Below are 49,512 nucleotides of genomic sequence, written 5' to 3'. Positions count from 1 at the left end.
GCTAATAGCGACCAGTGAGCAGCGGTTGAGCTGAGCTTAAATGATTCGCACAAGTGTGCTATTTGTTCATGCAGTAACACGCTCACCTCCTGAAAATGCATCGTATATATGAATTGAGTGCTGCAGATCCGCGGACTTAAACTGAGATATTGTTTCTACCTTAAGCGCTTTGGCCTGTGGTACAGATGGACCAACAATGCAAGGTAAAGGCTGTAAGTGTTTTACTTCTTCAATCAACCGCTCCGCTGGCTTTTCCTGGGTTGTGCCATGTATTCGTTGGTGCGCTATCCGCTGTAGCCAGGGACCCACTTTGGCATTTGCAATATCGACGTCCAGTTCAAGGTTTTGTGCTTTTAGCTCGGCCTTGAGTGGAATGATAAAGCTGTTCTTTAAATAGTGATTGAATCGCTCTACTTTTCCTTTTGTTTTGGCTCGATAGGGTTTGCAGGCACTAAGCTCAAATCCATAATCTTTTGATATCTGCAGCATTTGAGCATTTATTTTATGCTTTCCTTCAGCATAGGCATTCCTTTCTATGATGAGTGCTTTAGCATTGTCACATAACACTTGTTGTGGCACGCCACCAAAGTAATCAAACGCGGCCTTCAATCCCTGTTGCCATGACTCCGCACGTTCATTATCAAAAAATTGTATGTAACTTGCTCGGGAGTAACCAAGCGTTGCAACAAAAGCCTTTAGAGGAAATTTTGTTCGTCGGATCGTTGTAAAGTCAATCTGCATCTGTTGTCCGGGTAATGTTTCGAAACGAACGACAGGCTCAGGGGTAGAAGTTGATTTAAACTGACGAACGAAGCGACGCAACTGGGCAATACCACCTTGATAACCCCTTTGTACGGCCTCGTGGAATAGAACAGTAGCTGGGATCCATTCAGGTTTAGCCTGTTCGATACGCTGAATTAGGTATTCTTCGAAAGGTGCGAGCTTAGTCGGTGGTTGAATTTGTTTGTTGTAAATAGGCATTTCTTTTCTCTGCAAATGACGTTTAACTGTGTTGCGAGAAATACCTAGTTCACGGGCAATTTTACGAATGCTCTGCCCTTGTGCAAAGCGAACATGAATATCCACAAATGTCTCCTTGGTTAACATAAAGTTCCCGCACAAATGTACGGATAATACCAAGTGGATCAGTTTTCGATGATCGTTAGTGGATCAGTTTTGCATGATCGGTGACAGCGAAGCGGTGCTTCGGTCGCAATTCACCCATGTGAAAGTAGGACATCGCCAGGGCCTAATAAGAGAAACCCGTTGCAGCAATGCAGCGGATTTTTTGCTATGTGCGATTTAAAAAAGTTGTAGACAGAGCGGTGTTGTCTATTCATCCATGAGGCTGGGTTGGATATAGTAAAGCTCGTACTGAACAACCTTTGGGGACACTTCCCTGTGGAGGGCTCCTTTTTGCGCTGTGAATAGGTCAGCGTTCTCTACAATAGCTCATTTCACCTTGCGCAAAGTAAATGTACTCGCGTTGCTCGCTGTCATTGTACTTTGCACTTAATTCATCAATGAATATCATCGACATTCGTACCTCCTTGTACATCAAAGCCCGATTCGAAAGAGTCGGGCTTTTTTGCGTTTTGAGTAGTTTAAAAAAGCTGTAGACAGAGCAGTGTTGTCTATTCATCCATTAAGCTGGGTTGGATGGTGCATGCAGTACTTAGCAACCTTTGGGGACACTTCCTTGTGGAGGGCTTCTTGTTGCGCTGTGAATAGGTCTGCGTTCTCTACAATAGCTCATTTCACCTTGCGCAAAGACCGCGCTAAAGCACGACTTTGCACGATAGCTGCGAAGCGGTACTTCGGTCACAATTCACCCATGTGAAAGTAGGACATTGCCAAGCTCCTAATTAGAGGTCGACGAAAGACATTCGTACCTCCTTGTACATCAGAGCCCGATTCGAAAGGGTCGGGCTTTTTTGCTATGTGCGATTTAAAAAGTTATATAACTTCCCAGTCACAAACCCCATACCACCGTTATCCCGCACTTGATGCGGAAACTGCTCACAGGCCACGCGGAGAGTATAAATGGCAAATCACTGCCAAGCGACTAATTAAGTTATTTTCGCCCTGTGCGTCTATGTAACCACATATCCAGATGTCTCTTATGACGAAGCGCGCTGAAGCTTTCTTCAGGTTCAAGTAATACAGAGAAAATGGTTTAACTGCTAACAGGTCAAACAGTAAATTTGAAAAGCACTACGGCCTGGCGATCATAGCAAGACACTTCGTTAAATTATTTTAAACAAGACAATCAAGCATGCATTATCGGGGAAGCGCACAAGTGTAGTATTATCGATATCCACCCGGATGAGTTTTCACACTTGTGCATGTTTCGCCTGAGGATGTTTCTGGATGTCTAATGGCAGCGAGCGGTTAAATACAGTAGTAAGTCATGCATGGCAGCATAGAAGTGGGCGTGCAATTCTCACTGTCACAGAAATGACTGGGAGGTGGCAAAGCACCACAGATCTGAGGTGTTACAAGTTCTGGTACTGTTTTTAAGTCTGAAGATAAGCTTTTGACCTGCTTTTTATTGAGTTTCAGCTTCATCGTTTTTTCCTTGCAAAGATTAATCATCGAGGTGATTGAAAAATGTACAGTTGGTTTTCGCTTTTGGCAATGCTTTTTATCATTACGCCTGACATTCATTATAAGCAAGGCCGGTGATATCGATGATTCTCCACATACTCAATACAGCTCCCAGCGCCCCTTCAGAATTGCACTCTATTGGCCTTCGCTGGGTAATAACAGCGTAAGACCGTAATATCGATTATGAAACCGCTATCATAACGACTCTTTACTCTCCTGAGGTTAAATGGCTGGGCACATTGAGGGGCAATAATACGTCGCTTTTTAAGATGAGAGGATATGGCAATTAGTATTTCTGGCTGGTTTAAAGTGTAAATAAACCTGATAACCAGTTGCTCAATGATCAAATCCAGCTCACATCACCAGCTGCGCTGGTGATCTTTAATTGCAGTATAAAGGCTAAAAAGGGGCCTGATGCATTGGCTTATAGGTTTTTGGGTATAGCGCAATGCCTGGTTTTTGGCGTTCAGGGGCTGTACTCTCTTCAATCGTAAATCATACCACTTTCCCTCACGGTGTCATATATCACAACAAGTCGAAGCCACATTTATCCTCTAGGATTTGGTTCCAAGGAAGATTAAAAGCTATTTGATTAATATAAAGAAATTAGCCAGTGCTGTGGTTTAGTCTCTTACTAGATACCTTGTAATGGTGATATCGGCAATGCGGCAATTTTCCGCCACTTAAATATTGGCCTCATTCTTGCTTTTATCTCATCAAGTCAATTTTTTGGAGTCGGGTTATGGCAATTAGTTTTGATAAAGCGTTGGGGGTTCATCCTCACACTATGCTGATCCGCTCTCAGCGTGCTGAAATTTTAGCAAGTAACATAGCCAATGCAGATACCCCTGGATATAAAGCTAAGGATATCGACTTTGGCCAGGCTTTTAAAGCGGCAAAATCGGCACAGCTAAGCGGCAATAAGATGGTCAGAACCAATGAGAATCATCTTAGTGGTGGGACTCAGCTGAACAATGGTGTTGAACTATATCGCACGCCAAATCAAGCAGATACAGGCGATGGTAACTCAGTGGATATACAAGTGGAACGAAACTTGTATGTACAAAACGCATTAGAGTACCAAGCTAGTTTGAATTTTTTATCTGGTAAATTTAAAGGGCTGAAGAAAGCCCTGAGTGGTCAAGGTGGCTAATCATGAGTTTATATAATGTTTTTGATATAGCGGGTTCAGGCATGAGCGCCCAGAACGTCCGTTTGAACACGACCGCCAGTAATATTTCTAATGCAAACAGCATCAGTTCTAGTCAGGATAAGGTGTATAGAGCTAGGCACCCAGTTTTCGCCGCGGAGTTAAACAAGGCTGCGGCAGCTCACCCGAATACCATGGGGTCTTCGGTTGGAGTGAAAGTACTGGGGATCGTAGAAAGCGATAAACCACTGCAGGTTGAGTACAACCCCAACCATCCAAGTGCTGACAAAGACGGGTACATCTATAAGCCAAATGTGAATGTGGTTGAAGAGATGACAAACATGATCTCTGCATCGCGTTCGTACCAAACGAATGTTCAGGTAGCGGATGCCGCTAAGCAGATGCTTAGCAAAACCTTGCAACTTGGTCAGCGCTAAGTGGGAGTATAGCCAATGAGTAACGAAGTCAATTCAGCAACCTCGACCTATGTCGATTCATTGCGTTGGCCTGACAAGCAGGTTCCGACAGAAAAGAATGATGAGTTGAAGCAGGAGGATTTCTTTGCGTTATTGACTCAGCAGTTGTCTTATCAGGACCCGAGCAAACCGGCTGATAATGATCAGATGATTGCACAAATGACAAACTTCACCATGGCCGAGGGTATCTCTGACCTGAACACGAAGTTTGAATCATTGGCTGATTCTATGACCTCGAATTCTGCTTTGCAGGCGTCGACTTTGATCGGCAAGAAAGCGCTACTGGAATCAGACACAATTGAGCACGGCCCGGACATGCAGTCGCGGGGTTCTATTATTGTGACCGAGCCTGTAGAAAAACTGACGGTCAGTATTCTTAATGATAAAAACGAGCTGGTAAGAACCATAGATCTTAAAGATCAAAATGCTGGTGCAGTTCGCTTTGACTGGGATGGTAAAAACACTGATGGTGACATGTTACCGCCTGGAGATTACACAATAAAGGCTGAGGGCTCTGTAAACGGTAAGTTTACAGCCTTGCCTACAGCGACTTTCAGAAATATTGAAAGCGTCAATGTCAATGGTGCAAGCGGCATCGTTATCAACACTAAAGCGGGTGCCGTGCGGCTTACTGACGTCGCGGAATTAGCCTAATTAAAAAGATTTAACCTTAATCGCAAGAGGTGAGAGTATGAGTTTCAATATTGCATTAACTGGTTTAGCTGCGGCTCAGAAAGACCTGGATACCACAGCTAACAATATCGCTAACGTTAATACGACGGGCTTTAAAGAATCGCGTGCTGAATTTGCATCTGTGTATGCATCTTCCGTATTTAGCGCTGGTAAGACAAAAAATGGTGATGGTGTGCAAACCACTATGGTTGCGCAGCAGTTTCACCAAGGTTCTTTGAACTTTACGCAGAACTCGCTGGACCTGGCGATTACAGGTGAAGGTTACTTTGCGATGAGTGAAGAGCTGGGAGCTCAGGACTTCACTTACTCTCGTGCAGGGGCCTTTAAACTTAACAAAGACAACTTTATCGTTGATGCTCAGGGTAATTTTTTACAGGGTTTCCCTGTTGACCCAAGTACCGGTGACACGACCTCAATCAGTTTAAGTACATCATCAGCACTGCAAATCCCAGATGCTTCTGGTTCACCACGCGCAACCACCAGTGTGTATTCATCTTTCAACTTGGACTCACGTGCTTCAGCGCCAACGTTGGCATTTGACCCAACAGAAAGTGCAACTTACAACAGTTCTACTTCAACAACGATTTACGATAGCTTGGGTGAACCGCATATTCTTCAGCTTTATTTTGTAAAAGAAGATCCCGCAACCAACCCCAATGAATGGCAAGTGTATGCAACGCTTAATGGTACACAGTTTAATACATCGGGAGCCAGTGGCGCACCACTTGAGCCGATAACTGAGTTTCAGTTTGACCAAAATGGTTTGCCATCCACGACAGGTAACCCGCAAGTTGCGAACACAGGCACAACTTTTAACTCGTTTGCAATCCCAGCGGGTGCAGGTGCTGGTTTATCAACTTTGCTTACAAACGGCGCAACATTCCCAAGTAACGTGGAACTGAATTGGCGCGATGAAGCAAACACCTCAAACAAACTACCTACACAGTTCGCCAGCCGTTTTGAGGTTAAAGCGCTTGAACAAGACGGCGCTACAACGGGCCGATTAGCGGGGATTGATATCGGCGGTGACGGTAAAATTGTCGCATCTTACAGTAATGGTGACTCAACCTATTTGGGTCAGGTTGCCATGGTGCGTTTTTCTAACTCTCAGGGGTTGCAGCAAGTGGGCAATACCGGATGGAAAAAGAGTTTAACATCAGGTGAGCCTATTGCGGGAGAGCCTGGTTCAGGAACACTGGGTTCAATCAACTCCTCAGCATTGGAGCAGTCCAATGTTAACTTAACAAACGAGCTGGTAGACCTGATAAGTGCGCAGCGAAACTTCCAGGCAAACTCGCGGGCACTGGAAGTCAACTCAACACTTCAGCAGAATATCCTGCAGATCCGATAATCAAATCCAATCACCTCTTGAGGCCGCATTTAGCGGCCTTTTCATTTTCTTGACGATCATCTTGGCATCTATATTGCTTTATTCAGTATAGATTGAACAATTTTTAGGTCGTTCCCATGGATAAAATGCTGTATGTCGCTATGTCAGGCGCCAAACAAAACCTGGTTGGTGTCGGGCTGAAGGCAAATAACCTGGCTAACGCCAATACTACCGGGTTTAAGGCTGACTTTGCACAGGCCCGTTCAATGCAGGCATTTGGCGAAGGGCTACCGACACGCGTGTTTGCGATGCAGGAGCGCCCAGGCACTATGATGACAGGTGGTGCCATTACTGAAACCGGCCGGGATCTGGACATTGCGGTAGATGAGAAATCCTGGATAAGTGTTGTAGATGCCGCAGGCGATGAGGCTTATACGAAAGTTGGCACACTGAACATCACGGCAGATGGTGCACTGGTTACCAGTCATGGTCGTCAAATAATTGGCGAAGGTGGGCCCATTATATTGCCTTTGCCAGTAGAGAAGGTGGTGTTCAGTGATGATGGCTCAATTCAGGTGCGCCCTCAGGGGGCACCTGCCAACTTTTTAGAAGTGGTCGACCGGTTAAAGATTATTAGCGCAGACAATAGCAAACTTGAAAAAGGCAATGATGGTTTGTTCAGACCAAAAGAGGAGTTGCTCGAAGACGGCGTATGTGGGTTTTGTGAAATTTCACCTACCGCCAAAGTCATGAGTGGCTATTTAGAAATGTCCAACGTGAACCCGGTTCACGAGATGGTAGACATGGTAAACCTTCAGCGCCAGTTTGAAATGCAGATGAAACTGATGAAAACAGCTGAAGAAATTGATGAGCGACACACTTCGCTCCTGCGTATCGTTTAAGAGAGTGAGGTATAGATTATGAACCCAGCATTATGGATCAGTAAAACCGGCCTAGATGCCCAGCAAACTGATATTTCGGTGATTTCGAATAACCTGGCGAATGCCAGTACTGTGGGCTATAAGAAAAGCCGCGCAATATTTGAAGACTTACTCTATCAGAATATTAACCAACCAGGCGGTCGTTCTTCTCAGGATACCGAGCTTCCATCAGGCTTGATGCTTGGCGCGGGCGCCAAGGTGGTGGCCAACCAGAAGAACTTTTCGCAAGGTAACATGCTGAGCACTGAAAACTCATTGGACTGGATGGTTCAGGGACCGGGTTTTTTCGAAATTCAGATGCCTGACGGCACCATTGCATACACGCGAAATGGCCAGTTTACCACTGATGAAGAAGGTAGAATCGTGACCTCTGGGGCAGGCTTTCCGGTGCAACCTGAAATGAATGTTCCGGACAATGCAAATTCCATCACCATTTCTCAGGATGGTGAGGTTTCTGTCAGTATTCAGGGTGAAGCTGCCAATACGGTTATCGGCCAGCTGGTAATAAGCGATTTCATTAACCCATCTGGTCTTGAACCGATTGGTCAAAACCTCTATACCGAAACTGCTGTCAGCGGTGCGCCAGTTCAGGGGAACCCGGGTGTTGAAGGACTTGGTTCTATTGTGCAGGGGGCGCTGGAAACTTCGAACGTTAATGTTACCGAAGAGCTGGTCAATTTGATTGAAACACAACGGGTTTACGAGATGAACTCGAAAGTAATCAAGTCAGTTGATGAGATGCTTAGTTACATTAATCAGCAGCTTTAAAAGATTGGGGGTAGTATGGACAAGTTACGTACACTAGGCCTGTTTGCGGCAGGCTGTATAGCACTTAGTGGTTGTACAACAACGCAAAATAAAGATGTTAAGCGGGACGATCCTTACTACGCGCCCATGTATCCGGAAGCTGAAGCTGCGCCAGTCGTGCCAACAGGTTCGTTGTTCAACGCTTACGCCAACGATCTGTACTCAGATAAAAAGGCGCTTCGAACCGGGGATATCATTACGGTAGTGTTACGAGAGTCAACTCAGGCTTCAAAAGCGGCCAATTCTAAACTGGACAAAGATAGTGAAGTGAATGTTGATCCTATTCTGGGTTTAGGCGGCGCTGCGGTCAACTGGGGAAGCAAAAGTATTCAGTTGGATGCAGGCTCAAATTCTTCATTTCAGGGGGATGCGCAGGCCAACCAGTCGAATAGTCTTATTGGTAATATCTCGGTCAATGTGATGCGGGTGTTGCCAAATGGAAACCTGGTGATAAGAGGCGAGAAATGGCTGACACTGAATACCGGTGAAGAGTTTATCCGTCTCGAGGGGTTAGTCAGACCACAGGATGTCAACGCTGATAATACCGTGGAGTCAAACCGTATTGCCAATGCACGTATTCAGTACTCAGGTAAAGGTGATACGCAGGAAGTGCAGAGTGCAGGTTGGCTGACTAAGTTCTTTATGAGCGCCATTATGCCATTTTGAGGAAGCAAACTATGAAATTATTTAATGTGCTCGTGCTAACGATGGCACTTATTGGCAGCCAGTTTGCGCAAGCTGAGCGTATCAAAGACGTAACCATGGTTGAGGGAGTTCGTTCAAACCAACTGGTTGGTTATGGTTTGGTAGTGGGCCTGCCGGGTACCGGAGAGCAAACCCGCTTTACTGAACAAAGCTTCAAGGGCATGTTAAACAGCTTTGGTATTACTATGCCTGCCAACCTAAAGCCGAAGATCAAAAATGTGGCAGCCGTAGCCGTTCACGCAGAGTTACCAGCCTTTGTGAAGCCCGGTCAAACTATTGACGTCACGGTGTCATCTATTGGTAGTGCGGGCAGTTTGCGTGGCGGGACTTTACTGCAAACGTTTCTTAAAGGTGTAGATGGTAATGTCTATGCGATTGCTCAGGGCAGTATGATCGTGGGTGGTTTGGGTGCTGAAGGGCTAGATGGCAGCCGGGTTGTAATCAACACGCCAACAGTTGGTCGTATTCCAAATGGTGGTACAGTTGAACGTGCTGTCAGGAGCCCGTTTACCCAGGGAGATCATATTACCTTCAACCTGAATCGCCCCGACTTCACAACCGCAAAGCGTCTGGCTGATACAATCAATGATCTGGTGGGCCCACAAAGCGCACAAGCAATGGATGCTGCTTCCGTGCGAGTTATTGCACCCCGGGATCCTTCTCAACGCGTTGCTTACCTGTCGACTCTTGAAAACCTGGAGTTCACACCAGCGGATACCTCAGCCAAGATTATCGTGAATTCACGTACTGGTACCATAGTGATTGGCAAAGAAGTGAAACTGCAGCCTGCGGCAATAACACATGGCGGATTGACAGTGACCATTGCTGAACAAATGAATGTGTCTCAGCCGCAGCCTTTGACAGAGGGTGATACTGTGGTGACGCGTCAAAGCATTGTCGATGTTGACCAGGACGATTCGCGGGCGTTTGTATTTGACCCCGGTTCAAGCCTGGATGATTTGGTCCGTGCAATCAATGCAGTGGGTGCTGCTCCTGGCGATCTGATGGCGATACTGGAGGCATTGAAAGAAGCCGGTGCAATACATGGTCAATTAGTCGTCATTTAATGCTTCCTTTATAATCAATTAGTTAGCCCCATTTTATGGGGCTTTTTTTTGGCTCAATAATTGCATTGTAATTGGTTATGTATATTGATGTGATTTCGAGCAATGAATACTGATCCAACTCGCAACCAAAGTTTCTATGACTTAACTGATCTGAACTCGTTAAGACAGGATGCACTGAAAAGTACCGGAGACGCCAATGCCTCTGAAGAAGCGTTGCGTAAGGCGGCTCAACAGTTCGAGTCAATTTTCACTCAAATGATGTTGTCCAGCATGCGAAAGGCCAATGAGGTTCTGGAGGACAAAGATAGTCCGTTTAATTCCAGCAGCGTCAAATTTTATCGTGACATGCATGATCAGCAAATGTCTATGCAGCTCTCCAGCGAAGGGAGCTTGGGTCTCGCAGACCTGATTGTGCAGCAATTATCGCCTAACCGGGATGGGTATATGCCCAGCTCTGTACTGCGCACCGGTGCGGAGCTACAAAGCGACCGGATCGCCAATGGTGAAGCTGCGCAGTTGAAAGCTGAGCAACAGCCTGAGGTGATGGAAAGTGCATCTAAAGATGTGCAATTCGATGATCCAGAGTCCTTCGTTAGCCAGCTTTGGGAGCATGCTAAGTCAGCAGCTGCCAAGATTGGTTTGAATCCAGCTGTGATGGTTGCTCAGGCTGCACTGGAAACAGGTTGGGGCAAGCACATCATTGCCCGCCAGGACGGTGAAAGCAGTTTAAACCTGTTTAACATAAAAGCCGATAAGCGTTGGCAGGGTGACAGCGCCAGTAAAATGACGCTGGAATTTGAGCAAGGTTTACCAGTGAAAAAGCAAGCGAGCTTCAGAGCGTATGATTCGCTGAAAGATAGCATCAATGATTATGTCGATTTCCTGCAGTCCAATCCTCGTTACCAAGAGGCTTTAACTAAGACAGATAATCCGGACCAATACCTGGATGCGCTGCAACAGGCAGGGTATGCAACCGATCCAGATTATGCAGAAAAAATTAAACGTGTGTTGGACAGAGGAGAATTTCAGTCCATGTTGTCAGCGTCAGTGCATCAGGGAGTAAATTAAGATGTCATTTAATCTTATGAATATTGGTACTTCCGGGGTCAGGGCCAGCTCTGAATTACTCCAGACGACCAGTAAAAACATCGCAAACCTGAATACCAAAGGTTATGTTCGCGAGCGGACTGAACACACCACTATGGTCAACAACCAGGTGGGACGTGGTGAAACCGTGCGCCTACTCAATGAGTTTGCTCAGAAGCAGCTTAATCGTGATCTTTCGAGTGAGGCTTACTACGAACAGTTTGTGACGGAAGCCACTCGGGTTGATACCTTGTTTGGTGAAGAGTCTAATAATCTGAATCAGAGCATCAACTCGTTGTTCAATAATATGCAGGAAGCGATGAATTTACCTTCCTCAACGGTTGCGCGCTCCCTGTTTTTGACGGATGCACAGAACTTAATTGATCAGATGGACAGGTTATCCGGTATCGTGTTTGATCAGAGCAATATCGTAAATGAGCAATTGTCGATTTATTCTGATGAAGCCAATAACCTGATCCAGAAGATCAGTGACATGAACGCCCAAGTTGCGGCGCTCAATGGTAATAACAGCGATGGCAGCGGCAGCTCCTTGCTTAATCAACGAGATCAGGCCATCAGAGATCTGGCTGAATTGGTAGACATCGAAACCCTGGATGGCAAGAATGGTGAAAAACTCGTTTTTCTTGGCTCCGGGCAATCTTTGGTCATGGAAAATGGCAGTTTTAATCTCTTCTCAATGGATGGCGACCCCGATCCGAACCACAAAACGTTGACGCTGGATGTGACTGATGGTGCCGCTGTGGCGTTAGAGGTGGATCATGTCAGTCTTAGAGGAAAGATTGGCGGCCTGATGGCATTTCGTGATGATATTTTGGTGCCAGCACAGACGCAGCTCGGTCAAATCGGACTATCACTTGCCGATGCTTTTAACCAGCAAAACCAGCTGGGTATGGACCTGGATGGTAATCTTGGCGGTAACATATTCACGCTACCAACGGTCGGCGGATATCCGTATGAAAGCAATACCAGTACCGCACAGTTAACGGCTACGGTTGAGCCTGGTAAAGGTAAAGAAGTCCCGGCGACGGATTTCAGAGTCACTTATACCGCAGCAAACACCGTCGAAATTGCAGCGGTAGACAGTAAGGGCAATGTTCAGGGAACTCCCGTAACTGCAAACGTGATTGGCGGAGTGATAGATTCAAACTCCGTTGCGGCAGGTGTCGACATGTTTGGTTTGCAAATGAACCTGACAGGGACCGCTAATGTTGGTGACAGCTTCCTGGTTAAGCTTAACTCGGGAACTGCGGGGAATTTACAACTTGCAACTGATAGACCTGAAAGTTTGGCACTGGCTTCACCAATACGGACGGAGACTGCGGCCAGTAATGTGAGTACGGCAAACATTTCTGTAGGCTCTGTCACCAACACAGATCCTGCTACGAGTAACTTTACAGCTGCACCACCGAGCCTGACCAATGGCACAATCACACTGACCAAAACGGCAAACGCCAATGAATATCAGATCGTTGATGGCAATGGTACCAATACATTTACTATTACACCGCCCGCTGAAAACTTACTTGCCCAAGCGGGGGGCGCGTATGCCAGCTATGGCTTCGATTTTAATATTGAAGGGACGCCGGCGACGGGTGACACATTTACCATTGAGTTTAATACCGGTGGTTTTGATGATAACCGTAATGGTCTCGAGCTTAGTAAGTTACAAAGTGCAGAACTGGTGCGTCAGAATGTGGTGACCACCGCAACTGCAGATAATTTGAAGACGTTCAATGAAGCGTATGCCGGCCTAGTGACGGAAATAGGTGTTGTGGCCAATCAGGCCAAAACCAATGGTGCGGCCTATGAAGCGTTGGCAGCCCAATCTGAAGCCTGGTATGAGTCTATGGCGGGCGTGAATTTAGACGAAGAAGCAGCAAATTTGCTTCGTTTTCAACAATCTTACTCAGCAGCTGCACAAGTACTTACCGCAGCAAGAACTGTGTTTGATACCCTATTAAGTGCGGCGAGGTAATTATGCGTTTATCTCAAAATATGATGTATCAGAATAACCTGAACTCAATACTCGATAGCCAGCAAGATGTGAATAAAGCAATGCAGCAGGTTAATACGCAAAAACGTGTATTAACTGCATCAGATGATCCTTCTGCAATGGCACGGGCTTTGTTATACACCGATAGGATCCAAACCAATGAGCAATATACAAAAAATCTGACTATGCTCAAAGGCCGTTTGGATACGCAAGAAGGTGTACTGGATAATATCAAAGATTCTTTGACTCGTGCTCTGACGCTAACGGTCCAGGCAGGTAACGGTTCTTTGGTGGATGTAGACAGAGCATCGTTGTCTGAAGAGCTAAGTGCTATACAAACCGCGGTGCATGACCTGATGAATGCGAAAACGGAAGATGGCCGATACATTTTTTCCGGTTATCAGGATAATACTGAAGCCTATTCGTACAACAGTACACAACAGCGTTATCAATACAACGGTGATCAGGGGCAGCATAAAATTAAGGTTGCCGAAGGGGTTGAAATTAAATCCAGCGATAACGGGTTTGATGTTTTTGAGAGTGTACCAACACGGCTCAATGTGGCCTCCAATACAGCGACTGTGTCGGGGGGGGTCGTGAGCTCGGATGTGTATGTAACCAAACAGGGACCATTTGACCAATTTCATAAAGCCAATTATAACCCGGACCCAACAGCGCCAGCTGGCTCGAATACATTTAGTCTGGTACTTACAGCGGGAACACCTAATACCTATTCCTTACAGCAAGGTGCAACGGTATTGGCAACGGGTAGCTATGAAGAAAATCACATCGAGGTTGAAGGCATGGAGTTCAGCTTCACGGGGAATGCGCCCGCGCAGATTGACTTTGATCTTGAAGCGCCAGAGCGAGATAACGTACTCAATATGTTGGATGACCTGGTTACGGCATTGAATGACACGACACTCAGTGAAAAAGATTATCGTCAGGTACTGGCTGATTCGATGATTGGTATAGATAACGCAAAAAACCGCGTTTCACAGACTCAGTCTGGTCTGGGGGGCAGGCTCAACACCGCAACGCGTATCACCGATGCGAATGCTGACCTGGATATTAACAATAAGATTGCAAAAGCAGAACTGGTTGAGCTGGATATGGCCGAAGCCATTACCGATCTGACCAAACATGAAACCGCACTTCAGGCATCGCAGGCCACCTTTGGCCGGTTGTCTAATCTATCTCTACTCGACTACATCAGGTAATCCGTCCTGGAAGCGGCTTTTAGGGGTTATCCCTGCCGCTTCCATTTTTCCTCTCTTTTACTCAATTTAGATTCTAACCTACTCACTTTTATAAACTTTGTTGCAGTGCATCAGATTTATCTGTGAAGTTTAGGGTGGCAATTTATTTCCCACTTTATGCCACTTTATAAATTAAAAATCTTTAATAAACAAACGGATGAGATTTTTTTCGAAAAATTTCTAAAGTATTTTTGCCGCTGCCCGATAACTTAAGTAACCAAGCCGGAGAGTGAAAACAAACCTCGAAGGCTATGAGAGAAAGTTTTAGAAGTTTGAGAGTGGGCACTTACAGAGTAAGCACTCAAAGAGTAAGCACTCAGATTATAGTGGGAGAATCACCATGGCACTTTATGTAAATACTAACGTAAGTTCATTGAATGCTCAAAGACAATTAAACAATTCAGGCAACTCGCTGGATGTTTCCTTCAAGCGTTTATCATCGGGCTTTCGTATCAACAGCGCTGCTGACGATGCAGCAGGTCTACAAATATCTGACCGTTTGACCTCACAAATCAACGGTTTAAACCAAGGTAACCGAAACGCAAACGACGGTATCTCGCTAGCGCAAACCGCTGAAGGTGCGATGGACGAAGTTACCTCAATGTTCCAGCGTATTCGTACCCTGGCACAACAAGCATCAAACGGTTCAAACACAGACGAAGACCGTTTGGCAATCCAGGAAGAAATCCGTTCACTGTCTTCTGAGGTGAACCGGGTAGCAGCAGATACAACCTTCGGTGGCCAAAACCTACTAGATGGTTCTTACTCTGCAAACTTCCAGGTTGGTGCTGACGCAGTACAAACCATTGGCTTCAGTATGCAAAATGTTGCCGGTACAACTAACGATATGCAGGCAAACGGTGGCTTCACACTATCTGGTATCGCAGGTATTGCAAGTGGCGTAACCGGTGTTGCACTGAGTGCGACAACAGAAACCATCAGTACAAACATTGGTACTGAAGCAGACGCGAAGGTTTTCTCTAACGTATTCACTGAAACAGGTATTTCGGTATCTTCTCAGGCAAATGCGCAGGCAGTATTAGCTGGTATGGACAACCTGATTGCGGTTGTTGATAAGAAACGTGCAGAGCTAGGTGCGGTACAAAACCGCTTCCAGTCTACAATTCGTAACCAGTCTAACATTTCTGAAAACCTGTCAGCTGCGAAATCACGTATCAAAGATACTGACTTTGCTCAGGAAACTGCAAGCTTGACTAAAATGCAGATTCTGCAACAGGCGAGCCAGACAATCCTGAGTCAGGCTAACCAGCGTCCTCAGGCTGCACTAAGTCTACTGGGATAAGATAGGTAGGAAAACAGGTGCCCGGACTTGATGGGGTATTAGCCAGGGCACCCAATTGGATGATAAAGCGGAGGAGCTTAAATCCAATTACAGTTCATCAAAACAATGAACACGTTAATATTAGCACTTTCCGTGCCAATATTATGAAAAAATATTGACACCCACTCTCAAACTTCAAAAAAAGAGGCTGCCAGGCCTCTTTTTCTTTATACTTATTATTTAGATACATGGGTTGGCTTGGTGATAACCCCCCCTGAAAAGCTCTTCCTTATAGGCATCAAGCGGATGTCAGCTCTATAAATAGTATAGTTCAGTTCACCATATTGCGATTCCAAGACACGATATTCACCTTGTCAAAATTTATTGGCACACACCTTGCTTTATTCATTCCAGAAGAAATTAAGTTTGTACAAGCGGCATTGGATTGCCCCTTCACTGAGCTCCGGCCAGTGATAACAATTGCCTCCTTGTACGCCAATGAACAGCTCAATGCTGAGCATTTGTATAGAGAGAGTGAATCATGGCTTTATTTGTAAATACCAATGTCAGTTCCATTAATGCGCAACGACAACTACAAAATTCCGGTGTTGAGCTGGATACGTCCTTCAAACGCCTATCTTCAGGTCTGCGGATCAACAGTGCGGCAGACGATGCAGCAGGTCTGCAAATCTCAGACCGACTACAATCGCAGATCCTGGGTCTTAACCAGGGTAACCGAAATGCTAACGATGGTATTTCACTTGCCCAGACAGCGGAAGGGGCAATGGATGAAATTACTTCTATGTTCCAGCGGATCCGGACCTTGTCACAACAAGCAGCGAACGGCTCGAACACGGATGAAGATCGCCTGGCAATTCAGGAAGAAATTCGTCAGCTGGCGGCAGAAGTAAACCGGGTTGCCAGTGATACCACGTTTGGTGGTCAAAACTTACTAGACGGCTCTTACTCAGCTAATTTCCAGGTAGGTGCTGATGCGGTGCAAACCATTGGCTTTAGTATGCAGTATGTGGGAGCCACCACTAACTCTATGGCTGATAATGGTGGTTTTACCCTGTCGGGTGTGGCGGGTGTTGCCAGTGGAGTGTCGGGCGCTGCGCTGAGTGCGACGACAGCAACCATCAGTACAAATATCGGTACTGAAGCGGATGCCAAAGTGTTTTCAAACGTCTACACGGCAGCTGGTATATCAGTGTCATCGCAGGCCAATGCTCAGGCTGTTATGGCAGGTATGGATGCGCTGATTGCGGTTGTAGATAAAAAGCGGGCTGAGCTGGGTGCGGTACAAAACCGATTCCAGTCGACGATCCGAAACCAGGCCAATATTTCAGAGAACCTGGCAGCTGCAAAATCCCGGATCAAAGATGCGGACTTTGCGATGGAAACAGCTAAACTAACTAAAAACCAGATCCTACAGCAGGCCAGCCAGACTATACTAGGCCAGGCGAACCAGCGTCCACAGGCGGCTCTGAGCCTGTTACAGGGTTAATAACACAAAAAAAATAAAATAATTTGCAAATAAGGCTAAAGCTTTCGCTTTATCAGTCGATAGCGGATTTAGAGAACTATAAATCTAGGACTCTAAATCATCGCTGCTGGCAGGGTAGGGGTATCCCGTCTCAGCGAGTTATATTGATAAAGCGGAGGCTATTATGGCTTTATATGTAAATACCAATGTGAGTTCATTGAACGCACAGCGGCAATTAAATAAATCCTCAGGAGCGTTAGATACGTCTTTCCAACGCCTATCATCGGGTTTGCGCATTAACAGTGCAAAAGACGATGCTGCAGGTATGCAAATCACCAACCGTCTGAACGGTCAAATCAATGGTCTGAATCAAGGTATCCGAAACGCGAACGATGGTATCTCACTGGCGCAAACCGCAGAAGGTGCGCTGGACGAAACCACTCAGATGTTCCAACGGATCAGAACACTTGCGCAACAGGCATCTAACGGTTCAAACACCGATGAAGACAGACTGGCACTACAAGAAGAAATTCGCTCTCTTTCAGAGGAAGTAAACCGCGTTGCAGCTGACACCACCTTTGGTGGTCAGAACCTGCTTGACGGTACATACGACGCGAACTTCCAGGTAGGTGCTGATGCGGTACAAACCATCGGCTTCAGTATGCAAAACGTTGCCGCCACAACCAACGACCTACAAGCCAACGGTGGGTTTACCCTGTCTGGTATTGCGGGTATTGCCAGCGGTGTAACCGGCGTTGCATTGAGTACCACTACAGAAACCATCAGTACGACGGTAGGCGCAGCAGCAGACGCTAAAGTGTTCTCCGATGTGTTCACTGAGGCGGGTATTTCAGTGTCTTCACAGGCTAATGCACAGGCAGTATTGGCTGGCATGGACAATCTGATTGCGGTTGTGGATAAAAAACGTGCGGAACTGGGGGCGGTTCAAAACCGATTCCAGTCAACCATTCGTAACCAGTCGAATGTTGCCGAAAACCTGACCGCTGCACGTTCTCGTATTCAGGACACCGACTTTGCTGCAGAAACGGCGAGTTTGACCAAGATGCAGATCCTGCAACAGGCAAGTAGTTCAATCCTGAGTCAGGCTAACCAGCGTCCTCAGGTCGCCCTGTCGCTCTTAGGCTAATAATAGTGTAACGTCAAGTTTGCATGAGAAATCGCGAAACTTGGCGTATACTTACAGTTAGACTAGAGATTGGAGGTGTATTGTGAAAGAGATTCAGGCAACATTAGGGCTTGGTTCGAATAATGCGGTGCTCACTCCTGGTCAAATTAAGCCTGAGGAAAGTGCAGAGACGCTCCGGGCTGTGGAGAAGTTAACCAAGTTGGTTGATAACCCCTCAGTGCGGGCTCAGGACAAGCAAAAGGAAGAAGCTGACCCTGATGCACAGGACAAATTATTCGCCCAGGTGAAATCTGATCTGGCAAAGCTGAATGACTTTATACCGGTCACGGCAACTAATTTGTCGTTTGAGTTTGATGATAAAGGCAATCCGCCTTTCATCAGAGTCATCGACAAAGGCAATGATGAAGTGATCCGGGAAATTCCCTCAGAGGAATTTCGCGAAGTTGCTAAGGCTTTGGAGGAATTTGCCGATAAAGTATCAGGAAAAGGTTTGCTGTTTGACAGGACAGCATAAATGAAAGTGAATTGGAGGTAGCAAATGCCACTTATAACGTCTGCAGGCGTCGGCTCAGGTCTGGACTTGGAGAGTATTATTAAAGCATCGGTTGATGCCGAGAATATTCCCAAGATGCAGGCCTTCGTCAAGAAAGAAGAGTCTTTGAAAGTAGAGCTCTCTGCCTTGGGCGAGGTTAAGTCTGCTATCTCCAAACTCAATGACACAGTTAAAAAGCTAGCTGACCCTGAAAACTTCGGTAAAAGGGTCGCTAATATCACGCAGCCAACATCTGGTGACATCATCAGTGTGACGCCGACGTCAGAAATTTCAGTTGGTAACTTTGATATTGCCGTCAAACAATTGGCACAGGGGAGCCGTGCCGTTTCGGCTGATGGTGCTTACACGTCAATTGACGATGTCGTGAGTGCCACCGGAGGCACGTTAACGTTTGGCGCCGGAGCCGATAATAGCTTCACGCTGGATGTGACAGCGGGTATGACGCTGGGTGAATTACGAGATGCGATAAACGCGTCTGACACAAACTTTGGCGTGACAGCCAATATAGTAAATACCGGTACTGCAGCAGGGTCAAAGTTGATATTGACATCTAATGTTAGCGGTACAGGCAATGACCTTACCGTGACGAATGACAATGCAGAGCTGGATAAAGTATCGATTGGTACCACTGGCGGGATGACCATTGGCACAGACGATGCTGCGCGTAACTCAATCATCACGGTTGATGGTTTGGAAATTCAAAGTGATACCAACACCTTTAAAGACGCGGTTCAGGACATGACTATCAAGGCGTTGGCAAAGAGTGAAGGGAACGATACCGATGGCTATGATACGGCGAGTCTCAATGTCGACTATGACAGAGACTCAGTGAATACGCTGATTGATGAGTTTATCTCGAACTATAACAACCTGATTGGGAATATCGGTTTTCAGACTCGGATTGGTAAACCGCTAAACGGCGATTCATCGATGCGGACGCTTAGTGACCAGTTGATTACCACCTTATCCACTAACCTAACCGATGCGGGTCCATTTGAAACCATATTCGATATCGGTTTAGGGGTAGACAATGATGGTTACCTTGAAAAATCGTCGTTAGTACGTAGTCTTAATGATGCAATGGATAGTAACTTCGACGATATTGGCACAGCGTTTGCAGGAGATAATGGTGTCGCCAAGCAGCTAGAGTCGTTGCTTGACAATTATGCAAGTTCGAGCGGTTTGATTAAAGATCGAGAAGATGGTCTGAACGGCCAGCTCAGCGATTTAGAAGACGATGTGGAGAATCACGAATTTCGCATGGCGTCTTTAGAAGAGAGATTACGAAAGCAGTATGCTGGGCTGGATGTGTTGATTGCCCAGATGCAGCAAACGCAATCTTATTTGGGCGCTCAGCTCGCGAATTTGCCAGGGTTCACCAAGTCTAAGTAAGGAGCCATTATGTACAACGCAAGAGTTAAAAATTATCAGAAAGAAGCACTGAAAACACGTGTGGCCGGTGCTGATCGTTACGAAATTATTCAAATGCTAATGGCTGGCGCAGTGGAGAAAATGGTACTTGCTAAAGTATCAATTGAAAAGCGTCACCTGGAAGCAAAAGCAGAGCATATTTCAAAAGCCTCTGCGATTTTAGAAGCACTTCGCGGTTGTCTGGATTTTGAAGTGGGCGGGGAAGTGACCGAGAATTTATACGCATTATATTCTTATATGATCGATAGGCTGTTGGATGCCAGCCTTCAGAATGATCCTGCGATTATTGACGAAGTGTCAAATCTATTAAAGGAAATTAAATCAGCCTGGGATGCTATCCCTGTCGACGTTCGTCAGCAGACATTGAATGACAATGGCGCTGATGCCAATGTCGGTTAACTTTGCGGATATAGAAGCATCTTTAGAAGCAGTAGATGCGGCTTGCCAGGCTGGCGAGCTTGAAGAGGCGCAGCGTCTTTTTAAACAATTTGACGATCAACTCCGCTCAACATTAACGAACGAAATGCTGGCTGAATCAGAAACAATTCAACAGGCTGCATTCACGCTTTTTAATCATATCCAGACACTCACTGCCACACTACAACAAAATAAAATGACAGTCGCGAAAGAACTGTCGCAATTTGTTGGTAATCAAAAAAAGATCAAAGCGTATAAAAGTACTTAATACGACATTGGCTGATGTATGAACAAAGATCCCATATCACAACAATTAGAGTCCCTCAGTGAAAAACTCTCAGAAACAACAGCGCACCAGGCTCGCGAGGCGAAATTCGCAGAAGAAGCCAATGTGCGTTTTAGCAAAAACCTGCAGAGTTTTGAGAAATATTATCCAGACATTGCAAAGGCAATTAATAACCACAGTGTTCGCGATGAGTTTTGCCTCCATGTGACCACATCCGGACATGGCAACTTTGTCCCGAAGACCAGTAGTGCCCCTATCTATTCTCAGTCGCCGATAGAACAAACCACAGAGCAAGTGGAGAGGCAGCTTCGTAAGCCCGTTTTGAGTCTGACGGATTACACGGGATATGGTCAAAATCAGGAAGATGAGCGCTTACACGTTCGCTACATGACGGAACTGACTAAACTGATGATTGACATTCGTGAGCGAGCAGAACCCCCGCTCAGTAAAATGCCTGATCATTTTCCAAGTGCTATTATCTTCGGCATTGGCCTAGGCTATCATGTCCCGCTCTTGCTAGAGCGAACTCAGTTCGATTACATTTTTCTGATCGAACCTGATTTTGAACAGTTTTTTGCTAGCCTGTTTTGCACTGACTGGTTTCAAGTTATCGCTGATATAGATGAGCAGGGCGGGTGTTTATTCTTCCATTTAGGGGTGGATCATAGTCTATTTATTCAGGACATAGAAAAGATAGCTGAAGATGTGGGAGCGTTTGCCCTGGTACGAAGTTTTTGTTATCAACACACGCCTGGGAATGAACTTAATACGCTGATTAAGCAATGGGTTAAAGATTATTTTCGATTCCAGTTCGGGCATGGTTTTTATAATGACGCCGTGACAGGACTGGCGCATGGTATCCATCATATTCGTAATAAGGCGGCCTGGTTAACTAATACAGCGCAAGGTCTGGATAAAGACACTCCAATATTCATTATCGGGAATGGACCATCACTAGACGAAGCCGAAGCCTTTATTAAGCGTAATCACAAAAAAGCCATTATCATTGCTGCTGGGACCTCTATCGCGACTTTGCATAAAAAAGGGATCCCGGCTGATTTCCATGTACTGGTTGAACGGCCTTACTCCAACTATAAGATTTTTGGAGAAATAGTCCCTCCGGAAGTATACGAAAATACCAATCTTATTGGTCTTAGTACGCTGTACCCTGACACAAATCATAGATATAAATGGTCGGGCATTGCTGCAAAAGGGGCTGAAGCAGGGACTTCTCTATTGGATATCCTGGCATTACAGCACCTATCACAGACCTTGCCGAAAATTCCATATTGTAACCCAGTCGTTGCCAACGCGGCGTTATCGTTTGTGTTATATCTTGGGTTTCGTAATGTGTATCTATTTGGTGTCGATAATGGCAAGGCCCCAGGTGGTGCACATCACAGTAAAGACAGTATATATCGGGCGCGAAATGAAGATACTGAGGATGAGGGACATTGTCACCTCGAGATTGAGGGACACACTTTACCTGCCAACTTCGGTGGCCATGTACTGTCAAATGATCTGTTCATGATTGCCCATGCTCAGTTAGAAAAATTGCTTAGATATTATGACGTGACGACATGCCTTAATGTCGGCAGTGGCGCGAAAATTGACAAAGCAATGGCAGTGCATGCAGAAGATCTACTCGATATTGAAGGTGACTATGATACTGAGAGGCTGGTGGAGCAAATAAAAGCTGAGTGTTTTAGCACTTTCCCACTCGATGATGTCAGTGAAGAGGCGATTGCTCTGGAGGGGCTTAAAGAGCTAACTGAGCATATTTGCAGTATTGCCAGTGAGCCTGTGACCAGTCGTCGCGAAGCAGCCGATCAGCTTAGACGTCAAGCTCGCTATTTAAACGCTTACAAACAGTCGAAATGGGGCCACTTGTTTCATGTGATCAAAGGGTCGTTATTATACTACCATTGCCCACTGATAACTTTGTTGTATACCTATGAAGATGAAGCTTTCAGCCTTGAACAGTATCAACGGTTAAATCAGTTATGGATGAGTTATATCAAAGAAATCTATACACATTTTTGTGAACATTACACTGAGAAGTGTGATCTGGGACTGGAGTAGCCGTAGTGTCGTATCAAGAAACAGAAGCGTTTTATAATGACCTTTATGATGAACTGTTTCCTATCCTCAGGTCGATCACGGGTCCCGGGCTGAGGCAAAGTTACGATATTTTTGGCAGATACCTGCCGTTGGAACGCTTGTCTATTCCTTCAGGCACGGCCTTATTTGACTGGCAGGTTCCTCAGGAGTGGCATTGTGATGAAGCGTATCTGTTAGGACCGGATGGTGAGCGTGTAGCGGATATGCACAGGCTCAACCTGGAGGTGGTTAATTACTCAGAGCCTGTGGATGTCACACTGTCTCTGGAGGAACTGCAATCTCACTTATATAGTTTGCCCGAGCTGCCAGAAGCGGTGCCGTATGTGACCAGTTATTATAAAAAGCGCTGGGGCTTTTGCCTCAGTCAGTCACGTCGCGAGCAGTTGAAGCCTGGTCAGTACCGAGCGGTGATCAAGAGCCGTTTTGTTGATGGGCACTTAGATCTCGCGCAAACGGTACTTGGAGGGCAATCAGAGCAAGAAGTGTTGCTGAGCTCCTACCTGTGTCACCCCTCAATGGCGAATAATGAACTGAGTGGGCCACTGGTGCTATTAGGCTTGTATCATAGAATAAAACAGTGGCCTAATCGCCGCTATACTTATCGCTTTATGTTGCACCCGGAAACTATTGGGAGCCTGGGTGTGCTGCATCTAATGCAGGAGCATTTTCGTCAGCATTTGGTGTCTGGGCTCGTACTGAACTGCTTAGGGGGCGACCCAAAGGAGCTGGTGTTTAAACATAGTCGTAATGACAATGGGCTGCTGGATAAACTGCTGTATCACTTGAGTGAGCAAGGCCATGGCCACAGCAACATCCCTTTTAGTCCGCTCAGTGGTTCTGATGAGCGTCAGTATAATGCGCCCGGATTTCAGTTTCCGGTGTGTTGTGTTAGCCGAAGCTTTCATACAGGTTATAAGGAATATCACACATCGCTAGATAACAAAGATTATATGGGGATAAAACCACTACTGGATAGCATTGACAAACTTGAAAAGATTTTCCTGGCGTTTGAGCAAAGTGCACGCTTTGAAAATACCCACCCCTATGGCGAGCCTAACCTAGGCAGTCGGGGTTTGTATCCGACGTTGAGCTTTTTTAGTGAAGAGCGAACTCGTCAGCTGGATGAACTGAATCACATTAAGATGCTGCTGTGTTACAGCGATGGACAACATGACACCATAGACATCGCAGGTAAGTACAATCAATCTGTCACGGAATTTGCAGGTGCAATCAGTAAGCTGGAGGCGCATGGGTTGTTAAAAATGTTGCCACCCCAGAGTCAGTTGGAGGCGTAGTTATGGCGAGTAATCAGGCCGTTGTAGTTGGCGGCGGTATTTGTGGCATGGTTGCGGCTGTGCTTTTAAAACAACGTTTTGATCAGGTGGTACTGATTGAACAGGCCGACACTGTGGGTGGTTTATTTTGCTCTGTTAAAGATAGCTCTGGCGCTGCTTATGATATGGGCTCACACATTCCCAACGCAACAGGTGTTGCGGAGCTGGATGACATTTTGTTTGCTGATGCAAACACTGACAGCTGGCATAAAATTGCCAGGTTGTGCTCAGGGAACTACTTTGCTGGTAGCTGGGACTTGAACAGTCCATTTCCGGATGCATCTAAACTCCCGCAAGATATCTACCAGAAAGGTTGTGGAGAGCTTATCAATCATACCGACTTGCCAGAGTCAGGCTTGATTTATGAGTATTGTGCCAATTCACTGGGTATTGTTTTTACAGAAAGCATTGTTGTGCCGATATTACGCAAACTGTATGGGCAGGATGCACCTCTGAAGAGCCTTACCATGGCTGCGGGGTTATTTGGTTTTACCCGTATTTTGGCGCTGCCAGCTGATGTGGCCGCAACCCTTAAGCAGTTGCCGGCTTTTGATGCTAAGCTGGGATATCAACGGGAATCTGATTTTCAGCAGCGCAAAGAACAGGATAACCTGAGTGAGGTAACTTACTATTACCCTACGACAGGGGAGGGGATTGGTTACTGGGTCACGCAGTTGCAAAAGCGTGTAGAGCAGGCCGGTGTTGAAATCATCACATCAGAACGTGTTGCAAAGATAGTTCACCAGAGCAATAAGGTGACGAGTCTGACTTTGGCGAATAGTGAGCGTACTTTAGCATGCGATTTTCTATTCTGGAGTGCGCCTCCTTTTATCGCGCTGGGCGCGATGGGTCTGACACCTGCCAGAGGCCAGGTGACTTTGCGCACCGCGCTTATTTTCCATCTCAACTTTGACCTGCCTTTGTTGGACAACAAGTCGCATTATTTGTGGGTTTGGGATGCGAATAGCGCTATTTTTCGGCTGACTTTGTATCCTAATCTAACCGGGAGAAATCAACATCATCATTTATCCGCAGAAATACTATGCAGTCCTGACGAGGTGGAGTCCTTTTCGGAATCTGAGATCATCGAACAGCTTAAATCGATGGGCATTGTCGATCCGCAAGCGCAATGTGTCAGCGGGCAGACTCAGGTGATTAATAACACTTTTCCCGTACCAACCACAGAGTTCCAGGCTGTCAATCAACAGAACTACGAGACCCTGACAGGGTGCGTTGATAATGTTGTTGTATCGGGTCGTTTTAGTGGTAAATGCTGGCGTCAGGCTGAGGTGCTGGTTGAGGCGTACGAGTCAATTATCCGGGCAACCGACGCAAATTAAACGTCGGTTTTGTCCAGTCGGATGTGAAAATACGGTTCGACATTGCCGCCAAAGCTCAACTTAAACCAGCCCCGCTGGGGACTGTTAATACCTTCTAAGTCTAGCTTTGACACGCCTTTTTGGGCGAGCAGTGGAAAAGCTTGCCACAACACGGCTGTGCCCGTGTGACTGTCCCTCAGTTCCGGGTGATTTGCTCCATAAAAATAATAGGCTGTATCCCCGTGGAGTAAGTAGGTCGCAAAGCTACCTATTTCCTGGTTACTGGTGCGCGCCTCATACATACAGAGCAGGCCCTGTTGTGCTAGACTTTTGATTCTCACCGCGAGCTCATCCAATCGAACTGGGCTAATTTCAATGCCCTGACGAGCCATGGTGAGTCCGTAATAATGAGCAAATAAAGTAAAGTCCTGAGACTCACTGAGCGTAACCTGCTTCTTGAAACCGTAACGGATCTCCTGTCGTCTTGATACCGAGCTATTGCTATAGTTGTCGGAGTGCTCAAGTGCTGATAAAGGCGCGGTAAACTCGTCTAACTCAAGCACGGACGTATAGCGGGGCGTTACGGCATATTTAGGGCCATCGTTGTGGTAGTTAACCCATAAAAAAGCGCGAATGTCCTGGATGGCTGGGTGTAGCTTCAGGGTCACCTGAGCATAGCGGTCGGCAAGGTACTCAGCAATATACTCTTGTGCGGCAAATAATTCCGAATGACGCTGAGCGCGATTCAGGTGAGCGATATTGCGATGCATAATCCCGTCATGGATCACATCATGATGACCGATGGCACGTTGTTCATGCTCATCTACGATAAGCAGCACCGCGGCAATTTTCTCTTTGCCCTTACAACAGTAATAAGCGTGATACTTAACGTCCAGCAAAGCGAGAAACTGGCTGTGAACAAACGGGGTGCCATGGGGGGAAGTTGCAATGAAGCTGTCCCAATTTTGGTCCAGCTCACATGGTTCGAGACTAAACTTATTCTTCATGAGCGGGCTTTTTTAGTACCATACTCCATGCCGCATGGACGCCATCGCTGCCATACTCACTAGATTGAGAGTGGCTGAGGGAGACTATCTCAAATTTTGATACGAGCTGGTGGATAAGCTCAGCATCGAAAAAGTTGACATTGCCGACCCCTGAAAACGGCCCCCAGGTGTAACCTGTTTTGGTGTACTGGTCGATTGATTCCGGTGCTTTTGCATAGTCTGAGTGCTCAGTACTAAACCAGTCTGTGATTAACAACACGCCACCAGGTTTGAGAGTGTCGTATGCCTGGTCCAGATAGCGCTGAATGCTACTGACAGGGTTGTGCACGGATGCCCCTCGATCGACAATTAAATCGAATTGTGCCTCAAAGGGCCAAGGTTGCGTAAAGTCTCCGGCATATAAGTTGTTGGCGATGTCTGTGAAGCGGTTTTTCAGTTCATTGATGATGAAGTCACTGCCATCAATGCCATATACGGTTGGACAATAAGACAGAAAAAACGGAAAGTTTGCACCTGCGCCACATCCAACTTCCAGGATCGTGAATGTTTCATCGCCATCTCTCAGGCGTGTGTTACGCAAAGCACCACTGACAATCTCACTCCATGGCCATACGGACATATGTTGATTGTTGCGATACAGTTGGTCCCAGTTTTGACAAAATGACATATATAAATCCTTCGAAATAACTATGCTGTTTTTAAGCAAGGTTTGAGCCAGTGTAGTTATTTAATTAGCGTAATCGGCTTACTAAGCTCTGTGCCTGAATGTAACTTTCAGGGGTGCCAATATCAATGTAATGGTCGTCAACAAGCCAGCCTTGCAGCTTGCCGATCATATTCGGCACAATATCCACACTCAACTCATAATGATGATTGGGTGTTAAGTGAGTAAAGTACTTGTCGTATACTTTTGGACTAAAAATAAAAAGGGCACCACTGGCGAGGTTTCCTGGTGGATTTGCGACTTTCTCATGAAACTCCCGAACAACCTGATGTTGATCCAGTTTCACAATCCCACAGCTTTGTGGCGTTTGAGTTTCAAAGAGCAACAGCGTTGCATCTGTGTGTGCCTGACGTTGTTGGTGTGCCTGGAGCATAGCCTGAAGCGAGCTGAGGCAGTAATTATCCGCATGAATAACTAAACACGTTTCATCACGCCAGAACGCGCTATTACGCCTCAAGGTACCGGCTGTACCAAGCAAATCAGGTTCATAACTCAGTGTAATACGCGCTTTATGAGGGTGGGTTGCGACAAAAGCTTCAACCTGCTCACTAAAATAATGAGTATTGATGAGGATGTCGCTTACCCCCAGATGAACCAGTTTATCTATCCAAAGGCCCAGCAAAGGCTGTTCATTAATGGGAACCAGACACTTTGGTGTTGAGTCGGTGAGCGGTTTTAGGCGCGTACCTAATCCTGCTGCGAGTAAGATGGCTTTCATTTTAACTGAACGAGTCCTTGACGGCTTTTTCTAGTATGCTAGATGACAGAGGCGTATTACCAAGTGATGCAACCTGACAGGCTGCTGCCAGGCTACCAAGGTAACAGGCTTGCCATATGTTGGCACCCGCAACCAGCGCCAGCGAGCTTGCCGCAAGCAAGCAATCACCAGCACCTGCTGGGTCAACGGCGTTGGGGTTGAGTGCGGGTAAGCGATCATTTTCCCATTTTTGCACAGGCAGGTCGGGTTTATGCACCAGTATGCCTTCCTCGGCCAGGGTTATCACCAAATTTTGGCTCTGTGTCTTTTCGATGAGCTTTTGCGCCAGAATCACCAGGCCATCATCGGTATTATTCAGTGCTACGCGCACTTCTCGTTCGGTCGGGGTTAACAAGTCCATCCCACAGTAGCGTGAAATGTCACCCACCTGAGAAGAGGTCTGGCTATCCGCAACCATGCGAATGTTACGAAGCTGACATGCGGCACTTAAACGCTCTACCAGAGGCTGAGGTAATACGCCATAATTGAAGTCAGAAAAGACCAGCAGATCTGTGGTATCGAGCTTTTTCTCGATGGCGCTGTAGATTTGTTCCTGTAATTCTCGTGCAATCTTATGCTGTCTGACCTGATTAACGCGTAACAGCGTTTTGTTGCCAGCCCGGTACCTGGTTTTAAGCGGAGTCGGACGGCTTGGATCGGTAAAGAACAGCGGCTCAACCTGGTACTCTGAGATATTCTCAGTGGCGTAGGAGGCCGTATTATCTTCGCCCAGTACAGAGGCCAGTGTCACACTTTTGGCTCCCAGTGCTTTGATGTGTCCTGCTGTGATAGCAGCGCCACCAAGAAACCTGTCTTTACGATTTGGGGTCATTACAATCGTTGGGTCTTCCTGCGATAACCCAACCGCTGTTCCTTGTACATACTCATCTACGATGACTTCGCCAATTACCAGTACACGTAAGGCACGCATGTTGTTAAACAGACTGACTAAATCCGCTTGTGTTATTTCATGACGTTGTGCAAATTGCTTGGCTTCCTGGTAGTCAAAGTTTCGCCCCACTGAGGTGGTGCGGCGAATGTAATGGTCGGCATTAGTCTCGAACTCACCAGAGCCGAAAACCAGCTTTCCCCCATATTCTTGCAATGCACTTAACTCGGCATTGTGACGGGTTTCAAACTCTTTTCCCTTGACGACAATGGCAGGTCGATGTTGCTGTACAACCTGTTCGGGTGTCTGATCAGTCAAAAAGGCTTCGTTAACACATTCAAGTGATTGCACAATTTCTAAACGGTGCTTTTCCTTAACGCGGCTTTTTACGGTCATCGCTGAATCGGTATTGATTGCGACAATGAGCTCATCACCACAGTCTCGGGCAAAGTTGAGTAGTCTGATATGGCCCGGGTGCAGCACATCAAAATTGCCCTGTACTAATACACGTTTTGGCTTTGGTATCATTTTTTCCATTGCGCTATACCGGATGCTATACAGGTGTGTACAGACGTAAAATCGAACTCGGAGAAGAGAGTGGAGTTTACCATTGTTGTATTCAGCGGGCGCTTTGCGTTGGGGTCCAGTTCGGCAAAACGGATTGGGCACAGCACAGTGTCACTTTGTAATGCATTTGCCATCATCTCAGCCAAATCATAGCGGCTATATGATTGTGGATTACAAAAGTTATAAAACCCTTTGGCGTTTTGCTCTACTAGCAAGTTAAAGGCGCTGACAATATCCATGATATCGGTAGGGTTGAAAATCAAGTCCGTGGCAGCTCTTACAGGGTCGCCGGAGCTTATTTGGCCTGCGATATCATTGAGAATAGTACCATCTGCGCCCGGGTTGCCTATGATTTTTGCCAGCCTTATGACACAGGCCTGACCGTCAGTGAGTGACATGAGGGCATTTTCTACGTGGCGTTTTTGCTTGCCATATTCCGATACTGCTGGCGCTAAGCTGTCATCAGAGTAATACCCCGTATCACCAGTGAAAACGTTATCTGTCGAAACAAAGATAATCGGGATCTGCTGTTGATGGAGTTCCTTGATTAAGGCAAGTGTCGCTTCCACATTCACCTGAGCTGCTTTTTCCGGCGCTGCGTTAATTGCACCAATGTTGGTGAGTGAAGCACAAATAATGGCAATGTACTGGCATGAAGTATCCAGCGTTAGATCGGCCAGTGTATTATCCTGGAGCCGAAACTGTTGCATACCTGGTTGTGGGTTGTGTGCGTAAGTGCCAATCGAATTCGGTCGTGTTGCAACGAAGTGGCGATATAAGTGGCTACCCAGCAGCCCACTGGCACCAAATATAATCGGTGTTAATTGCTGATCTTCTGCCATATTTCCTCTGCAAGTTGAATGTCGGAAAGTGCTTCACTTGCAGCGATAGGGCTGCTAAGGTTCTGCTGTCTCAGTGCCTCAAGGAACGCCTGAGCTTGCGTTTTAAATGCCCAGGACCAGGGAGCCTGATACTGTGTTTTTTCCGCGATCTCACCGTTGCGTTGCAGTTCCACCTGTGCCGGCACATTTCGCAGTAGCGCCGGCGGCAAAGAAACCTGCAACTGACCATGTTCAAACACAAATGTGCACTGTTCCTGCCAGTCTTTCTGATCTACTTCACCCGTATGCAAAGTGACAAGCTGGCGATCAGTACGCATTACACACACATGGGCTTTTGCCGACAAAAAGTTAAAGTACTCTACATCCATGTCACAGTTTAGAAAATACCTGAGTAAATTCAACAGGTGAGAGTGAACGTTGACATAACGCGCGAACAGGGGACGATGCTCACTATTGAGCCACTCAGGTGCAAAGTCAGCCTCATCGGGCATTTGCGGGCGTGCCTGCTGTGAGTGAATATAACCACCGGCTTTGCAATAACTGTCGCCCATATAGCAGTGCGCGTTGACCTGCAGTAATTCACCTAGTTCTTTACTGTCGATCAGCTGAGAAAAGAGGGCTTTCGCTTTGATAACGCCTGCATCAAATCTTTTCATGTAACCCACGCAGTAAACGAGCTGACGGGCCTTAGCCAGCTCGACCAATGCACTTGCATCTTTGCTGTTACCTGCCATGGGTTTCTCACTGAATACATGTTTTCCGGCAAGCAAGCAATCTTTGACGACTTGTACGGTGTGAGCACGTGCTGTTACCACAATAACGGCATCGATGTCATCGTCCTCAAGCAGTGCATGATGATCGGCATAGGTCTTATTAAAACCAAATTTGCTGGCAACTTGTGTCAACAGCTCTGGACGTAGATCCGCGATACCATACAGCTCACAGTCGTCGAGCTGCGCATAGTTTTCAATGTGCGCGACCTGTCCTATGAAGCCGGCACCAATGAAGCCCAGTTTTATTTTAGCTGATGAAGTCTGCATAGTTCTCTTTCGTGATCAGTACAACTTGCGGTGTTAAGGTTAAAAACGCACCACCTTGTTCAAGATAATCCAGGTGCTTTTTGACAATGGCTTTGGCATGGATCCAGGCTAATATGACTGTCAATGTCGGCATTGTGTCCATTAACTTTGCCGTTGGCTCAACCAGAATACTGTCTCCCGGTGTATAGCGTCCCACCTTTTGTGAATGATCGTCGTAGATTTCTGTGATATCCGCACCAATGTCATATTGCGTTAGCAGCATGGGGCCGCTACGCGCTGCACCATAAGCCGCAATGACACCTGGCTGGCGTTCGGCGATTAGGGCTTTGGCTTGCTCCTTCATGGCGTCAAAACGTGCAACGAATGCATTCATTGTGGTCATACTGTGCAAGTCGCTGGCGTCTTCTTCCTCAATCATCTGTGCAACTGATGGCTGAATCGGGCGAGGACCTGATTTATGCTGCGCAAATCCTATGATGGAGCCTCCCTGAATCGAGACATGTTCGACGTGGATCACTTCCAGCCCTTCCGTCGCGAGGAAATTAATCATAGGTTTGAGAGAGTGATTACACAAATGTTCATGAAAGATGGTACCAATGAGCATCTTGTCTATGATGTCTTTGAGGTAGGATACTTCAAATACAAATAAACCATCATCCGCCAGGGTTGTTGCAATACCTTTGAGTAGATCTCGCATTTCATCGGCATGTGCAAATACGTTAAATGCCGTCACCAAAGAGGCCTGACCGTGTTGGGCAACGATTTTTTGTCCGTTTTCGGCTGTCATTAAATCCGCGATAGTTTCGATACCGTTGCGGGTCGCCTGAGCGGCAATATCGCTGGCAGGATCAATCCCCAACACTTTGAAGCCTTTTTCTTTAAAGCACTTTAGGAAGGTGCCGTCATTACTGCCTACATCCAGCACAAAGGGCTGCGGAAGTGGCCCATACTTATTGAGGATCAGCTCTGACACGTCTTTAAAGTGATCAATGATCCCCTGAGTCTGGCCTGAATGGTAGGTATAATCAGCCCACAGGTATTCCGGGTCGACTACATCAAGGATTTGCACGTGACCACATTCATTACAAATGTACAAATCAACGGGTAATGCAGGTGCAGAGGCGTCAGTTTTGTTTTGTGCATACTTTTCTGCAAGCGGCGTCGGCTTAAAGGGAATAGCAACCTGAACATCCTTGCTAAGGCAGAGACGACAGTTATCGCGCAGTTGAGTTAATTGTTGAGTGATTTTATTCATGTACAGTACTCTTTGATTTAGGCGTGGCGAAAGTAGCGATCAACTTTAGTGATCGCAGCCACAATCATGCTAACGTGCGACGCGTCATAGTTTTCATTAACGTATAGATTAAATGAGGTATCCCGGGCATGAGTCGCATTGGGGGTTGTGACCGGTTGCTGTTTAAAATGTTCATGTGACCAGTGCCAATCCGCAACAAGGAATTTGTAGTCCGGATTCATCGGTACTCCCTCGGCAACCAGAGCCTGACAGTACTCAAGTTTATCGACATTTAACCTTGAAGTATCGATTTTCACCTGGATGAAAAACGGAGAAGGGTCACCTTGCCAGGCAGTAATACTGCAAATATCAGAATGACTGTTTATTGCCTCTCGTAATTGCGTCATGGCACGGGTTCTATCTGTGATGGTTTGGTTCAGGCGTTGTAAAGAGGCCAGCGTCACCGCACAGCTGAAATCATTCGTGTTCCAGTTTAAAGCAGGGAATAAGTGCTGTGCCGGATTACGCTCGACATATTCATCAGACCATAGCGGTTTGCCACGGTCAGAATGTGCAAGTGCACTATGGTATAAATCCTGGTCGCGACAAAATACCAGACCTCCGCTGCCAGGCGAAGCGATATTTTTTCGGTACATAGTGGATGTGGCCATAATGTCACCAAAGGTACCGACTAGCTGGCCATTTAATCTGGCCCCGGGCGCTTGCGCACAGTCTTCCAGTACTTTAATGCCCCGAGCACGCGCTTCTGCCACAATAACTTCAGTGTCAGCAACAGGCAGACCGCCACAATGTACTAGCATGATACAACGTGTATTTTCTGTTAGCTCTTTCTCGATTTGTGGCCAGCTGGTATTGAAGCTATCTGGCGCAGCATCTGCGACAACAGGCACTAAATTCTGCATGATAATTGAATTGAGAGGGCCTGCGTCAGTCACCGGTGAAATAATGACTTCACTGCCTGCAGGCAGTTCAAGTGCTGCCAATGCAACATAGACGGACGCAGTGCCAGTCGCTACCGCGACGCTGTAGCCGCCACCCATATAGTCAGAGAAGGCGCTGCACAATTGGGTCTCAAACGGGCCCCGGTAACAGGGGTCTTCATCCCGCTCCCGATAATAGTCAAGCACCGCCAGGACAGCTTGCTCTTCACCTGGACCAAAGGCTTTCCTCGCAGGGAAGGGGGCGCTAATAGCGGGGCTTCCACCGTACAAAGCCAGTTCATTGAGGTTATGACTCACAATTTTACCTCTCTTCGTTCGTCAAGTGCGCGATCCGCGGCTTCCAGAATTTCAATGACCCTGATGCCCTCAGAAAAATCTGTCAGGCTGTTGTCGCCTGTGCGTACTTTGTTGACAAAGTGGGCCAGAGATTTTGCCAGGGGCAATGTCGGATCGACCGCGATTTCTTTATTATTTTCTTTTAGTGGCACGGTACCTCGGTCAACGAATTCGAACTGCTGATTTGTCGCAGAGACTGTTAGCATGCGCGTTTTGTTGATCATACCGTTGCCAGCCTGGATGGTCGCTTGTGCGCCATTTTCGAAGCGGATAGTGACAGTAACCAGCTCCCTTTGCGTCTGGTCTTGCAGCTCAGGCGCTATGTTATCGTAACAGGCTGATATACTTATCGGCCGAGACGCGACAAGTTTAAGGCTGGCAGCAATAAAGTGTGGGGAGTACTCCCAAAGCGGGCGCATAATCGCACGGCGAGGATAGGCTGCACCTATCTTGCCGCTGACAGAAGTGACCGGCGAGTTCAGACGTGCCGCAATCTCAACCACGGCCGGATTATACAAATCTATGTGGTCAATATGCACAATGCTCTGATGGCGTGTCGCCAAAGACAAAACTGTGTGCGCATCCTGTGCAGACAAGGCGAGCGGCTTCTCCATAAATAGTGGGATACCCAGAGGCAACAGCAACTGCGCTAGCGGCAGATTAAGGTGCGGTGGCAGTGCTGCGACGACACAATCGAATTCATCACTGTGGGTTACCAGCTCATCCCAGCTGGCCAATATCTTAGTCTGCTCCGGGAGCAGGGGGGCAACTTCACTATTACTGGTAACAACATGGGAAAGTTGGACATCAGACACTTCATTACGCAGTGTTTTGACGATTGCTTTTCCCCAGCTGCCAATCCCAACAACAGCCACTCTAACGGTTTTAAACTCGGAACTCATTTAACTCTCTGATAAATTTATCCACGGCAGCACTATCTTCCGGAGCAGGTGAAAAAGGCGCTGTCTGGCTTGTATAGTCGGGGACCCATGGGCCTGTCAGTACTTCATGATAAATAACGTAGTCGCTCCTGGGTACCACGGTATGATAACAAGGGCTGGTAACTTTATGAAAGAACACTTTATTTTCATCTGAAGCATGTATCGGTGCAAGGGCTGTTTTACCAATGATGTTTCCCGCATCGTCGAACGTAAATACGTCCATCTGCCCCTCAATCATGTGATAGGACTCTACGACCCCGGTAGGGTGACGATGAGGAGGAAAGTAACTCATTCCATGCAGGCAGATGATCATCTCCTGAATGGCTGCTTCATGGCTCTCATGAAGACAGTATCTGAAGCGACCATTGTGCGCGTTGGCTGCTAGCGTTTTTAGTTCCGTCAGGTGCTTTGTTGTGAGCTGTATAATGGGGGCCTGAATGTACTGAGCACCGGCACTGGTCGCAGAGTGTGGCTGTTTCATAGTGTATTTTGCATATATGAGTGGCAGGGCAGCGTTGCCAGTGCTGAGCGTTCGAACTCAGCCCGGACAACCTCAGACAGGGCGTGCACTTTGAGCAACGTTATTGGCGTGTCGCCGAATAGGGCGACTGTTAACGCGTTCATGTTATGCAGTGCGTTACCAAATTGATGAAAGTCCCTGACGCTACGTGTGTGGCGATGCACGTTGTACTCAACTACCTCTTCGTTAGTTTGTATCAGTCGATAATGCTCTGTCTTACTTTGCAAAAACGCATCAAAGTTAAAGTGTTCTTCAAAGTAATGTATATAGGTGCAGCTTTCAAGCGCTACCCCAATCAGCAAAATATATGCGTCGTCTTTTAGTTTTGAGTTTTCTATCAAGCCATAAGGGCTTGAATCGGAGCAGGGTCCCGGGTTGAGGTGGTGCCCCTGCGTTAAATACTCTGCATCAGGTCCGGCAATTGCAACCGAATGGGTTGGGTGTAAACTTCTGTGGGTCGCAAATTGTGTTCTGAATAGCTCTGACAATATACCCGTGTGTGACGGGGTTGCTTTAACGTCGAAGCAGTTTTGTGCTTGCGTGACGGTGCGCCAGGTCATCGTTGGCATAATGACGTTGCCCTGATGTACGTAATTAAGCAAGAACTCACACAACGAAGCAGCCTGAACACCTTGTTTACTCAAGCCACTGAATGCACTGTGTACCATGAGTGTACTTGTGGATTTGACTCCCATAGGTTGCAATAAAGTTGTCATTAACCACTGATCAAACTTCATAGGTGTTGCACTCCAACATCTGGCATTGGTGATTAAAGGCTTGCTGTATCGACTCGAATGTTTCGACTTCAAAGGGGATTTGGTGAAGCCCATTTTGTGCAAAAAACTGTTCTTCTCCGATTTTGAATCCTGCCGTTTCCAGCGTATTTCTGGCCGTTGCAAAGTGATTATCATCAATCGGTGAGTAACGTATTGAGGAACACCCTTTTAAAAAGTAATAGGCAAAACTGGGGCCACCAGACGAGCTCAGGTTGATGTAAGCTGCATCGTACAAAGCGATACGCAATGCAAAGCTGATTGTTGCTGCAGGTACTTCAAAAGCCAACTGACTCAGTGGCGTTGCATTAAGACATTCAGAGGTGTCTCTTAGCAACACCGGAAAGTAGGTGTCAGTATCGAGCGAGTGCAGGAATTCTATCCAGGGGCCTACAGGGGTATTTCGCTCGGGGTGTGTTGGCGTGTTTCTTAAGGTGAGGGTGACCAGTTTTTTATTTTGTGCATGACAATGATCCAGCAGTGTTTGGACCATACTCGCCGCTGCGGGTTGCACCTTTAACTCTGGCATTGGGATCCCATTGTTATAATATTCTTCAAGCTTGAGCAAGCCATGGGCTACACCTGCTTGAGTGGTCAGAATATCCTCGGGAAATAGGTTTAATTTACCCGCCATTGTAGGTGTAAGATCTGCTCGATTGATAATGTCACTGCAGCCAATATACGAAGGCAGGCTCTCAAAAATGGGCTTGACGATATTGGCGATACGCCAACTTCTGTCGTCCTCTGTGTAGTTGGCATCGAAAGATAACTTATTGCCGCCGGGATTAGCGGAAAGCATATAAAAGTGAATATATTTGAGCTTTCGCTTAATCCTTTCTGCCTCGGCGACGGCGGCAAAGCTCAGCGCATCGTAACAGGGCAGGTTCACCTTCATATCATACACGACATGTAGTGTTTGCTCTGTGCTTCCGGACTTTCGAATGGTGTCTTCACAGCTTAATACTTTACAGTGAGTAATATTATAAAAATAGATTGCTGAGAGTGAAAACCCATGCTCTACCAGAGCATTGGCAATGTCGTCCACAAACATAGAGCAAATGATGATCTGAATGCCCGGGGTGTTGTACTGTGCACTGAGCTCTTCGAGGCTAAGGATAGGCTTGTTGTGATAAGTGCCACCACCCTGAGTGGTTGCAAAAATAGCATCCGGGTGGGACTGTAGTAACGTGTTAGTTACGCTATTGATGCCATACAGGACAACCTGTGGAGAGTTCATAATCAAATGCCTTAAATAAATGCGTTGTAGTGATTGTGTTTATAGCGGAACTGCATACAGCACCGTTTCTACCAGACCGCCATCATGTTGCCTTAAATAAAACTGGTAGCGGCCTGGCGCAATGTCTTCGACCTGCTTTTGTAATGAAAAAATATGCTCAGGCTGGTGGTAAACGGAAATGGCCAGCAGCGGCAAGTTACGCTGGATAGTTTGTGTGGCGCCTTCCAAAGCAAAGGGCTCGAATGCTTCGATGTTCATTTTTATCATGCTTGGCGCGAAGTGAGTTAGTTCACTGTCTAACGTAGTGATATCAATGCTTAATTCGCCTGTTTCTGAGAACAGTGAAGCCCTGTCTTTATTTGCAGAGAAGCCCAGTTTAGTCACGCTGTTGCCGACGCCCTTATTGACACACTCAACAAAGCCAAAGTGGGCCATATTTTCGCTCAGCCGTGCAAATGTGGCGGGGTCGGGTTCAAAGGCATATGCGCCTTTCACTATGTCTGGATAGCGATTGATGTGCAAGGCAACACTGTCGCCGTCGAAAGAACCACAATCTACATAGTGGCTGGCAAAACGAGACAGATCGATCCCCGTTGGCAGATACAACTCCCAATCAATGTGGGGCTCCATGACACTGGGGTCGCCATGCAGGCGATAATCCAGGCAAGAAGCCAGCACGCCAAGAGATAAATCATCAGCCAGTTTGCCTTGCAACGCTTTGAGTGCTGATACATTGTTCAGCAGGGTTTCGAGCATGTTTTCATGGAAAAAGTGCGGCTCGAAGGTTTGTGGGTAAAGCAACTGAAGATGCATAAAGGTGTTCACTGAGCTGGCATGCATCTCTTTACAGGTGTTGTAGGCTTTACAGGTTCTGTGTGTTGCCAGGATCACGTGGCGCGATTCGATGTTGCTTTTACAAAATGACTGAACCCGATGCTGCTCATGCGCCAGCTGGCCTATCTTTGCCTGGTTCATATCTACAATCTGGACATCTTGTGCATTGAGTGACTCAAAGATACTCAGTAATCGGACCCCTTCATCAGCCGCACCTACGATAGTGACAGGCTGAGAGAGGAGTTCATCAAGTGTGACATTCTGCGCTCTGAGTGTTTCACGCAGTGTGTCGCTATGCTTACCATCAAGCTCACATAGTAAGGATTCTAAATATTTCGTATTGTCCATAGTAATCTATTTCTTCCACGTATTTAATCTGTCCAGGCGATTATAAAAAGTAAACTCGGCAGACTTACGTATCAGGAGGTTACCTTCCGTTCGCTCTTCATATTGGCTCGAAGCCCAACGGTCGCAATTTTTGCAAAACGGCACTTTGTCCCAGTCGCCATTCTCGTGGTGTCTGCGAATTTCATTGAGTTTCTCGCCTTGCCAGACGTTTTTAACGCCTTCCTGGACCGCATTACCGACCACCACATCTTTAAACCCATCAAGACAGCAAATTGAGACATCTCCGTTCGTGTGGATTGTCATTGTTTCGTATAGTTCAGCACAGGGAATGCGTTTACTTTGGTCTATTTCTATATTCGGAAATTTACCTTCCTCAAATACTTCCCCAATTCTCACGAAGTCAACGATCTGGGTCCACTTTTCAATGAACTCTGCTTCTTCATGCAGATTCTCAGCTTGCTTTGTAAACGACACCCCGATCCTGGGTGAAGGCGCATCTCCACGAATAGCCAATAGTTGCTTAACATGCTGTTCAATTTTTTCCAGTTTCTCGACACCACGAATTTTGCTGAGCGTTTCATTTGTCGTAGAGTCGACACTGACCGTAATGCTATCAACGTCGATTTCAACCAGGTTGGCGGCCATTTTCTTATTGAGCAGCAGGCCATTTGAGTTCATTGATATTTTGAAACCCCTACGTTTCATGCTGTTGAGGTGCATCAAAATATCACGGCCCATGAGGGGCTCACTCCACAGTCCGGGTCCTATTGTTTCTGTATGACCCTCAATTTCATCGAGAATTTGCTTGGCGTCCGTTACCTTCATATTTTTCTTGATGATTTCCAGCACTTTTGGATCGTCTGTGTTGCCATGAACGACACACATGGGGCACTTTAAGTTACAGTCTGAACTCAAATCCATCAGTACTCTGTTGGGGTAGGGTTTCAGTGGTAGCTTATACTTGCTCATCTTTACCTCCGACACGGATCACGATTAAATCTCTATCAACGCGCGTATGATTTTTTTGTTGTGTAAGTCGTCCAGTGCAGTATTGACGTCCTCTAGCGGGTATGTGCGCGTTATCAGGTCATCCAGCTCAAGCTTTCCTTCGTTATACAGCGCAATAAATTTGGGAATATCGACATCCGGTCTGCTGGCACCGCCCCAACTACCACGAATAGATTTCCCTCGATGGAATGCGTGCGGCTCCAGTGAAATCTTCTCATCATCACGTGGATGAGAAGCGAAAATACACTGCCCGCCACCATCTTTGACCGATTCAAATGCTTGCTCGATTGTGCGAGTTTGGCCAGATGCTTCGATACTGTACTCGACTCCCTGGCCATCGGTAAGTGACTGAATCGCCGCAACGGGGTCTTGCTCTAGCGCATTAATGGTATGTGTTGCACCAAGCTTCTTTGCCATCGCGAGTTTTTCTTCCGTTACATCAACGGCAATTAGCATACGAGGCTGACCCAGCTTTGCAGCGATCAACGCGCTCATACCTATCCCGCCGAGACCAAAAACGGCCAGAGTACTGTTTGGCAGGGGCTGCAGTTCATTAAAGACTAAGCCTAATCCGGTCGGCAGGGCACAGCCCAGCAGCACAGCCAGCTTTTCCGGGAAGTCGTCAGGTAAGGTCACCAGCCGGTTTTCGGCAACTATGGTTTTTTCGCATAGCGTGGTCGCGCTGCCTGAGTTAATCAGGTAATCCTCATGAGGATACTTCCCACCAGGTGCATCCAGCCCGTCACCTTTGATCCAGCCTATAACGACCTTATCGCCGGGCGATACTTTAGTGACACCTTCACCTATGGTTTCGACAATGCCGACTCCTTCATGGCCGAGCAAGTGGGGCAAATATTTGTCTTCACCTCTGCCACCTTGCACTTCCATTAGCTGTGAATGACACAGTCCGCTGTACAAGAGTTTCACTTGCACTTGCCCTCGCGTCAGCGCGGGCATTTGAATGCCGTTGATGATTTCCAGAGGTTCACCGGTATTGAATAAAACAGCGGCTTTCATGACTTCCCCTTATTGGCAATTTTTTTAAAATAGTAATAGTTACTGATTGGCTTGTGTGCCTCGAAGTCTGGGACATCCGGGAAGGCATATTCGAGCAGTTCATAATCTGTGGAAACAAGCTCAAAGCCAAAATCGGATACCAGATCTATAAACTCTTGTTTAGTCCAGGCATTTTGATGGTTGAACTGAAAGTCGCTCTCAGTCGCTCGGACTTTTTGCGTCAGAATCTTTGAAATCTCGTTTATCGATTCTATTTTAAGAATCTCAGCGTATTGCGCACTGGAAAGCTTAGCGGGTCCGCAGTAACCTGCGCGGCTGGATGTTTGATTTTTGTATAGGTGGCCGTAGTCTGCATCCCAGAAGCTGGTAATAACGTTTGCGGCATGAGAGAGCGCGCAATCAGGATCGACATCATACTTTTGCCAGCACTGTAATAGCGCTTTCGACTGTGAGAACTGATCAAAATATTCCATGTCGCCATTGAGACCTGCCTCCCTTGCTGAATCAAAGTCCGGGATCTTAACTAACAGATCGCCATCGTGTTGCAGGATCCGCCAGCTTTCCGTCAGCAAATTGGCCAGTGTTTCATGGTTGATATGCTCAAAGAAGTGAGACGAGTAGACTAAGCTACAACTGTGATCTGAGTTGGGCAAACGGGTGTCTGGTGTAAAGCTAATTGGCTCTATGTTGGCTCCGTCGCATTCGTCGTAGCATATCCAGTTTTCACCATTAAAGTTTGCGCCGCCGCCCAGGTTGACTTTGTATGCCCCACAACGTTGCCAGGGTTTATAAGGAAACTCAGACACTAAACCGACTTTACGGACCTGAGTGTCTTTGTATTGATTGGTCGCCACAGTGAGTTCGCATACCAGTCTGTTCAGTTTGTCTGTAGACAGCCCGCGATGCTTGAGGCGACTGTTTTGAAAGAGCAAAAAAGTACCTTGTGGGCCTTCAACCGTCACCTGACTACCATCCTCGAGCTCCATCATGGTTGAGCCTGTGTTAGCAGATGGCGGGGTAATATAAAGCAAAATCTTTTTCACCGGTTTTGGCATGTTATCCAAGTGCAGCTTGTTTGAGCCGACATTGGAATTTAACACTTTGGCAAGTTTAGTGATGCGGCTATTGACGACTTTCCAGTGGCTTCCGAGTTGCTCTGCGATTTCATCATAATGTTGTTCCAGAAAATGCTGGATCAAGGTCTGTGCTTCAGTAGTGATCTCAAGCCGTTGTAAATCTGAGTTTTGCTCTCCTAACGCGTTAGAGAAGTAGTCAAAATCTTGTCGGCTTGACTCTAGGGTGTGATGTTGCTGTGGCAATGTGTCACATAAAATGCGAAAGCTGTCGGCAAATGCTTCATCTGACACCCCGATATAAAACCCCTGCTGCTGCAATTGAGAGCCTGTCCAGCCATGCTTTTTTCTGTATGAGGATTCTGCTAATGATTGATATTCAGTCCAGGCAGATTCTGAGATATAGAGCCTGTTCGTCACATTCTCGCTGTAGGGCATGAGTGGGATCAACTGAGATTTAAACTGCGCATTGTGCTTAACAAGGGCATGTTTAATCTCGCCGTAAAAAGAAATGGAAGACACCACAACAGGATGTGCGACTTCTTTTAACTCATAAGCACTAAGTACTTCTAGTGGTTCAGCTTTGGCCTCTCTGTCGAGGACTGCAAGTGGGGCTCTCAGGCCTTTTTCTTCAATATAACGCAGGATATCCAAGCCGCCGCCGCCCGAACCATAAACATAATAGTCTCTGTCTGATAAATTGTTTTCTCGATAAACGATTTCAAATCTCGTGGTAATTTCAGACATAGTGTTCCTCATTTTCTCGATAGGGCAAGTATTAATGCCTTGGTGCACGCTCAGCACTGGGACTTATAGCTTCATGCATTTCAGTCACACAAGCTGGCTGCTGACTCGATGTTCGATGCAATTGATGCAAAATATTTTTGGCTTTTAATCAATTGCATGACCTTTATTTCTTCTAGTTCACTAGGTTTTAAGCAATTTTTGTTCCATGAAAATTGACGGCGACTTTGTACATCGCCAATAAACTCATTTAACATGATTAAACACCATTTCAACTGAGTCAGTTCTAATATTGTCAGGAAAGTATCCTTTTGGCTCGGGACATGCTCAAACAAACGACTGGCGAAGAAGATATCTAGGGAGGTGAGGTCAACAGGTACCGCCGGTTGTGAGAAAAAATCACACAAGAGTTTCCAGCTGGTATCTATGCCTGCATATTCAAAGTCGAAGAAGACTATGCCCTGGCTCGTTTGCAATGCATTATGAAAGCCGAAGTCGGAAGGTGATAACACCTCTCTTGTTTGAGTGGTCTTAGCACCAGCGGGCAAGTGACAGAGCAGCTTGTTCGCCCGAGTCTGGATCTGTTGCAGCAAAGTCTTGAGGGCCCGGTTATCTTGTTGCGGTTGAAATCTGGCCAGTCGTTTCTCAATGATGCTATAAAACCCATACAGGGAGTCGGGGCTCTCCGACGCGATATTCAAGTGTGCTCTGGGCTGAGAAATGGCATTAATGTGCTCAAGAAATTGCAGAGCTTCTTTGACTGAACCGGGTTTTGCCTCAGTGACGGGGTCACCCTGAATAAAGCTAAAAAGGCTGACATACGCTTGTGCGTTGCAAGCAATGGGTTCTGGTACAGATGTGACGCCGTTTTGCCATAAGTACTGCGAAAAACCAAATTCGTTGGCAAGTTTATGACTCGATTGCGTGTGGTTGGGCGAGAAAGATTTTAGAAACCAACTTGTGCCTTTTGACACAATCTCATAACCGCGATTATTTGCGCCGCCATTAAGTGAGGCAATAGTAAAGTTTTCCGTGCCCAGCACGTCTTCTAACCAATGGCGCACCGCATCATTTATCATAACTTATCCGGAATATCAGACCAGAACTTAACAGGTGCTAAGGCCGGGTCGCCAGACCTGGTATTAAATAACACCTTTTTACAGTGAGCGGGGAATAAATCATGGTTGAATATGGATTCCAGATCATCAACAAACAGTTCACAGCCAAGCGTGCTAATACATAAAAGCTTGTCTTCTTTGGTTTCGTTGAAAAACAAGTCTGACTTTTCAAGCGGGGCATCGAGTGTGCCCACAAAACCATTGTCTTCTAACCAGCGGGTGGCAGCGACATGAAAATCGACGCGTTCACCTATGATGGGATAGCGTGTTTTATGCGAAATAAGCTTGAGAGTATGTCCCTGTTTACGCCATTTTCTGAGTGTCTCAAGGCAATCCGGATAAGGTTGTGCCTGAGAAATTTCTTTGCCGTAAACGATGCCTTGTAACTCAGTCCATCTGGTTTCGTTATCCTGGCTGATAAAGTGCTGCTTGACTTCATTTTTACTCTGGCCAACCGACTCAGGTAGCCAGCCAAGCGCACAGCCGACGCGATAAAACACGCCGGTGTAGTTGGCAATGGTGTTATCAAAATCAATACCTATGATCACACCACACCTCGCTCTGATAAGGTATTCATAATGTCAGTCACAGTCAGGCCTGCTTTAGCCCTGGCATCCGTGGTGGAATGCACCTGATCAATAAAGCGGTCCGGGATCCCGAAACGGTGAACCCGTGGCCAGTTTGGTTGCTCACTAAAATACTCCAAAACGGCGCTACCAAAGCCGCCACTGACATTGTGCTCTTCGAGTGTGATCACATGGTCGAACCGTGTCATGGCATCGTTCAGGTAATCTTCGTCGAGCGGTTTTACTGTGTGGAAACTCACCAGTTCAGGCGATAATCCACGTTCGTTCAATGTAGTTACTAGATCTTGCGCCAGTGGCATAATGGTGCCGGTACTGAGTACCGCAATGCGTTCACCGGGGCGCATGACATGCACTTTGCCAAAGGTAAGTGCAGGTTTACCTTCGTGGACTGCTGGTTCATTCTTTTTACCAATTCTGAAGTAACAGGGTGCATTGAGCTCGATCAACTGTGGCATCAGTTGTTCAAGTTCATAGGCATCAGCCGGACAGATCACGTGCATATTTGGCAAGGCGCGCATCAGGGCAATGTCTTCGAATGAGTGATGAGTCGGGCCCAGGTTGGCATACGACAAGCCAGAGCCGGTACCGACGATGATCACAGGCTGATTTTGATAGGCTATGTCAATCTTGATCTGTTCAAAGTTTCGTGACGTGGTAAACGGAGTAATAGTATAAATGAAAGGCTTGTGGCCCATCATCGCGCTGCCTGCGGCCATTGAGGCCATATTGGCTTCGGCTATTCCAGCATTGATGGTGCGATCTTCGGCAAACTCCTTTAAGGGGTTAAACAATCGATTGCCGATATCAGCGTAATAGAGCAACAGCGATGTGTCGTCTTTAGCAAGCTCAGTCAGGACTCGTGCAAACGCGTTTCTCATGATACTCCCAGCTCCTGTTTTGCGTGCGCTACTTCTTCTGTAGTTGGAATGCGGTAATGCCAGTTGTTGTCATTTTCCATAAATGACACGCCTTTGCCTTTTACTGTATCAGCAACAATGCACACAGGCTGTTGGATGGATTTTGCGGCTTCTAAAGCCTGTTCCAGCGCACTGAGGTCATGACCATCGACGCGTACTGTATGCCAGCCGAATGAACGCCATTTCTCTTCAAGCGGCTCCAGATGCATAATCTTGGTACTTTCACCAGTCCCTTGTAACTTGTTAAAGTCGACAATGGCAACCAGGTTACTTAAGCGCTTGCCGGCTGCAAACATCGCAGCTTCCCAGACAGTGCCCTCATTGATTTCACCGTCGCCCATAAGTACATAAAATCGGTTTTTAGCGCCCTTGAGCTGGGTGCTCAGTGCCATTCCGGTTGCCAGAGATAATGCATGACCTAAAGAGCCTGAGACTGTTTCTACACCAGCGGGGGCATGTATTCCCGGATGCTCTTCAAACTGGCTACCTGTCTGGCCATGTTCATACAGAGCGGCGGGAGAAAAGTAATCACGATAGGCGAGGGTGGTGTAAAGTGCGCTGGCGGCATGCCCTTTACCGAGTAAAAAATAATCTCTTTCGGGGTTGTCTGGCTCGTTGGGCGTGATGTGCATTGTACGCCAGTACAATACTGTCAGAATATCAACGCAGGACAAACAACTGCCCAGATGCGGTGTTTTAGTCTGGCTGGACACGTCACACAGGGTGTAACGTATCTGCGCTGCGATGGAGTTCAAAGTCATAATATGCCTAAGGAATAAACCAATAAAAATCGCCAGTGTAACCGTTGTCACGGAAGAACTGTTTCCAGTCATCCACATGCATAATCGTCTTGGCAGTCAGTGCCCATTCCATCATGCGTTCTTTTTCTTCGTCGTTGCGATAAGCATCAACGGTAATGAAAGACTTGCCACGGCTGACGCGTTCTATTTCACGCAGTGCCATGGCACATTCATTTTCTTCCAGGTTGTGAATGGTGTTGATTGACATCACCACATCAAAGCTATTGTCTTCGTAGGGCAGCGCTTTGGCGTTGCCTTGCGTCAGCAGATCTTTGACTTCTTCTTTGGCATGTTCCAATGCGTATTCTGAAATATCCAGTCCGCGCAATGTCATACCTGGGATCAACTGTTGCAGGTCATACAGCATAAAGCCTTTTGCACATCCCACGTCTAGCAGGCTGGAGCTTGCATCGAGGCCGAAGTGTGCTTTGAGATCCGGTACCACGGGTTGCCAGAAACGGGGGAAGTAACTAAAGCCACCATAACCATAGGTACGATCGCCATCAAAGAAGTCCTTGCCATATTGTCTGGCAATTTCACGGTCCGCTTCGGTGATTACGTTGGCGCGGCCTTTGGTATCGCGCTTAGATTTAGGGTAATTTCTTAATAAATCGATTTCTTGTCCGGACATGGGGATCTCACGCTTTATGAATGTAGTCATGGGGTAATGTGCCAAGTTCGCTCTGGTACTGTTTCACCCAGGCGATGGTGCGCTCCAGGCCGTTTTCCAGCGAGACTTGATCCTGCCAGTTGAGTTCTGAGCGGACCTTGTTGCTGTCCAGCAGGTAAGCTGCATCTTTGCCGAGGCGGTCTTCTGTGACAGCGCAGACCTGTTCAAAGGGCACTTGCAGCATGTCGCAGATAAGCTCAACTAATGCGCGAATGGTGATCATGCGCTCGGTCGAAATATGATACGTCTCGCCCAGTGTGCCGTGATTGCCTATTTTCAGTGTGGCATCTGACACATCATCGATATGAATAAATGAACGGGTAGAGTGACCGCCGCCGTGCAGGGGTAATACCTTACCTAACAAGGCAAACAAAATGGTTCTTGGGATAATGCGATAAAGTTGTTGGCCTTCACCATACACATTCGCTGCACGGGTAAATAGTACAGGGAATTTGTAGACATCAAAAAACGTATGCAAGCTCATATCTGCTGCAGCACGAGACACCGCATAAGGAGTGCTCGGTTGGTAGTTACTGTGCTCTTGGACCAGGCCTTCGCAGCTACCGTAGACCTCAGGCGTGGAGATATGCACGTACTTGTCCAGGTGATCTAGGTCCTTGAGCTGATTATGCAGCTTGATGGTCGAGACAGCGTTGGTCATAAACCAGTGTTCTGGATATTGCCAGCTTTGTCCCACCATACTCTGTGCAGCAAAGTTATAGACAGTATTGACTTTATGGCGTTTGATGAGCGCCATGATGTCGTCCAACTGGTGGTTCAGGTCGAGCTGATGAAAGTCTGGCTGGTTTGCCTGCCACTTGTAGGGCAATAGCGCGCTATGGGGTTCTGCTGAGCGGCTGACAGCCAGCACTGAATGTTCTTGTTTTAGTAAATGGGCGCAAAACGATGCGCCCGAAAAGGAGTTACTACCGAGTACAAGGATTGGCGCATTAGCCATGATTGAGCTCCTGATAAAGGGCTTTCATTAAAATATGTCCGATCACCACTTGGGTATCCTCAGAGATCTGCATGTCCTGGATCGCAAAGTGAAATGCCTGGTCGACCAGTGGCTTGGCTTTACCACCATCAAAACCGAGTATCCCGACGGTATGCATACCGAGCAAGTGAGCTTGCTCTATAGCACGAATGATATTGCCTGAATTGCCGCTACCTGAGAGCACCATCAGCACATCGTGCTTACCTGCTTTTACCTTAAGTTGATGGGCAAAAATGTTGTCGTAACCGATGTCATTGCCGAGGCAAGTTAACACTGAACTATTTGCTGCCAGCGCCTCAACTTTGAGGGCATCTCCTTGAGGGTGAACACCAAATGTAAAGTCGTTCGCAAGGTGGATGGCGTTGGCCGCAGACCCGCCATTACCACATAAATACAAGGTACCGCCTTTGGCTTTCATATCCAGTAAAGTACTGACCAACTGTTTAATTTCATTGCCATCGAGCTGTGCCAGCACCTGACTCAGTGTATGCACATAGTCTTCGGTTAGGGCGACAATGGGATCCCGGCGAGGGATTGGGGCGACGATGCCTTGTTGCTTGCTCATAATACTTCCCGCTGCATCCATTTAAGGTTATAGAAGCGATCTTCATTTTTTAACTGGCCTGCGCGATACGCGGCGATCAGCTCTTCAATCGCAGTGGCGACATTTTTAGTTGGCTTAAAGCCAGTCTCAAGGAGTTTGTCTGAGTTGATGCGGTAACACCTTGGGTCGTTTGAAGGTGTCACTTCAATGTCGCACTCCACCTGAGCTTTTACCATGTTCGCGATATCCATGATGGAGATATTCTCAAAGCCTGCATTGAACACCCCACTGGTTTTCTCTGGGTGTTCCAGCATATAGATATACAGGTCAGTAATATCGTCAATATGGATGTTTGGCCTTACTTGCGCACCACCAAAAACGGTGATTTTGCCATTTTCAAGTGCCTGCATCGTCAACATATTGACGGATACATCCAGTCTTTGACGGGGTGACAACCCACATACGGTGGCAGGGCGAACAATTTGTACAGCCATATCGTCGGCATAGCTTAGTAGCACACGCTCGGCGACCATTTTGGTTTTGTTATATTCTGAGATGGGCTCTAAAGTTAGGTCTTCAGTGACCTGCTCTTCATCTTTCACACCGTAGACACTGCCTGAAGAGGCGTAAATGAATTGCTTGATACCGGCACGTTTCGCTTTGTCTGCCAGCTGCATTGTGGCCAGTGCGCTCACTTCCCAGGTCAGTTTGGGGTCCAGGTCACCGCATGGGTCATTGGCAATAGAGGCCAGGTGAATAATGCTATCCACGCCGCTCAGTTCGATGTCTGAGGTATGACGCACATCACCTTTAATTACAGTGAGGTTTTTGTGTTCAGGCAGGAAGTTACCGAACCATTGGGTGTCCAGCGCGATAACCTGGTAGCCTTTGGCGAGCAGCTTAGGTACTAATACCGTGCCCTTATATCCGGTGGCACCGGTCACTAAAACGGTTTTATTGCTCATTTTTCTCTCTTTTTGAATATTTTAATCACCCGGTATGACAATGCTAACGCAAATATCGTGCCTAAAATGCAGGTGTCAAAGACCTACTCTGTGTTAAACAGTTTTTTGTTCAACGTGCTTATTTATATCGGCAAGGTGGGGATGATTCTTTAATGTTTCTAACAACTCGCTGAAACCAAAGTCGAGGCGATTATCCAATTGCTGATATATTGCCTTAATTGCGGTGTAGTCGTCCGGCTCGTCTAGTGTCAGCCGATAGTGGCTGTGGTCGTCGCCTGCACTGATGATGTGGCTATTCATGGTATTGAACTTTGCCATACCTAAAGTGACATGCTCTCTGTCTGGTGCGCTTGTTGCGAGCTGGTGTGTGCGCGCCAGCAATCGAAATGCGAATACACAGGTATCGAGGCCGCGAGGAAAACCGCTATGTGGGCCGAGGCTGACCATATCTACGTCATGATTGTGGTAGTAAGTGATGGCTTGACGAACCAAATCAGCATCAATGAGAGGACAGTCACTGGTCAGGCGTACAATGGCGGTATTGTCTTGT

The 49,512-nt window shown here is 46.9% G+C and carries 47 protein-coding genes (1 of these 47 only partly in view); 21 read left to right on the top strand and 26 right to left on the bottom strand.

Annotation, left to right across the window (positions count from 1 at the left end; all coding sequences use genetic code 11):
- Nucleotides 1-66 precede the first annotated feature (66 nt).
- Nucleotides 67-1,107: an IS21 family transposase gene (gene istA, locus IY568_RS03825; RefSeq protein ID WP_194866811.1), complete on the bottom strand. Its 1,041-nt coding sequence runs from the start codon at nt 1,105-1,107 to the stop codon at nt 67-69.
- Between the two features lie 2,242 nt (nt 1,108-3,349).
- Between istA and flgB the strand changes: the two genes are divergently transcribed.
- From flgB to IY568_RS03720, 21 genes are all read left to right on the top strand, one after another.
- Nucleotides 3,350-3,760, top strand: coding sequence for a flagellar basal body rod protein FlgB (gene flgB, locus IY568_RS03820; protein ID WP_125563915.1), 411 nt, complete (start codon nt 3,350-3,352; stop codon nt 3,758-3,760).
- A 2-nt stretch (nt 3,761-3,762) separates the two neighbouring features.
- Nucleotides 3,763-4,194 carry a flagellar basal body rod protein FlgC gene (flgC, locus tag IY568_RS03815; protein WP_054015564.1) on the top strand — a complete coding sequence of 144 codons (432 nt, stop codon included), beginning with the start codon at nt 3,763-3,765 and terminating at the stop codon, nt 4,192-4,194.
- 15 nt (nt 4,195-4,209) lie between these two features.
- A complete protein-coding gene (locus tag IY568_RS03810) occupies nt 4,210-4,887 on the top strand; it encodes a flagellar hook assembly protein FlgD (RefSeq protein ID WP_058797709.1) in 678 nt (225 codons plus the stop codon).
- Nucleotides 4,888-4,924: 37 nt separating this feature from the next.
- Nucleotides 4,925-6,277: a flagellar hook protein FlgE gene (flgE, locus tag IY568_RS03805; RefSeq protein ID WP_125563913.1), complete on the top strand. Its 1,353-nt coding sequence runs from the start codon at nt 4,925-4,927 to the stop codon at nt 6,275-6,277.
- Between the two features lie 116 nt (nt 6,278-6,393).
- On the top strand, nt 6,394-7,158 hold the full coding sequence (locus tag IY568_RS03800) for a flagellar basal body rod protein FlgF (RefSeq protein ID WP_010385603.1): 765 nt from the start codon (nt 6,394-6,396) through the stop codon (nt 7,156-7,158).
- Nucleotides 7,159-7,176: 18 nt separating this feature from the next.
- Nucleotides 7,177-7,965, top strand: coding sequence for a flagellar basal-body rod protein FlgG (gene flgG / locus IY568_RS03795; RefSeq protein ID WP_010385605.1), 789 nt, complete (start codon nt 7,177-7,179; stop codon nt 7,963-7,965).
- A gap of 15 nt (nt 7,966-7,980) precedes the next feature.
- Entirely contained in the window at nt 7,981-8,670 is a 690-nt protein-coding gene (flgH, locus tag IY568_RS03790) for a flagellar basal body L-ring protein FlgH (RefSeq protein ID WP_125563909.1), read from the top strand.
- Nucleotides 8,671-8,681: 11 nt separating this feature from the next.
- The gene (locus IY568_RS03785) at nt 8,682-9,776 is read left to right on the top strand and encodes a flagellar basal body P-ring protein FlgI (RefSeq protein ID WP_125563907.1); all 1,095 of its coding nucleotides are present in this window, start codon (nt 8,682-8,684) and stop codon (nt 9,774-9,776) included.
- Between the two features lie 102 nt (nt 9,777-9,878).
- Nucleotides 9,879-10,844, top strand: coding sequence for a flagellar assembly peptidoglycan hydrolase FlgJ (gene flgJ / locus IY568_RS03780; RefSeq protein ID WP_125563905.1), 966 nt, complete (start codon nt 9,879-9,881; stop codon nt 10,842-10,844).
- Nucleotide 10,845: 1 nt separating this feature from the next.
- Complete coding sequence (gene flgK / locus IY568_RS03775) at nt 10,846-12,858, top strand: flagellar hook-associated protein FlgK (protein ID WP_125563903.1); 2,013 nt, start codon at nt 10,846-10,848, stop codon at nt 12,856-12,858.
- Between the two features lie 2 nt (nt 12,859-12,860).
- Nucleotides 12,861-14,096, top strand: a complete 1,236-nt coding sequence (flgL, locus tag IY568_RS03770; protein WP_058797716.1) for a flagellar hook-associated protein FlgL — start codon at nt 12,861-12,863, stop codon at nt 14,094-14,096.
- 379 nt (nt 14,097-14,475) lie between these two features.
- A complete protein-coding gene (locus IY568_RS03765) occupies nt 14,476-15,438 on the top strand; it encodes a flagellin (RefSeq protein ID WP_125563899.1) in 963 nt (320 codons plus the stop codon).
- 520 nt (nt 15,439-15,958) lie between these two features.
- A complete protein-coding gene (locus IY568_RS03760; protein WP_010385617.1) occupies nt 15,959-16,924 on the top strand; it encodes a flagellin in 966 nt (321 codons plus the stop codon).
- 163 nt (nt 16,925-17,087) lie between these two features.
- Complete coding sequence (locus IY568_RS03755; protein WP_010385618.1) at nt 17,088-18,050, top strand: flagellin; 963 nt, start codon at nt 17,088-17,090, stop codon at nt 18,048-18,050.
- An 82-nt stretch (nt 18,051-18,132) separates the two neighbouring features.
- Entirely contained in the window at nt 18,133-18,564 is a 432-nt protein-coding gene (locus tag IY568_RS25070) for a flagellar protein FlaG (protein WP_010385619.1), read from the top strand.
- Between the two features lie 24 nt (nt 18,565-18,588).
- A complete protein-coding gene (fliD, locus tag IY568_RS03745) occupies nt 18,589-19,995 on the top strand; it encodes a flagellar filament capping protein FliD (protein ID WP_194866810.1) in 1,407 nt (468 codons plus the stop codon).
- Between the two features lie 9 nt (nt 19,996-20,004).
- Nucleotides 20,005-20,433: a flagellar export chaperone FliS gene (gene fliS / locus IY568_RS03740; protein WP_125563893.1), complete on the top strand. Its 429-nt coding sequence runs from the start codon at nt 20,005-20,007 to the stop codon at nt 20,431-20,433.
- Nucleotides 20,402-20,719, top strand: coding sequence for a hypothetical protein (locus IY568_RS03735; RefSeq protein ID WP_228553104.1), 318 nt, complete (start codon nt 20,402-20,404; stop codon nt 20,717-20,719). Before fliS ends, IY568_RS03735 begins: the two co-directional genes overlap by 32 nt.
- Before the next feature lie 18 nt (nt 20,720-20,737).
- On the top strand, nt 20,738-22,819 hold the full coding sequence (locus IY568_RS03730) for a 6-hydroxymethylpterin diphosphokinase MptE-like protein (RefSeq protein WP_194866809.1): 2,082 nt from the start codon (nt 20,738-20,740) through the stop codon (nt 22,817-22,819).
- Between the two features lie 5 nt (nt 22,820-22,824).
- Nucleotides 22,825-24,153 (top strand): DUF4910 domain-containing protein, encoded by a 1,329-nt coding sequence (locus IY568_RS03725; protein ID WP_194866808.1) that lies wholly within the window; start codon nt 22,825-22,827, stop codon nt 24,151-24,153.
- 2 nt (nt 24,154-24,155) lie between these two features.
- The gene (locus tag IY568_RS03720) at nt 24,156-25,532 is read left to right on the top strand and encodes an FAD-dependent oxidoreductase (protein ID WP_194866807.1); all 1,377 of its coding nucleotides are present in this window, start codon (nt 24,156-24,158) and stop codon (nt 25,530-25,532) included.
- On the opposite strand, the gene IY568_RS03715 is transcribed toward IY568_RS03720, so the two are convergent.
- From IY568_RS03715 to IY568_RS03595, 25 genes are all read right to left on the bottom strand, one after another.
- Entirely contained in the window at nt 25,529-26,518 is a 990-nt protein-coding gene (locus tag IY568_RS03715; protein WP_194866806.1) for a GNAT family N-acetyltransferase, read from the bottom strand. The two genes, IY568_RS03720 and IY568_RS03715, sit on opposite strands and share 4 nt — an antisense overlap.
- Nucleotides 26,508-27,185, bottom strand: a complete 678-nt coding sequence (locus tag IY568_RS03710) for a class I SAM-dependent methyltransferase (protein ID WP_194866805.1) — start codon at nt 27,183-27,185, stop codon at nt 26,508-26,510. Before IY568_RS03710 ends, IY568_RS03715 begins: the two co-directional genes overlap by 11 nt.
- Nucleotides 27,186-27,249: 64 nt before the next feature.
- Entirely contained in the window at nt 27,250-27,960 is a 711-nt protein-coding gene (locus IY568_RS03705) for a nucleotidyltransferase family protein (protein ID WP_125563883.1), read from the bottom strand.
- A 1-nt stretch (nt 27,961) separates the two neighbouring features.
- Nucleotides 27,962-29,425 (bottom strand): PfkB family carbohydrate kinase, encoded by a 1,464-nt coding sequence (locus tag IY568_RS03700; RefSeq protein WP_125563881.1) that lies wholly within the window; start codon nt 29,423-29,425, stop codon nt 27,962-27,964.
- Complete coding sequence (locus IY568_RS03695) at nt 29,413-30,297, bottom strand: SDR family oxidoreductase (RefSeq protein WP_125563879.1); 885 nt, start codon at nt 30,295-30,297, stop codon at nt 29,413-29,415. The genes IY568_RS03700 and IY568_RS03695 overlap by 13 nt, the downstream gene beginning before the upstream one ends.
- Entirely contained in the window at nt 30,276-31,337 is a 1,062-nt protein-coding gene (locus IY568_RS03690) for a Gfo/Idh/MocA family protein (RefSeq protein WP_194866804.1), read from the bottom strand. Before IY568_RS03690 ends, IY568_RS03695 begins: the two co-directional genes overlap by 22 nt.
- Nucleotides 31,318-32,592: a class I SAM-dependent methyltransferase gene (locus IY568_RS03685; protein WP_125563876.1), complete on the bottom strand. Its 1,275-nt coding sequence runs from the start codon at nt 32,590-32,592 to the stop codon at nt 31,318-31,320. Before IY568_RS03685 ends, IY568_RS03690 begins: the two co-directional genes overlap by 20 nt.
- Before the next feature lie 17 nt (nt 32,593-32,609).
- The gene (locus IY568_RS03680) at nt 32,610-33,830 is read right to left on the bottom strand and encodes a DegT/DnrJ/EryC1/StrS family aminotransferase (RefSeq protein WP_125563875.1); all 1,221 of its coding nucleotides are present in this window, start codon (nt 33,828-33,830) and stop codon (nt 32,610-32,612) included.
- A complete protein-coding gene (locus IY568_RS03675) occupies nt 33,827-34,771 on the bottom strand; it encodes a Gfo/Idh/MocA family protein (RefSeq protein WP_194866803.1) in 945 nt (314 codons plus the stop codon). Before IY568_RS03675 ends, IY568_RS03680 begins: the two co-directional genes overlap by 4 nt.
- Nucleotides 34,755-35,291 carry a WbuC family cupin fold metalloprotein gene (locus IY568_RS03670; RefSeq protein WP_125563871.1) on the bottom strand — a complete coding sequence of 179 codons (537 nt, stop codon included), beginning with the start codon at nt 35,289-35,291 and terminating at the stop codon, nt 34,755-34,757. Before IY568_RS03670 ends, IY568_RS03675 begins: the two co-directional genes overlap by 17 nt.
- A complete protein-coding gene (locus IY568_RS03665) occupies nt 35,288-36,067 on the bottom strand; it encodes an AAC(3) family N-acetyltransferase (protein WP_125563869.1) in 780 nt (259 codons plus the stop codon). The genes IY568_RS03670 and IY568_RS03665 overlap by 4 nt, the downstream gene beginning before the upstream one ends.
- Nucleotides 36,057-37,340 carry a hypothetical protein gene (locus IY568_RS03660; protein WP_194866802.1) on the bottom strand — a complete coding sequence of 428 codons (1,284 nt, stop codon included), beginning with the start codon at nt 37,338-37,340 and terminating at the stop codon, nt 36,057-36,059. Before IY568_RS03660 ends, IY568_RS03665 begins: the two co-directional genes overlap by 11 nt.
- 39 nt (nt 37,341-37,379) lie before the next feature.
- Nucleotides 37,380-38,522, bottom strand: a complete 1,143-nt coding sequence (locus IY568_RS03655; protein ID WP_228553103.1) for an FkbM family methyltransferase — start codon at nt 38,520-38,522, stop codon at nt 37,380-37,382.
- A gap of 6 nt (nt 38,523-38,528) precedes the next feature.
- The gene (locus IY568_RS03650; RefSeq protein WP_049863686.1) at nt 38,529-39,491 is read right to left on the bottom strand and encodes a radical SAM/SPASM domain-containing protein; all 963 of its coding nucleotides are present in this window, start codon (nt 39,489-39,491) and stop codon (nt 38,529-38,531) included.
- Between the two features lie 24 nt (nt 39,492-39,515).
- The gene (locus IY568_RS03645) at nt 39,516-40,547 is read right to left on the bottom strand and encodes a zinc-binding dehydrogenase (protein ID WP_194866801.1); all 1,032 of its coding nucleotides are present in this window, start codon (nt 40,545-40,547) and stop codon (nt 39,516-39,518) included.
- Nucleotides 40,544-42,367, bottom strand: coding sequence for a hypothetical protein (locus IY568_RS03640; RefSeq protein ID WP_164517624.1), 1,824 nt, complete (start codon nt 42,365-42,367; stop codon nt 40,544-40,546). Before IY568_RS03640 ends, IY568_RS03645 begins: the two co-directional genes overlap by 4 nt.
- An 80-nt stretch (nt 42,368-42,447) precedes the next feature.
- Nucleotides 42,448-43,443 (bottom strand): aminoglycoside phosphotransferase family protein, encoded by a 996-nt coding sequence (locus IY568_RS03635; protein ID WP_194866800.1) that lies wholly within the window; start codon nt 43,441-43,443, stop codon nt 42,448-42,450.
- Nucleotides 43,440-44,030, bottom strand: a complete 591-nt coding sequence (locus IY568_RS03630) for an HAD family hydrolase (RefSeq protein ID WP_125563857.1) — start codon at nt 44,028-44,030, stop codon at nt 43,440-43,442. The genes IY568_RS03635 and IY568_RS03630 overlap by 4 nt, the downstream gene beginning before the upstream one ends.
- Nucleotides 44,027-44,947: a transketolase family protein gene (locus IY568_RS03625; RefSeq protein WP_194866799.1), complete on the bottom strand. Its 921-nt coding sequence runs from the start codon at nt 44,945-44,947 to the stop codon at nt 44,027-44,029. The genes IY568_RS03630 and IY568_RS03625 overlap by 4 nt, the downstream gene beginning before the upstream one ends.
- Nucleotides 44,944-45,747 carry a transketolase gene (locus tag IY568_RS03620; protein WP_194866798.1) on the bottom strand — a complete coding sequence of 268 codons (804 nt, stop codon included), beginning with the start codon at nt 45,745-45,747 and terminating at the stop codon, nt 44,944-44,946. The genes IY568_RS03625 and IY568_RS03620 overlap by 4 nt, the downstream gene beginning before the upstream one ends.
- A 7-nt stretch (nt 45,748-45,754) precedes the next feature.
- Entirely contained in the window at nt 45,755-46,447 is a 693-nt protein-coding gene (locus tag IY568_RS03615) for a class I SAM-dependent methyltransferase (RefSeq protein ID WP_228553102.1), read from the bottom strand.
- Nucleotides 46,425-47,414, bottom strand: coding sequence for a GDP-mannose 4,6-dehydratase (locus tag IY568_RS03610; protein ID WP_125563853.1), 990 nt, complete (start codon nt 47,412-47,414; stop codon nt 46,425-46,427). The genes IY568_RS03615 and IY568_RS03610 overlap by 23 nt, the downstream gene beginning before the upstream one ends.
- On the bottom strand, nt 47,407-48,018 hold the full coding sequence (locus IY568_RS03605; protein WP_125563851.1) for an SIS domain-containing protein: 612 nt from the start codon (nt 48,016-48,018) through the stop codon (nt 47,407-47,409). Before IY568_RS03605 ends, IY568_RS03610 begins: the two co-directional genes overlap by 8 nt.
- Nucleotides 48,015-48,962, bottom strand: a complete 948-nt coding sequence (locus IY568_RS03600) for an NAD-dependent epimerase/dehydratase family protein (RefSeq protein ID WP_125563849.1) — start codon at nt 48,960-48,962, stop codon at nt 48,015-48,017. Before IY568_RS03600 ends, IY568_RS03605 begins: the two co-directional genes overlap by 4 nt.
- A gap of 93 nt (nt 48,963-49,055) precedes the next feature.
- A protein-coding gene (locus IY568_RS03595; RefSeq protein ID WP_125563847.1) for a cytidylyltransferase domain-containing protein crosses the window boundary here: on the bottom strand, nt 49,056-49,512 show its 3' portion. The gene runs 269 nt beyond the window's last position; the window shows 457 of its 726 coding nt (coding positions 270-726); the start codon falls outside the window, past its right edge; its stop codon occupies nt 49,056-49,058.

Origin of the sequence: Pseudoalteromonas sp. PPB1, assembly GCF_015356275.1 — a bacterium.
Lineage (GTDB): Bacteria > Pseudomonadota > Gammaproteobacteria > Enterobacterales > Alteromonadaceae > Pseudoalteromonas > Pseudoalteromonas rubra_D.
The sequence above is the reverse complement of the archived record's forward strand: the minus strand, read 5'-3'. Positions and strand labels throughout refer to the sequence as shown.

Bases quoted from the DNA above. Each gene is read 5' to 3' on its own strand.
- flgL (WP_058797716.1), top strand. From the start codon at position 12,861: ATGCGTTTATCTCAAAATATGATGTATCAGAATAACCTGAACTCAATA.
- IY568_RS03705 (WP_125563883.1), bottom strand. From the start codon at position 27,960: ATGAAAGCCATCTTACTCGCAGCAGGATTAGGTACGCGCCTAAAACCG.
- IY568_RS03730 (WP_194866809.1), top strand. From the start codon at position 20,738: ATGAACAAAGATCCCATATCACAACAATTAGAGTCCCTCAGTGAAAAA.
- IY568_RS03700 (WP_125563881.1), bottom strand. From the start codon at position 29,425: ATGGAAAAAATGATACCAAAGCCAAAACGTGTATTAGTACAGGGCAAT.
- flgE (WP_125563913.1), top strand. From the start codon at position 4,925: ATGAGTTTCAATATTGCATTAACTGGTTTAGCTGCGGCTCAGAAAGAC.
- IY568_RS03690 (WP_194866804.1), bottom strand. From the start codon at position 31,337: ATGCAGACTTCATCAGCTAAAATAAAACTGGGCTTCATTGGTGCCGGC.
- flgB (WP_125563915.1), top strand. From the start codon at position 3,350: ATGGCAATTAGTTTTGATAAAGCGTTGGGGGTTCATCCTCACACTATG.
- IY568_RS03710 (WP_194866805.1), bottom strand. From the start codon at position 27,185: ATGTCATTTTGTCAAAACTGGGACCAACTGTATCGCAACAATCAACAT.
- IY568_RS03720 (WP_194866807.1), top strand. From the start codon at position 24,156: ATGGCGAGTAATCAGGCCGTTGTAGTTGGCGGCGGTATTTGTGGCATG.
- IY568_RS03675 (WP_194866803.1), bottom strand. From the start codon at position 34,771: ATGAGTTCCGAGTTTAAAACCGTTAGAGTGGCTGTTGTTGGGATTGGC.
- IY568_RS03660 (WP_194866802.1), bottom strand. From the start codon at position 37,340: ATGAACTCTCCACAGGTTGTCCTGTATGGCATCAATAGCGTAACTAAC.
- IY568_RS03765 (WP_125563899.1), top strand. From the start codon at position 14,476: ATGGCACTTTATGTAAATACTAACGTAAGTTCATTGAATGCTCAAAGA.
- IY568_RS03605 (WP_125563851.1), bottom strand. From the start codon at position 48,018: ATGAGCAAGCAACAAGGCATCGTCGCCCCAATCCCTCGCCGGGATCCC.
- flgJ (WP_125563905.1), top strand. From the start codon at position 9,879: ATGAATACTGATCCAACTCGCAACCAAAGTTTCTATGACTTAACTGAT.
- IY568_RS03665 (WP_125563869.1), bottom strand. From the start codon at position 36,067: ATGAAGTTTGATCAGTGGTTAATGACAACTTTATTGCAACCTATGGGA.
- IY568_RS03645 (WP_194866801.1), bottom strand. From the start codon at position 40,547: ATGAAAGCCGCTGTTTTATTCAATACCGGTGAACCTCTGGAAATCATC.
- IY568_RS03670 (WP_125563871.1), bottom strand. From the start codon at position 35,291: ATGAAACAGCCACACTCTGCGACCAGTGCCGGTGCTCAGTACATTCAG.
- IY568_RS03615 (WP_228553102.1), bottom strand. From the start codon at position 46,447: ATGACTACATTCATAAAGCGTGAGATCCCCATGTCCGGACAAGAAATC.
- IY568_RS03810 (WP_058797709.1), top strand. From the start codon at position 4,210: ATGAGTAACGAAGTCAATTCAGCAACCTCGACCTATGTCGATTCATTG.
- IY568_RS03655 (WP_228553103.1), bottom strand. From the start codon at position 38,522: ATGGACAATACGAAATATTTAGAATCCTTACTATGTGAGCTTGATGGT.
- IY568_RS03760 (WP_010385617.1), top strand. From the start codon at position 15,959: ATGGCTTTATTTGTAAATACCAATGTCAGTTCCATTAATGCGCAACGA.
- fliD (WP_194866810.1), top strand. From the start codon at position 18,589: ATGCCACTTATAACGTCTGCAGGCGTCGGCTCAGGTCTGGACTTGGAG.
- IY568_RS03635 (WP_194866800.1), bottom strand. From the start codon at position 43,443: ATGATAAATGATGCGGTGCGCCATTGGTTAGAAGACGTGCTGGGCACG.
- IY568_RS03610 (WP_125563853.1), bottom strand. From the start codon at position 47,414: ATGGCTAATGCGCCAATCCTTGTACTCGGTAGTAACTCCTTTTCGGGC.
- IY568_RS03625 (WP_194866799.1), bottom strand. From the start codon at position 44,947: ATGAGAAACGCGTTTGCACGAGTCCTGACTGAGCTTGCTAAAGACGAC.
- IY568_RS03755 (WP_010385618.1), top strand. From the start codon at position 17,088: ATGGCTTTATATGTAAATACCAATGTGAGTTCATTGAACGCACAGCGG.
- IY568_RS03735 (WP_228553104.1), top strand. From the start codon at position 20,402: ATGACAATGGCGCTGATGCCAATGTCGGTTAACTTTGCGGATATAGAA.
- flgG (WP_010385605.1), top strand. From the start codon at position 7,177: ATGAACCCAGCATTATGGATCAGTAAAACCGGCCTAGATGCCCAGCAA.
- flgH (WP_125563909.1), top strand. From the start codon at position 7,981: ATGGACAAGTTACGTACACTAGGCCTGTTTGCGGCAGGCTGTATAGCA.
- IY568_RS03800 (WP_010385603.1), top strand. From the start codon at position 6,394: ATGGATAAAATGCTGTATGTCGCTATGTCAGGCGCCAAACAAAACCTG.
- IY568_RS03715 (WP_194866806.1), bottom strand. From the start codon at position 26,518: ATGAAGAATAAGTTTAGTCTCGAACCATGTGAGCTGGACCAAAATTGG.
- IY568_RS03640 (WP_164517624.1), bottom strand. From the start codon at position 42,367: ATGTCTGAAATTACCACGAGATTTGAAATCGTTTATCGAGAAAACAAT.
- IY568_RS03650 (WP_049863686.1), bottom strand. From the start codon at position 39,491: ATGAGCAAGTATAAGCTACCACTGAAACCCTACCCCAACAGAGTACTG.
- IY568_RS03620 (WP_194866798.1), bottom strand. From the start codon at position 45,747: ATGACTTTGAACTCCATCGCAGCGCAGATACGTTACACCCTGTGTGAC.
- IY568_RS03785 (WP_125563907.1), top strand. From the start codon at position 8,682: ATGAAATTATTTAATGTGCTCGTGCTAACGATGGCACTTATTGGCAGC.
- fliS (WP_125563893.1), top strand. From the start codon at position 20,005: ATGTACAACGCAAGAGTTAAAAATTATCAGAAAGAAGCACTGAAAACA.
- IY568_RS03600 (WP_125563849.1), bottom strand. From the start codon at position 48,962: ATGAGCAATAAAACCGTTTTAGTGACCGGTGCCACCGGATATAAGGGC.
- istA (WP_194866811.1), bottom strand. From the start codon at position 1,107: ATGTTAACCAAGGAGACATTTGTGGATATTCATGTTCGCTTTGCACAA.
- flgC (WP_054015564.1), top strand. From the start codon at position 3,763: ATGAGTTTATATAATGTTTTTGATATAGCGGGTTCAGGCATGAGCGCC.
- IY568_RS03685 (WP_125563876.1), bottom strand. From the start codon at position 32,592: ATGAATAAAATCACTCAACAATTAACTCAACTGCGCGATAACTGTCGT.
- IY568_RS03695 (WP_125563879.1), bottom strand. From the start codon at position 30,297: ATGGCAGAAGATCAGCAATTAACACCGATTATATTTGGTGCCAGTGGG.
- flgK (WP_125563903.1), top strand. From the start codon at position 10,846: ATGTCATTTAATCTTATGAATATTGGTACTTCCGGGGTCAGGGCCAGC.